The organism is Nocardia sp. NPDC001965, from assembly GCF_053594175.1.
In genome coordinates this window covers 112338-155273 of record NZ_JBSFDZ010000015.1, presented here as the reverse complement: position 1 = coordinate 155273, position 42936 = coordinate 112338, and the positions used below count along the sequence as shown (strand labels likewise).

The 42936-nt window shown below is 67.7% G+C and carries 40 protein-coding genes and 1 pseudogene; 20 read left to right on the top strand and 21 right to left on the bottom strand.

The features are described from left to right. Positions 1-564 precede the first annotated feature (564 nt). The gene (locus ACWCPQ_RS21710; protein WP_449901591.1) at positions 565-2019 is read left to right on the top strand and encodes an NAD-dependent succinate-semialdehyde dehydrogenase; all 1455 of its coding nucleotides are present in this window, start codon (positions 565-567) and stop codon (positions 2017-2019) included. Between the two features lie 89 nt (positions 2020-2108). Here ACWCPQ_RS21710 and ACWCPQ_RS21705 read toward each other — a convergent pair whose 3' ends face one another. Then, positions 2109-2420: a chorismate mutase gene (locus ACWCPQ_RS21705; RefSeq protein WP_449901589.1), complete on the bottom strand. Its 312-nt coding sequence runs from the start codon at positions 2418-2420 to the stop codon at positions 2109-2111. A gap of 339 nt (positions 2421-2759) precedes the next feature. Between ACWCPQ_RS21705 and pcrA the strand changes: the two genes are divergently transcribed. After that, positions 2760-5468 (top strand): DNA helicase PcrA, encoded by a 2709-nt coding sequence (gene pcrA / locus ACWCPQ_RS21700; RefSeq protein WP_449901586.1) that lies wholly within the window; start codon positions 2760-2762, stop codon positions 5466-5468. 63 nt (positions 5469-5531) lie between these two features. Next, positions 5532-5933 carry a hypothetical protein gene (locus ACWCPQ_RS21695; RefSeq protein WP_449901604.1) on the top strand — a complete coding sequence of 134 codons (402 nt, stop codon included), beginning with the start codon at positions 5532-5534 and terminating at the stop codon, positions 5931-5933. Positions 5934-5995: 62 nt separating this feature from the next. Here the strand turns inward: ACWCPQ_RS21695 and ACWCPQ_RS21690 are convergent, their stop codons facing one another. After that, positions 5996-7294 (bottom strand): peptidoglycan DD-metalloendopeptidase family protein, encoded by a 1299-nt coding sequence (locus ACWCPQ_RS21690; protein WP_449901584.1) that lies wholly within the window; start codon positions 7292-7294, stop codon positions 5996-5998. A gap of 607 nt (positions 7295-7901) precedes the next feature. Between ACWCPQ_RS21690 and sucC the strand changes: the two genes are divergently transcribed. The 6 genes from sucC (at position 7902) to purH (ending at position 15181) form a co-directional block, all read left to right on the top strand. Further along, positions 7902-9065 (top strand): ADP-forming succinate--CoA ligase subunit beta, encoded by a 1164-nt coding sequence (gene sucC, locus ACWCPQ_RS21685; RefSeq protein WP_449901583.1) that lies wholly within the window; start codon positions 7902-7904, stop codon positions 9063-9065. 42 nt (positions 9066-9107) lie between these two features. Then, entirely contained in the window at positions 9108-10022 is a 915-nt protein-coding gene (sucD, locus tag ACWCPQ_RS21680) for a succinate--CoA ligase subunit alpha (protein ID WP_449901581.1), read from the top strand. Positions 10023-10276: 254 nt separating this feature from the next. Then, positions 10277-11203 carry a DUF5336 domain-containing protein gene (locus tag ACWCPQ_RS21675; RefSeq protein ID WP_449901578.1) on the top strand — a complete coding sequence of 309 codons (927 nt, stop codon included), beginning with the start codon at positions 10277-10279 and terminating at the stop codon, positions 11201-11203. A gap of 67 nt (positions 11204-11270) precedes the next feature. Then, positions 11271-12842, top strand: a complete 1572-nt coding sequence (locus ACWCPQ_RS21670) for a cell division protein PerM (RefSeq protein ID WP_449901576.1) — start codon at positions 11271-11273, stop codon at positions 12840-12842. Positions 12843-12974: 132 nt separating this feature from the next. Beyond that, complete coding sequence (gene purN / locus ACWCPQ_RS21665; RefSeq protein ID WP_449901602.1) at positions 12975-13622, top strand: phosphoribosylglycinamide formyltransferase; 648 nt, start codon at positions 12975-12977, stop codon at positions 13620-13622. Continuing rightward, positions 13619-15181 carry a bifunctional phosphoribosylaminoimidazolecarboxamide formyltransferase/IMP cyclohydrolase gene (purH, locus tag ACWCPQ_RS21660; RefSeq protein ID WP_449901574.1) on the top strand — a complete coding sequence of 521 codons (1563 nt, stop codon included), beginning with the start codon at positions 13619-13621 and terminating at the stop codon, positions 15179-15181. The genes purN and purH overlap by 4 nt, the downstream gene beginning before the upstream one ends. Positions 15182-15468: 287 nt before the next feature. Here the strand turns inward: purH and ACWCPQ_RS21655 are convergent, their stop codons facing one another. From ACWCPQ_RS21655 to rpmB, 6 genes are all read right to left on the bottom strand, one after another. Continuing rightward, on the bottom strand, positions 15469-15702 hold the full coding sequence (locus tag ACWCPQ_RS21655) for a hypothetical protein (RefSeq protein WP_449901572.1): 234 nt from the start codon (positions 15700-15702) through the stop codon (positions 15469-15471). Positions 15703-16652: 950 nt separating this feature from the next. Then, positions 16653-17120, bottom strand: coding sequence for a hypothetical protein (locus ACWCPQ_RS21650; protein WP_449901569.1), 468 nt, complete (start codon positions 17118-17120; stop codon positions 16653-16655). 117 nt (positions 17121-17237) lie between these two features. Beyond that, a complete protein-coding gene (rpsR, locus tag ACWCPQ_RS21645) occupies positions 17238-17492 on the bottom strand; it encodes a 30S ribosomal protein S18 (protein WP_195056382.1) in 255 nt (84 codons plus the stop codon). A gap of 33 nt (positions 17493-17525) precedes the next feature. Beyond that, on the bottom strand, positions 17526-17831 hold the full coding sequence (gene rpsN / locus ACWCPQ_RS21640) for a 30S ribosomal protein S14 (RefSeq protein ID WP_449901567.1): 306 nt from the start codon (positions 17829-17831) through the stop codon (positions 17526-17528). Next, positions 17831-18001, bottom strand: coding sequence for a 50S ribosomal protein L33 (rpmG, locus tag ACWCPQ_RS21635; protein ID WP_063061806.1), 171 nt, complete (start codon positions 17999-18001; stop codon positions 17831-17833). Before rpmG ends, rpsN begins: the two co-directional genes overlap by 1 nt. Before the next feature lie 8 nt (positions 18002-18009). Further along, positions 18010-18246, bottom strand: coding sequence for a 50S ribosomal protein L28 (rpmB, locus tag ACWCPQ_RS21630; protein ID WP_449901565.1), 237 nt, complete (start codon positions 18244-18246; stop codon positions 18010-18012). A gap of 107 nt (positions 18247-18353) precedes the next feature. On the opposite strand from rpmB, the gene mrf reads away from it, so the two are divergent. The 3 genes from mrf to rpmF are packed head-to-tail and all read left to right on the top strand — an operon-like array spanning position 18354 to position 20150. Then, positions 18354-19706: a ribosome hibernation factor-recruiting GTPase MRF gene (gene mrf / locus ACWCPQ_RS21625; protein WP_449901563.1), complete on the top strand. Its 1353-nt coding sequence runs from the start codon at positions 18354-18356 to the stop codon at positions 19704-19706. Further along, positions 19706-19975, top strand: coding sequence for a type B 50S ribosomal protein L31 (locus ACWCPQ_RS21620; protein WP_449901560.1), 270 nt, complete (start codon positions 19706-19708; stop codon positions 19973-19975). The genes mrf and ACWCPQ_RS21620 overlap by 1 nt, the downstream gene beginning before the upstream one ends. A 1-nt stretch (position 19976) precedes the next feature. Beyond that, the gene (gene rpmF / locus ACWCPQ_RS21615; protein ID WP_449901557.1) at positions 19977-20150 is read left to right on the top strand and encodes a 50S ribosomal protein L32; all 174 of its coding nucleotides are present in this window, start codon (positions 19977-19979) and stop codon (positions 20148-20150) included. Between the two features lie 242 nt (positions 20151-20392). Here rpmF and ACWCPQ_RS21610 read toward each other — a convergent pair whose 3' ends face one another. From ACWCPQ_RS21610 to ACWCPQ_RS21585, 6 genes and pseudogenes are all read right to left on the bottom strand, one after another. Further along, positions 20393-20764, bottom strand: coding sequence for a hypothetical protein (locus ACWCPQ_RS21610; protein ID WP_449901555.1), 372 nt, complete (start codon positions 20762-20764; stop codon positions 20393-20395). 5 nt (positions 20765-20769) lie between these two features. Continuing rightward, positions 20770-21669 (bottom strand): MHYT domain-containing protein, encoded by a 900-nt coding sequence (locus ACWCPQ_RS21605; protein WP_449901552.1) that lies wholly within the window; start codon positions 21667-21669, stop codon positions 20770-20772. Further along, positions 21662-22294 (bottom strand): GTP-binding protein, encoded by a 633-nt coding sequence (locus tag ACWCPQ_RS21600; RefSeq protein WP_449901550.1) that lies wholly within the window; start codon positions 22292-22294, stop codon positions 21662-21664. Before ACWCPQ_RS21600 ends, ACWCPQ_RS21605 begins: the two co-directional genes overlap by 8 nt. Then, a pseudogene (locus ACWCPQ_RS21595) lies at positions 22275-22619 on the bottom strand (DUF742 domain-containing protein); the annotation flags it as partial. The gene ACWCPQ_RS21600 and the pseudogene ACWCPQ_RS21595, both read right to left, overlap by 20 nt. Before the next feature lie 170 nt (positions 22620-22789). Further along, positions 22790-23197 (bottom strand): roadblock/LC7 domain-containing protein, encoded by a 408-nt coding sequence (locus tag ACWCPQ_RS21590; RefSeq protein WP_058854582.1) that lies wholly within the window; start codon positions 23195-23197, stop codon positions 22790-22792. Then, a complete protein-coding gene (locus ACWCPQ_RS21585; protein ID WP_449901546.1) occupies positions 23194-25995 on the bottom strand; it encodes an ATP-binding protein in 2802 nt (933 codons plus the stop codon). Before ACWCPQ_RS21585 ends, ACWCPQ_RS21590 begins: the two co-directional genes overlap by 4 nt. 455 nt (positions 25996-26450) lie before the next feature. On the opposite strand from ACWCPQ_RS21585, the gene ACWCPQ_RS21580 reads away from it, so the two are divergent. From ACWCPQ_RS21580 to ACWCPQ_RS21565, 4 genes are all read left to right on the top strand, one after another. Further along, a complete protein-coding gene (locus tag ACWCPQ_RS21580; RefSeq protein ID WP_449901543.1) occupies positions 26451-27137 on the top strand; it encodes a response regulator transcription factor in 687 nt (228 codons plus the stop codon). A gap of 8 nt (positions 27138-27145) precedes the next feature. Next, on the top strand, positions 27146-28663 hold the full coding sequence (locus ACWCPQ_RS21575) for an ATP-binding protein (RefSeq protein ID WP_449901540.1): 1518 nt from the start codon (positions 27146-27148) through the stop codon (positions 28661-28663). Positions 28664-29513: 850 nt separating this feature from the next. Continuing rightward, positions 29514-30527: an AurF N-oxygenase family protein gene (locus tag ACWCPQ_RS21570; protein ID WP_449901538.1), complete on the top strand. Its 1014-nt coding sequence runs from the start codon at positions 29514-29516 to the stop codon at positions 30525-30527. 17 nt (positions 30528-30544) lie between these two features. Next, on the top strand, positions 30545-32134 hold the full coding sequence (locus tag ACWCPQ_RS21565) for an FAD-dependent oxidoreductase (protein WP_449901535.1): 1590 nt from the start codon (positions 30545-30547) through the stop codon (positions 32132-32134). 85 nt (positions 32135-32219) lie between these two features. Here the strand turns inward: ACWCPQ_RS21565 and ACWCPQ_RS21560 are convergent, their stop codons facing one another. Then, positions 32220-33059, bottom strand: coding sequence for an NAD(P)H-binding protein (locus ACWCPQ_RS21560; protein WP_449901533.1), 840 nt, complete (start codon positions 33057-33059; stop codon positions 32220-32222). Between the two features lie 62 nt (positions 33060-33121). Here ACWCPQ_RS21560 and ACWCPQ_RS21555 point away from each other — a divergent pair, with 62 nt between their 5' ends. Further along, positions 33122-33520, top strand: a complete 399-nt coding sequence (locus ACWCPQ_RS21555; protein ID WP_449901532.1) for a winged helix-turn-helix transcriptional regulator — start codon at positions 33122-33124, stop codon at positions 33518-33520. 26 nt (positions 33521-33546) lie between these two features. On the opposite strand, the gene ACWCPQ_RS21550 is transcribed toward ACWCPQ_RS21555, so the two are convergent. Further along, positions 33547-34500: an Lrp/AsnC family transcriptional regulator gene (locus ACWCPQ_RS21550; RefSeq protein WP_449901530.1), complete on the bottom strand. Its 954-nt coding sequence runs from the start codon at positions 34498-34500 to the stop codon at positions 33547-33549. Between the two features lie 96 nt (positions 34501-34596). On the opposite strand from ACWCPQ_RS21550, the gene ACWCPQ_RS21545 reads away from it, so the two are divergent. Beyond that, on the top strand, positions 34597-35466 hold the full coding sequence (locus ACWCPQ_RS21545) for a VOC family protein (protein WP_449901527.1): 870 nt from the start codon (positions 34597-34599) through the stop codon (positions 35464-35466). A 104-nt stretch (positions 35467-35570) separates the two neighbouring features. On the opposite strand, the gene ACWCPQ_RS21540 is transcribed toward ACWCPQ_RS21545, so the two are convergent. Together ACWCPQ_RS21540 and ACWCPQ_RS21535 are read right to left on the bottom strand one after the other, a co-directional pair. Then, positions 35571-35924, bottom strand: a complete 354-nt coding sequence (locus tag ACWCPQ_RS21540) for a hypothetical protein (protein ID WP_449901524.1) — start codon at positions 35922-35924, stop codon at positions 35571-35573. A 51-nt stretch (positions 35925-35975) separates the two neighbouring features. Beyond that, entirely contained in the window at positions 35976-36275 is a 300-nt protein-coding gene (locus ACWCPQ_RS21535) for a hypothetical protein (RefSeq protein WP_449901523.1), read from the bottom strand. Between the two features lie 588 nt (positions 36276-36863). Here ACWCPQ_RS21535 and ACWCPQ_RS21530 point away from each other — a divergent pair. Next, positions 36864-38960: an Hsp70 family protein gene (locus ACWCPQ_RS21530; RefSeq protein ID WP_449901521.1), complete on the top strand. Its 2097-nt coding sequence runs from the start codon at positions 36864-36866 to the stop codon at positions 38958-38960. Positions 38961-39043: 83 nt separating this feature from the next. Then, positions 39044-39841 (top strand): HAD family hydrolase, encoded by a 798-nt coding sequence (locus ACWCPQ_RS21525; protein ID WP_449901520.1) that lies wholly within the window; start codon positions 39044-39046, stop codon positions 39839-39841. 51 nt (positions 39842-39892) lie between these two features. On the opposite strand, the gene ACWCPQ_RS21520 is transcribed toward ACWCPQ_RS21525, so the two are convergent. The 3 genes from ACWCPQ_RS21520 to cysD are packed head-to-tail and all read right to left on the bottom strand — an operon-like array spanning position 39893 to position 42904. Next, positions 39893-40642, bottom strand: a complete 750-nt coding sequence (locus tag ACWCPQ_RS21520; RefSeq protein ID WP_449901519.1) for a sirohydrochlorin chelatase — start codon at positions 40640-40642, stop codon at positions 39893-39895. After that, on the bottom strand, positions 40642-41970 hold the full coding sequence (locus ACWCPQ_RS21515) for a sulfate adenylyltransferase subunit 1 (RefSeq protein WP_449901517.1): 1329 nt from the start codon (positions 41968-41970) through the stop codon (positions 40642-40644). Before ACWCPQ_RS21515 ends, ACWCPQ_RS21520 begins: the two co-directional genes overlap by 1 nt. 1 nt (position 41971) lies before the next feature. Beyond that, positions 41972-42904 (bottom strand): sulfate adenylyltransferase subunit CysD, encoded by a 933-nt coding sequence (cysD, locus tag ACWCPQ_RS21510; RefSeq protein WP_449901515.1) that lies wholly within the window; start codon positions 42902-42904, stop codon positions 41972-41974. Positions 42905-42936 lie beyond the last annotated feature (32 nt).

The window sequence follows — 42936 nt, the reverse complement described above, 5'->3', positions numbered from 1 at the left end:
GTTCAGGCCTCGAGACTCGCGCCTGCGGCGCATGCGCTTCGAGGCCTGAACGGCGAGACGGGCCTCAACCCTTTCAGGTGTCTCGTAAAACTCGACTCGGGGGGTTACGGGAGCATTCGACATTCGTTTGCATGCGGGCCCGAAATGTGTGCAGGTCGGCATGCGGACCTTCGGTTCTGCTGCCGGGGCCACCCTGGAACGGAAATCAGCCGCTGGTCGGCATGCGGACCCGCGAGTTTCCGCTACTCCGGGAGGGTCGGCATGTGAACCCGTGCCTGTCGCTACACCTGGGGGGTCGGCATGCGAACCCGTGCCTGTCGCTACTCCGGGAGGGTCGGCATGCGAACCCGCGCCGATCGCTACACCGGATCGTCGGCATGCCGACCCACCATTCACCTATTCCCGGACGGTCGACATATAGAGGTGGGGCCCGCCCCGGTTCTGGAGCGACAGAGCGAAGGAGCGCAGCGACTGAGCGCCGGAGTGAAGAACCGGGGTAACGAGGGCCCCACCCGCGGCGCCGCAGGCGCCGCAAATGAACACAGCCCGGCCTAGGCTGACTGGATGGCTTCCGAAACCGAAGTACTTGCCTCTGTCCCGAAGCAACTGTGGATCGGCGGGCCCGTCGACGCCACGGGTGGTGGCACTTTCGCGGTGCACAACCCGGCGAATGGTGAGGTTCTCGTGGAGGTGGCGGACGGGGCGCCGGAGGACGCGGTACGGGCCCTGGATGCCGCGTCGGCGGCGCAGGCGGGCTGGGCGGCGACGCCGGCTCGTGAGCGTGGTGAGATCCTGCGTGCGGTGTTCGAGCGCATCACCGCGCGGGCGGAGGAGTTCGCGCTGCTGATGACGCTGGAGATGGGTAAGGCGCTACCGGAGAGCCGTAACGAGGTGCGGTACGGCGCGGAGTTCTTCCGCTGGTTCAGCGAGGAGGCCGCGCGGATCCACGGCCGCTATCTGCACGCGCCCTCGGGGACCGGGCGGATTCTGGTGCACAAACAGCCGGTCGGTCCATGCTTGGCGATCACCCCGTGGAACTTCCCGCTGGCCATGGGCACCCGCAAGATCGGTCCCGCGCTGGCAGCGGGCTGCACCATGATCGTCAAGCCCGCTTCGGCGACGCCGCTCACCATGCTGCTGCTGGCGAAGTTGTGTTCCGAGGCCGGGCTGCCCGACGGCGTGTTGTCGGTGATCACCTCGCGCCGGTCCGGTGCGGTCACCCAGCCGCTGCTCGACGATCCCCGGCTGCGCAAGCTCACCTTCACCGGATCCACCGAGGTCGGCCGGACCCTGGTGGAGAAATCTGCGTCGGGGCTGCTGCGTACCTCGATGGAACTCGGCGGGAACGCGCCGTTCGTGGTGTTCGACGACGCCGATATCGATGCGGCGGTCGAGGGCGCCATGCTGGCGAAGCTGCGCAATGGGGGCGAGGCGTGCACGGCGGCCAACCGGTTCCATGTACAGCGCGGGGTGGTCGAGGAGTTCACCGAGAAGTTCGTGGCGGCGATCCACGCCCAGGTGAAGCTGGGGCCCGGGACCGACCCGGACACCACGCTCGGACCGCTCGTCGACGAGCAGCAGTTGAACACCGTGTCCGAGCTGGTCGAGGACGCGGTGACAGCGGGTGCGTCGGTCCGGGTCGGCGGGAAGGCTCCGGGTGGCCCGGGCTGGTTCTATCCGGCGACCGTGCTGACCGATATTCCCGCGCAGGCGCGGATTCTGCGCGAGGAGGTCTTCGGGCCGGTGGCGCCGATCGTGGCCTTCGACACCGAGGAAGAGGGCTTGGCCGCCGCCAACGACACCGAGTTCGGTCTGGTGAGCTATATCTACACCCGGGATCTGGACCGCGCCCTGCGGGTGGCCGAGGGGCTGGAGAGCGGGATGGTCGGGGTGAACCGGGGGGTGATCTCGGATCCGGCGGCGCCGTTCGGCGGGGTGAAGGCGTCCGGTTTCGGCCGGGAGGGCGGTACCGAAGGTATCGAGGAGTATCTGTCGACCAAATACATCGCTATGACGTGACCGACAGTACGAACCGCCCTGGGGCGTAGTCACCCGGGGCGGTTCGCGAGGTTGCGACGGTCTGCGGGCCGTCGCGTCGGTTTAGGGGTCTAGCGGCCGAGCCGTCCGCGACCGAGTCGCAGTAACAGCATTGCCAGAGTGTGACCTTCCTGACCCAGTTCGCTGAAACGTTCCAGCACTTTCATTTCCCGGCTGTGTACCAGCCGGGTGCCTCCAGAGGCCATCCGGGTGCGTCCGATCACCCGCGAGATCTCCGTCCGGCGCTTGATCGCCGTGAGGATCTCCGCATCCAGCCGGTCGATCTCCTTGCGGAGTTTCTCGATCTCGGCTTCGGTCCGAGGGAGCTCCGAGTCCGTGTCGGTTGTCGAACCCGACCCGGTCGCCGTAGCGGGGTTGCTCATTTCTCATCTCCTCGTGTCAGAACCTGGATCGGCGCCGAGGCGCGTCGTGTTACCGGTCCAGAGCTCTTCCACCGTGAAAAAGACCCGGCGGGTCCTGGTAGTGCCGTTCCCCCTTACCTGCCCCGATGGGGCCTCAGGTGCCCGGTCTGCGGCCCCGCTGTCCACACAACCGGCGCGGATGTTTCGCTGAAGGGCAAACCATATTGCCAGTTTGCCACGGTAACCGAGGTATGCAAAACGCTCACTGGTGGGGATATCGGTGTTACGCGGCGCACGCGCGAGACCGAATTCGGCCGAGTGTTCGATCGTGTCGGGTCGCGGCGGTAGCGTGAACAGACGATGGACACCACCGGGGCAGCACTTCGTTCGGATTCGCACAATTCGCGGGCCACCACCGGCGCCGGCTCACCGGAGCCCGGCGCTGCCGAGGCCGTGACCCTGCCCGGCCTGGAACTATCCGGTAATCGTGGCGCGGCGGATCCCGGCGGTCGGGAGGCCGGTGGCGCGCCGAGCAGACTGGCCGCGTTGCAGCGGCGGGTACAGGCCGAACAGACACAGCGGCGTACCGATACCGCGCAGCGCCGGGCCGAGGAGGCGGAGCAACTGCTCGAGGGCCTCAATCCACAGCAACGTGCCGCGGTCCTGCACACCGGTCCGCCGCTGCTGATCGTGGCGGGGGCGGGGTCGGGCAAGACCGCGGTACTGACCCGCCGGATCGCGTATCTACTGGCCGCTCGCGGTGCCACGCCCGGGCAGATCCTGGCGATCACCTTCACCAACAAGGCCGCCGCCGAGATGCGGGAGCGGGTCATCGAGCTGGTCGGTCCACGGGCCGCGAGTATGTGGGTGTCGACCTTCCATTCCAGTTGTGTGCGCATCCTGCGTACCCAATCGGCACTGCTGGCCGGCCTGAACTCGAATTTCTCCATCTACGACGCCGACGATTCCCGGCGCCTGCTCACCATGATCGGCCGGGATCTGGAACTGGACACCAAGAAGTACACGCCGCGACTGCTCGCGACCGCCATCTCCAATCTGAAGAACGAACTCGTCGGTCCCGAACAGGCGAGCAGCGACGCCGGTTTCGAGGAAGCCGAACTACCGCGCGTCGTTGCCCGCGTCTACACCGAATACCAGCGGCGGCTGCGCACGGCCAATGCACTGGACTTCGACGATCTGATCGGTGAGACGGTCGCCCTGCTGCAGCGGCATCCCGAGGTCGCCGAGTACTATCGCCGCCGGTTCCGGCATGTCCTGGTCGACGAGTACCAGGACACCAACCACGCGCAGTACGTGCTGGTGCGCGAACTCGTCGGGCACCACACCACGAGCCCGGACTCGACCGGCGAGGCGGCCGAGACCGACGCCGGTGCGGCGGCCGCCGCGGACAACCCGGAACCGGATCCGCACGCTGTGCCGCCCAGCGAGCTCTGTGTGGTCGGTGACGCCGATCAGTCCATCTACGCCTTCCGCGGCGCCACTATTCGCAATATCGAGGAATTCGAGCGAGATTTCCCCGATGCCGAGACGATTCTGCTGGAACAGAACTACCGGTCCACCCAGAACATCCTGTCCGCGGCCAACTCGGTGATCGCGCGCAACAGCAACCGCCGCGACAAGCGGTTGTGGACCGATGCCGGTGAGGGCGAACTCATCACCGGCTATGTCGCCGACAACGAACACGACGAGGCGGCTTTCGTCGCCCGCGAGATCGACCGGCTGGTGGACGAGGAGCAGATCGCCTACTCCGATATCGCGGTGTTCTACCGCACCAACAACAACTCCCGGGCGCTGGAGGAGATCTTCATCCGGATGGGCCTGCCCTACAAGGTGGTCGGCGGAGTCCGGTTCTACGAGCGCAAAGAGGTCCGCGATATCGTCGCCTACCTGCGGGTGCTGGAGAACCCCGACGATGCGGTCTCCCTGCGCCGGATCCTCAACACCCCGCGCCGCGGTATCGGGGACCGCGCCGAGGCCTGTGTGGCCGTACACGCCGAACAGCGCGGGATCGGTTTCGCCGAGGCACTGCGCGATGCCGCCGCCGGTGAAGTCGCCCTGCTGAACACCCGGGCACGTAACGCCATAGCCGGTTTCGTCGCCCTGCTCGAACAGATCCGGGCCGCGGGCGAAATGGACGAGGTCGACTTCCCGGATGTGGGTGCGGTGGTCGAGGCGGTGCTGGACCGCACGGGTTACCGGGCGGAGCTGGAGGCTTCCGACGATCCGCAGGACGGTGCGCGGCTGGACAATCTGAACGAACTGGTGAGCGTCGCCAGGGAATTCAGTTCCGAGGCCCGTAACGCGCTCGAAGCCGCGGCGGCGGAGGGTCTGGTCCCCGAAACCGGTGAGGGCGAACCCGAGCCCGGTTCCCTGGCCGCATTTCTGGAGCGGGTATCGCTGGTGGCCGATGCCGACCAGATACCCGAGGAGGGCTCGGGCATGGTCACCATGATGACCCTGCACACCGCCAAGGGGCTGGAGTTCCCGGTGGTTTTCGTCACCGGTTGGGAAGACGGTCAGTTCCCGCATCTGCGTGCCCTCGGTGATCCCGCCGAACTGGCCGAGGAGCGGCGGCTCGCCTATGTGGGCATCACCCGGGCGCGGCGCCGGCTCTACCTCACCCGGGCGGTGGTCCGCTCCGCGTGGGGGCAACCGGTTTTCAACCCGGAGTCCCGGTTCCTGCAGGAGGTTCCCGATCATCTGATCGATTGGAAACGGCTCGAACCCAAACGTCCCTCGGCTCCTACGCAGTACGGCCGTCGCCGCGGCGCCGAGTCGGCAGGGGAGGACTGGACCGGTGGCTGGCCACCGTCCAGGGAGCCCCGGCCCGGTATCGGGGAGGCACGCCCGGCCCAGCGTCGGGTGTCCCGGAACAATGTCGGTCTGGTGCTGGCGGTGGGCGATCGGGTCAGCGACGACAAGTACGGTCTCGGCCGAGTGGTCGCCGCCGACGGGATCGGCGATATGGCCAGCGTGACGATCGATTTCGGATCCAGCGGCACCATCCGGCTCATCCCGAAGTTCAGTCAGACGCTGACCAAGCTCTAGCGGACCCGCAGGGTCCGGCGGGCGCGGTAGGTTCCGATCGTGCAGTCTGTCGCGCAACATCTGATGTGGTTCCTGCCGGCGCTTTGGCTCGGTATGGTGCTGGCCATCTCGTTCCTGGAAGCGCCGCTGAAATTCCGTGCGCCCGGGGTCACCACCGAACTCGGACTGGGCATCGGGCGGTTGGTGTTCCGGGCGCTCAACACCGTGGAGACGGTATTCGCGGTCGTGCTGTCGGTGGCGGCCGTCGTTCTCGCACCCGCAGGTGCGGTATGGGTGTGGCTGGCCGTGGCGGTGGTGATCCTGGCCGTCCAGCTGGCCGTGGTGCGGCCGCCGCTGTCCCGTCGCTCGGATCGGGTACTCGCGGGTGAGGAACTGCCCCGGTCCCGGGCGCACTACTGGTATATCGGGCTGGAATTCGCCAAGGTGATCGCGCTGGTCGGACTGGCTGTCGCGGCCGCACCGTGAAAACGACCCTCGGCGGATTTCGGCCGAGGGTCGCGTATATCGAACGGGTGGTGGAGAGCCGGTCAGTCGCCGCTGCCGGTGAGGCCGATCCCACGGGTGGCGAGCCACGGCACCGGGTCGATCTTGTCGCTGCCGTTGAGCCAGACCTCGAAGTGGCAGTGCGGGCCGGTGGAGAACCCGCGGTTGCCGACGGTGGCGATCTGATCGCCCGCGAACACGTACTCACCCGTCGAGACGGTGGTGGTGTCGACGTGCCCGTACACGGTGATGGTGCCGTCGGCGTGCTTCAGCCGGACCCACATACCGAAGCCCGAGGCGGGCCCGGCATCGATGACCTCACCATCGGCCACCGCGTAGATCGGAGTTCCGATGGGCGCGGCCACATCGATTCCGAGATGCTGGACGCCCCAGCGGGCGCCGAACCCGGAGGTGTAGGAGCCACTGGCGAATTTCGAGAACAGTGGGCGGAACTTGGCTTCCTCCGCCTGGGCGAGATCTTCGGCGAATTGGGCGCCGTTGGCCAGCATTTCACCGAACCGGCTGGTATCGGCCGGGGCGTCGCCGCCGAGCATCTGGGGTGAGGCGGTGTTGGCTGCCGCGGGGTCCTCGGTTGCCATCGACTGGGCGGCGATCTCGTGTACCGAACCGGCGGCCTCGTAGTCGGCGGCCTGCTGGGCCTGTTTGTGGTCGCCGCCCGGTTCCGCGGTGGCGCATTGCCCGGCCGCGACCACCGCGCCCGCCGCCATCGCGACGACCGCGGCACGGCCCTTGAGCGCGGTCGGCGGGGCGGCTACCCGGTGCGCGCCGCGGGAGCGGGACTGCCGGGGCGCGTCGTCGGTGTCCTCCTCGGCGATCGGCGCGCTCTCCAGCGCCTCGGCGATCGTCGTGGGTCTGTCGTAGCGGGCGGGCTCGTGGAGTACGGGTGCCGCGGGGCCGGCGTCGTGCCAGGACTGTGCCGGGTCCTCGTGCCAGGACTGTGCCTCGGTCCAGCTCTGATGGGTGTTCCAGTTCGGGTCACTGTGCCAGGCGGGCTTCTCGTCCTGCTGCCATCCGCTCTGCTGCCAGTTGTTCTGCTGCCAGTCGGTGTGCGGCTGCGGCTGTGGGTCGGCAGCGGACCAGTTGCCGGCCTGCGAATCGGCCCAGCCCTGATTGGTCGCCCAGAAGTCGTCGGCGGCGGTGCGATGGACATCGGCCGCGGCGGAAGCGGCGGCGGTATTGAGGGGGCGCCTGCGTGACCGGCTGTCACCGGGGGCACCGAACGCGTTGAACGATTGGACCCCGTCGAGCTGCTCCGGGTTCTCGCGCCGGCGCCGACCGGGACGACCGTTGGTCTGCGGGTCGAGGGTGCCGCGGTGGTTCATCGGCCGATCCGCATCCGACTGGCATCGGAGAGCTGCTCCGTGGTGACGGGATGCGGTGCCGGAAAGGCTGCTGCCGAACGGACCTGCGACTGCGGAGCGGGGTGCTGCGTCAAGCTGCCGTCCTCTCTAAACCTGCTCACGGGAGCGATACCACGGAGATCTCTACCCGCGCGACAACCGGGTGCGCAAGCATCCACGCTGTGCAACGTTTGTGATCGGGCTGTGACATCGACCGCTTCGACGGTAACGAAACGATTGCGGTGCGGCAAGCGGTAGGACGTATTCAAACGTTACTGTGACATTGATCACGTTTCCTTGGCCGACAAGGCTCACGGCCGGAGAGTCTGTCCGGTGAACTCGGCGCCCGGACCACGGTCTCTCGTGGGCGAGTCCCGGGTGTTGCCTGCTGCTCCCTCAAAAGCTACTCGCCGGTAGCCTTGGCCTGCGGGTTTTACCTCCCCGCGGGAAGGCTCGTGACCTGCGCCACTTAGGATGAACGTGCCCGATCGGGCGTGCCTGTGAGTGGTTAGAGTCCGAACGACCCGCTACCGACGTCGGGCCGCCAACAAAGACGTTGTCATAGCAACGCAGACGAGACGGTGAGTACATGGATCTCTTCGAATATCAGGCGAAGGAGCTCTTCGTAAAGCACGGGGTGCCTTCGTCGGAAGGCCGCGTGACCGACACTGCCGAGGACGCCCGCGCCATCGCCGCGGAAATCGGCAAACCGGTGATGATCAAGTCCCAGGTGAAAGTCGGCGGTCGTGGCAAGGCCGGTGGCGTGAAGTACGCGGCCACCCCGGAAGACGCGTTCACCCACGGGCAGAACATCCTCGGCCTGGACATCAAGGGCCACATCACCAAGAAGATCCTGGTCGCCGAGGCGAAGGACATCGCCGAGGAGTACTACATCTCCTTCCTGCTCGATCGCACCAACCGCACCTACCTGGCCATGTGCTCGGTCGAGGGCGGGATGGAGATCGAAGAGGTCGCCGCCACCAAGCCCGACCGGCTGGCCAAGGTCGCGGTCGACGCGGTCAAGGGTGTCGATCTCGCGTTCGCCCGCTCGATCGCCGAGCAGGGCCACCTGCCCGCCGATGTGCTGGACGCCGCCGCGGTGACCATCCAGAAGCTGTGGGAGGTCTTCGTCAACGAGGACGCCACCCTGGTCGAGGTCAACCCGCTGGTCCGCACCCCGGACAACGAGATCTTGGCGCTCGACGGCAAGGTCACCCTGGACGAGAACGCCGAGTTCCGCCATCCCGACCACGCGGAGTTCGCCGACAAGGACGCGACCGATCCGCTGGAGCTCAAGGCCAAGGAGAACGACCTCAACTACGTCAAACTCGACGGTCAGGTCGGGATCATCGGCAACGGTGCCGGCCTGGTCATGTCGACCCTGGACGTGGTCGCCTACGCCGGCGAGAACCACAACGGCGTCAAGCCGGCCAACTTCCTCGATATCGGTGGCGGCGCTTCCGCGGAGGTCATGGCCAACGGTCTCGATGTGATCCTGAACGACGCTCAGGTCAAGAGCGTCTTCGTGAACGTGTTCGGCGGTATCACCGCCTGTGACGCGGTCGCCAACGGCATCGTCAAGGCCCTCGAGATCCTGGGCGACGAGGCGAACAAGCCGCTCGTGGTCCGCCTGGACGGCAACCGGGTGGAGGAGGGTCGCAAGATCCTCGCCGAGGCCGCGCACCCGCTGGTGACGCTGGCACAGACCATGGACGAAGGCGCCGACAAGGCCGCCGAACTCGCGGCCCGCTGAGTCGACCTACCAGGGCACGCCCAGTAAAGGACAAACAGAACTATGTCTATCTTCCTCAACAAGGATTCGAAGGTCATCGTCCAGGGCATCACCGGCGGCGAGGGCACCAAGCACACCGCCCTGATGCTCAAGGCGGGCACCCAGGTCGTCGGCGGTGTGAACGCGCGTAAGGCGGGTACCACCGTCTCGCACACCGACAAGGACGGCAACGCGGTCGAGCTCCCCGTGTTCGCCTCCGTGGCCGAGGCCATCGAGAAGACCGGCGCGGACGTCTCCATCGCGTTCGTGCCGCCGAAGTTCTCCAAGGACGCCATCATCGAGGCCATCGACGCGGAGATCCCGCTGCTCGTGGTCATCACCGAGGGCATCCCGGTGCAGGACACCGCCTACGCGTGGGCCTACAACGTGGAGAAGGGCGCCAAGACCCGGATCATCGGCCCGAACTGCCCCGGCATCATCACCCCGGGCGAATCGCTGGTCGGTATCACCCCGGCCAACATCTCCGGCAAGGGCCCGATCGGTCTGGTGTCCAAGTCCGGCACCCTGACCTACCAGATGATGTACGAGCTGCGCGACTTCGGCTTCTCGACCTCCATCGGTATCGGTGGCGACCCGGTCATCGGAACCACCCACATCGACGCCATCGAGGCGTTCGAGAAGGACCCGGAGACCAAGCTGATCGTCATGATCGGTGAGATCGGCGGCGACGCCGAGGAGCGGGCCGCGGCCTATATCCAGGCCAATGTCACCAAGCCGGTCGTCGGCTACGTGGCCGGGTTCACCGCCCCCGAAGGCAAGACCATGGGCCACGCGGGTGCCATCGTCTCCGGTTCCTCGGGTACCGCGCAGGCCAAGAAGGATGCGCTCGAGGCCGCGGGTGTGAAGGTCGGCAAGACGCCTTCCGAAACCGCCGCCCTCGCACGCGAGATCCTGGAGAAGGCGGCCGTCTCCGCCTGATCCTGCTCACACTGTGAGACAACAAGGGCCACCCGCACCGCTCGTGTGCGGGTGGCCCTCGGTTTCGACGCGGTGCCCGGTGGAGCGATATTCGGACCACTCGCATTGCCCACCTGCACGGTTCGAGATCGGAGGGGGCTCCGAACCCCAGCGCCGCCGGAGGCGGCGCCAATGACACAGCGCGCGTGCGTGCAGTAGCGTTCAAAGAGAATTCAGCCGTCAAGTACGTATTACTCGACCTAGGAGATGACGACATGTCATACCCGACCGGGGGCTCCGGGTACAACGCACCCGTTCCGCCCTCCGTTCCACCCACTCCCGGCCAGCAGGCGGCCGGCGGTGCGACCGCTGGGGCCGGCGGGAAAGGACTGCCGTTCTTCCTGACCATCGGCATCGCCGCGGTGGGCGTGATCGCCTTCCTGCTCGGCTTCCTGTCCTATGTGGGCGCCGATACCGATATGGATCTGCCGTCCTCGGCGGATACCAGCCTGAATCTGTTCGAGTATCAGGAAGCCACGATCGGCGGACTGCTGCTGATCGCCGCGATCCTCGCGGGGCTGTCCCTGCTGCCGAAGCAGGACTGGGTCGGGGCTGCGGCGGCGGTGGCGGCCGGAACCTTCGTCACCATCCTGTTCCAGCTGTTCAGCCTGCCCGAGGGCGCCAAGGCCGAGATCGGGCTCTACCTGATCCTGGTTCTCGCGCTGGTGCAGACGGGTCTGGCGGTGGCGGTCGTACTGTTCGACGCCGGAATCCTCACCCCGCCGGCCGCTCGCCCGGCCGCGCAGTCCGGATTCCCCGGCGGCCAGCAGGGTTACGGTCAGCAGCAGCAGTACCAGGGGCAGCAGAGTTACGGCCAGCAGCAGGGCTACGGCCAGCAGTACAGCAGCGGCCAGCAGCAGCAGCCGGGATACGGCCAGCAGCAGGCGTACGGCCAGCAGCCGGGTTACGGCCAGCAACAGCAGCAACAGCAGCAGGCATACGGCCAGCAGCCGCAGCAGTCGCCGTATGCCGGTGGCCAGCAGCAGCCGTCGCCCTACGGCCAGCAGCCGCAGCAGCAGGCCTACGGTCAGCAGCCGCAGCAGCCGGGGCAGCAGGCGGCCCAGCCGTTCGGTGGCGAGCAGCCCTCCGATCCGGCGGCCGACGCCACCCGTGCCTTCCGGCAGTCCGACGACCAGAAGTGATCATCGGCAGCACCCGGCGCGGCGCGCCTGAAGCGTCCGCGCCGGGGCGGCTGCCACTCTGAAATCCATGAATTCCCCGCGTACCTCGTCGAACAGCCGGGGCCGGGGCGCGCGCGGCAGTTCGGCGCGTTCCGGCGATGTGCCGGGCTTTCTCTCGCTCCCGCCCGACCGCGCCCGGGTACTCCTCTTCGTGGCCTTCCGGCCCGCCGCCTTCGCCTTGGCGGCCATCGTCGGCACCATGCTGGCGACCCTTTTCACCGCGGGCAGCGATCTGACCGGTCTCAGCGGTGCGGTCGCCGCGGGCTGGCTCGCCGTCCATCAGGTGCCGCTGCTCATCGGCACCACCACTGTCGGCCTGCTTCCGGTGTTGCCGACCGCGCTGCTGCTGTGGGCCGCGGCCCGGGAAGCGGTCGCCGCCACCGATATCGAACCCACCCGAGCCGAATTGGGCTGGCTCTGCGGTGCGGCCGTGGGCGGCCCACTGCTGATCACAGCGGTGTGCCTGGCCGTCACCGAGGACGCGTCGGGATCCATTGCGCTGCAACGACCCAATCCGCTGACGGCCTTCGGGTGGGTGCTGCTCCTGCACTTGACCGCGGTTCTGTGCGGGGTCGCGTTCCGCTGCCGGGAGCGGATATTCGAAGGCCTGCCCTACGACGTGATCGCCGCCGCGTACGTGGCGGGCCGATCTGTATTGCGGTTGCTCGCGGTCGCGGCTGTGCTGCTGGTCCTGGCACTGGTGGTGCACTGGTCGCGGGTCGGTGAAACCTACGATTCCACCGGCGGGTTCGTGGATGTCCTGGGACTCACTTTGCTTTCGCTGCTGTACCTGCCCAACGCGGTGGTGGCCGGGGTGGGCGTACTCGTGGGGCCGGGAATCCAGTTCGGCGACGCGTCGGCCGGGGTTTTCACGGTGGTCGGCGGACCGATCCCGGCGGTGCCCCTGGTGGCCGCGGTGCCGGTGGGGCCGGCGGTGCTCTGGTGGGCGGTGCTCTTGCTGGTACCGGCTGCGGTGGGTGTGTACGGGGGTGTGGAATCGGCCCGGGTGAGTTACGACCGCGCCGGTGCGCCCTGGGCCCTGCTCGCCTCGTCCGGACTCGGTAGTGCCGGGCTCACCGCGCTGGCCGCGCTGTCCGGGGGAGAGCTGGGCAATTTCGGCCGACTGGGCGTCGACCTGCCGGTTTTCGCGCTCGCGGTGTTCGCCTGGCTGGCGGTCCCCGGCTACGCGGGCCTGCTGTACGCGCGGACCTTCCTGGTCTCGTTCCCCACCCCGCTGATGCGTCACCCGGACGCGCTCTTCGACCCCGACGATGTCGATTACGACGAGGATTTCCACCTGGACGAGTCCGGGACCGAGCATGTACCCGCGGGCCGCGCGCTCCCGTCCGGTCGGCTTCCGGAGCTTCCCGGCGATACCGCGACCGATCCGGCCGGCCGCTATGCCGGCCTGCTCGACCATCCGCCCGGCGAATCGCCCGGGCCGGAGCGACCGCTCGAGGCCGAGGTCGTGGAGGAACAGCCGGATCGGCCGGGCCGTGGCCCGCTCACCGCCGCCGCAGCCGAGGCGGCGCCGGACATCGTGGACGCCGAAGTGATCGAATCGGACGGATCCGACGGCGATGCCGGGGACAGCCGCTAGGGGTACCCGGTGCTTCACTGCCGCCGAAGGGTTGCCGAAGGGCGTCTACTAGGCTCTATCCGTGCCGCGGGTTCGTTCCCGCCGGCGGGTGACACCCCGCCCGCCGTTCCTTCGAACTCCAGGAGTAGAGCCCTGACCGCCCCGGAACCCACCGATTCCACCCCGGCCGGCTTGGTCGTACTCGCCTCGGGGACCGGTTCACTGCTGCGTGCGCTGATCGAGGCCACGGCGGATGCCGCGTATCCGGCCCGGATCCGCGCGGTGGGTGTGGACCGGGAATGTGCCGCCGTCGAGCATGCCGAGGCGGCGGGTATCCCCGTCTTCCGGGCCGTCGTCGGTGATCACCCCGACCGCGCCGCCTGGGATACCGCGCTCACCGGGACAGTGGCCGGATATTCGCCCGACCTGGTGGTGTGCGCCGGATTCATGAAGCTGCTGGGACCGGCGTTCCTGGATCGTTTCGGTGGCCGGATCATCAACACCCATCCCGCCCTGCTACCCGCTTTTCCCGGGGCGCACGGGGTACGGGACGCGCTGGCCTACGGGGTCCGGGTCACCGGTACCACGGTGCATCTGGTCGATTCCGGTGTGGACACCGGCCCGATCCTGGCCCAGGAGGCCGTCCGGGTCGATCCGGCGGACGACGAGGCGGGACTGCACGAGCGCATCAAAGTCGTGGAGCGGCGGTTACTGGTGGACGTTGTCGCCGCCGTCGCGACCCGTGGAATTGTCTCCGATGGACGAAAGGCAGTTATCCCTGATGAGCGAGTACTCCGGTGAGTGAACGTACGCCGATCCGCCGGGCGCTGGTGAGCGTCTACGACAAGACCGGACTCGTGGAGCTGGCGAGCGCGTTGCACGCGGCCGGGGTGGAGCTGGTATCCACCGGGTCCACGGCGGCGCGGATCGCGGACGCCGGTGTGCCGGTGACCGAGGTCGAGCAGCTGACCGGGTTCCCGGAAACCCTGGACGGCCGGGTCAAAACGCTGCATCCGCGCGTGCACGCGGGCATCCTGGCCGATACCCGCAAACCCGAACATCTCGACCAGCTCACCGAACTGGGTATCGAGGCGTTCCAGCTGGTGGTGGTGAACCTCTACCCGTTCAGCGAGACCGTCGCCAGTGGAGCGGGCCCGGACGAATGCGTCGAGCAGATCGATATCGGCGGACCGTCGATGGTGCGCGCGGCGGCAAAGAATCATCCGTCGGTGGCCGTGGTGGTGAACACCGGCGACTACGACCAGGTGCGCAAGGCGGTGGCCGACGGCGGTTTCACGCTGTCGGAGCGTACCGCCCTGGCCGCGAAGGCTTTCCAGCACACCGCGAGCTATGACGTGGCCGTGGCGAACTGGATGGCGTCGGCGCTGGTCGAAAAAACCTCCGGCGATTCGGAATTCCCGTCGTGGATCGGAGCGGTCTGGGATCGTTCGGCAGTTCTGCGCTACGGCGAGAATCCGCATCAGCGGGCCGCCCTCTACACCGACGGGGACGGGGGGCGCGGTCTGGCGCGGGCGCAGCAGTTGCACGGCAAGGAGATGTCGTACAACAACTACACCGACGCCGATGCCGCTCGGCGTGCCGCCTACGACCACACCGCACCCGCGGTGGCGGTCGTCAAGCACGCCAACCCGTGCGGTATCGCGACGGGTGCGGATATCGCGGAGGCGCATCGGAAGGCGCACGCCTGCGATCCGGTGAGCGCGTACGGCGGCGTCATCGCGACCAACCGTGAGGTCTCGGTGGCGATGGCCCAGCAGGTGGCCGAGATCTTCACCGAGGTGATCGTGGCGCCGTCCTACGCCGACGGCGCCGTGGAGGTGCTCCAGCGCAAGAAGAACATCCGGATCCTGGTCGCGGACGCGCCCGAGCCGTCGGGTGCCGAGCACCGGCCGGTGAGCGGCGGGCTGCTGGTGCAGGAGCGTGATGTGATCGACGCCGACGGTGACGATCCGGCGAATTGGACGCTCGCGGTCGGTGAACCCGCCGACGCGGCGACCCTCGCCGATCTCGAATTCGCCTGGCGTGCCTGCCGGGCGGTGAAATCCAACGCGATCCTGCTGGCGCAGGACGGTGCATCGGTGGGCGTCGGTATGGGGCAGGTCAACCGGGTCGATTCGGTGCGGCTCGCCGTACAGCGGGCCGGGGATCGCGCCGCGGGCTCGGTCGCGGCCTCGGATGCGTACTTCCCGTTCCCCGACGGTCCGCAGTTGCTGCTCGAGGCCGGTATCCGGGCCATTGTCCAGCCGGGCGGTTCGGTGCGCGATCAGGACACCATCGACGCCGCCCGCGCGGCGGGGGTGACCATGTACTTCACCGGGTCGCGTCACTTCGCCCACTGAGATCGGCTCGTCGAAAAGGCCCGCGTCCCGCGAGCGTTGTTCGCGTGGGCTCGGGCGTTCCGAGGTGACGGTGTCGATCGAGCGTCGGCGGAATGCACAACGGAATCCGCATGCGGGGGGTGTGCCGGACAGCCCACGATTGCTGTGGCCCCGCGTTCCGGTATCTGTGCGGCCGGCCCCGGCCGCTGCGGACTGTCCGGGATGCGACGAGATAGGTCGGTGCCCGATTCGCGTACCGAATCGGGCACCGGATGCCACGTGCTGTGACCGAACCGGTCAGTGCGTCGTCACATGCATCTCGGGGTGGCCCCGCACGACGAGAAGGTTGCGAGTTCGACGAGAGCCGACCCGCTGAACAACCCGCCGGCGACTGCGCCGTTCGCCGTCTCCGGGGCGGATACCGTAGCGGGGGCGGCCGGTTCGAGTGGCAGTCCCGCTTCGGCCGCCGCGCCACCGGTTCCGGCGAGCGTGCCGATCGCAATCGCCGTGGTGATCACTCCGTAGCTGAGTTTCTTGCGCATTCCGTAGTCCCTTTCGAAGGCTGTGCACGACGCTCTGTTCGCACGGGAAGACGCTATGGCCGGGCGGGCCCGCCGGGCAGCCACGACTTGTGGTGCCGGTATTTCTCGGGTCACGAATATCGTTGTGCCACACGGTGTATTTCCCCGGGATCCGGCACTTCGCCCACTGGCATCGGCAAGCGTGGCAAATGCCGTGTGGCCCCTCGTCCGTTGTGAAACGAGGGGCCACACGGCGCAGATCGACTGTCCGTCGGTCGAGCGTAGGGGAATGAACAGGTGGTCGCCGTGCCGAACAATACGATCAGCGCATAGATCGAGCCGACGCCCGGTGACGGTACCGAGACGGGCGCGGTCCGCGGGTAAGCGGCGCCAGGGGATTCCGGTCTCGTTGCGGCCGCGGCGGGTGGAACTCTCGCACAGCCCCGTCGAAAAAGCGGCAGTACATCGGCGAGCCAGGATTGTCGTGCTCTATCGCCCGGCTCGTGCGGTCGAGCGGAGAGGCTTCAGCAGAAGAGGGGCTCGCACGGATTGGAATTGCCGAAGATGGCTCCGAGGAGAACGAACACGCTTGCGGCCGCCTGGGCCGAACCGCTGGAGATCGGTCCGCTCAGCGAAGATCCGCTTGGCCCGTGGCCGGCACCGGAGCCGGTGGAAGCATCCTGTACCGTGCGCGGTGCGGCGGCGTCGAGCGATAGTCCGGCCGCGGCCGCGGCCGCGGTCCCGGCGCCGGTCACCGAGCCGGCCGCGATGGTCAGCGCGGCGATACCCCGACGAGAACTTTCTGCATCTTCGTGTCCCTTTCCTGCGGTTGTGGGCACAACCGGCGTACATATGAGAAGGACGCTATGCGCGGTTCCGGTCGCCGGTAAGCCGCGAGTTCCACCGCCCGAATTTCTGGGGGCACGGGATATGTCGAGAGCCGTACGCGCTGCGACGGAGCGGTGGCCGGGTCAGGCGGCGCTGAGCACTCGGCGGTCGCCCAGCGGTGCGTCCAACTGGATCTCCAGCGTGCCGAAAACCGCCATCATCACGCACATCTTGTCGGTGGAGTCGGCGCGCGTGCCGCTGCGGAGTTCGACGGTGACCGCGCTGGCGTTCTCGCTGACCTCTGCGTTCACGCCGTAGCATTCCGGCACACCTGATTCGAAGTGGACGGCGATGCGGTCGGCTGCCACGCGGGTCCACGATGTGAACGGTACGGGGTGGGCACCCACGATCGTGGGGTCGGCGGTGAAGATCCTGCCCGGGTCGGCGCCGGGGTCCTCGGTGGGAGTGCCGGGTTCGGCTGGTGCGGGTACCGAAGTCGTAGCAGGCGAAGGGCCCGGTTCCGGGGCGGCCGTTCTGTCGCTACCGCACGCGGTGACCGCGAGGACGGCGCCGAAAGCCAGAATTGCCGTGAATCCCCGCAGTGTGACCATGGGCACCACTGTAGTGGGCCCGGACGGGGCGGACGGGCCGTGCGCGGGGTTCCCGGCGCAGTCGAACGCCCGGACCGCGATACGCGGTGCCGGGCGTTGCGGGAAGGTGGAGCCGGTTCAGCGGCTGGTGAAGGGCAGCAGCGCCATTTCGCGCGCGTTCTTCACCGCGACCGCGACCTGCCGTTGCTGCTGCGGGGTCAGTCCGGTGACCCGGCGGCTGCGGATCTTGCCGCGATCGGAGATGAAAGTACGCAGCAGGTTGACATCCTTGTAGTCGACCGTCTCGATACCCGCGGCGATGAGTGGGTTCTTCTTGGGCCGGCGGGCCTGTTCGGCGCGGGCCTTCTTCGACGGGCCTCGTTTGACTGCCATATGACCGGTTCCTAACTCACGAGATCAGTGGGGTTACCAGCTCGATTTGTGCACACCGGGCAACTCTCCTCGATGTGCCATCTCACGTACACGCACACGTGATAGGCCGAACTTCCGGAGATAACCGCGCGGTCGCCCGTCGGCAGTGTCCCGATTGCGCAATCGTACCGGACTGGCGTCCCGAGGTAGTCGGCGCAGGGCGGCCTGGGCGGCCGTGCGCTCGTCCTCCGGTGTGGTCGGCTTCCGGATCGCCTCTTTCAGTTCGGCTCGTCGCTCCGCGTAGCGGGCGACGACCGCGCGACGCTGCTCGTTCCGGGCGATCTTGGATTTCTTGGCCATCAGCGCTCCTCCCGGAAATCGACGTGACGGCGGACCACGGGGTCGTATTTGCGCAGGACCATGCGGTCGGGGTCGTTACGGCGGTTCTTGCGGGTGACGTAGGTGTATCCGGTGCCCGCCGTGGAGCGGAGTTTTATCACCGGGCGGATCTCGGTCGATTTCGATGCCATCGGTCGGCTCAGATCCGGCTTCCGCGGGCGCGGAGACGGGCCACCACGGCCTCGATCCCGTCCCGGTCGATGGTTTTGATGCCTTTGGCGGATACGTCGAGGGATATCCGACGGCCCTCGCTGGGCAGGTAGTAGGTCTTGCGCTGGATGTTCGGATCCCAGCGCCGACTGGTGCGTTTGTGCGAATGCGAAACGGCCTTGCCGAATCCGGGCTTGCGGCCGGTGACCTGACAGTGCGCCGACATACGGTTCCCTCCGACGGCTGAACGATGATGACAATCGTTTTCGACAACGATCGATCCAGACTGTAGCGTGTGCGCCGTCGTAATTGAAAATCATTACCGAAAGGGTAGTGGTGTCCCATTCCGCGCAACTCCCAGAAAACATCGGTCCCGCAGACCGTCGCACGCCGGTCGTGGTGGTCGCGGGCCTGCACGGTGACCCTGCCGAGTCCGTCGATCTCGTAGCGGGCGCGCTCGGCGCGGCCCCGGGCACGGTGGTCGTGCACCACGACCTCGCCGACCTCGGTGAGGGAATCGTGCGACGCACCGTCCGGCACGGCGGCACGACGACGGTCTCGGTACACGAACTCGCCCACGGCTGCGTCTCGTGCACGCTGAAGGCGGACCTGCTGCCTTTGCTGTGCACCCTCGCGGCCCGCGATTCGGTGCACCGGATCGTGCTCGCACTGGACCCGGCCGTCGAAGCGGAATCTGTCTGCCGCGGCATCGAAGAGGTGGTCGTCGCCGGGGTGGTCGGCCGGGTGGACGGCACCGCCGCCCGGGATGTCCGGGTCGCCGGCGTGGTTACCGGAATCGACGCCCGCACCTGGCTCGCGGCCGCCACCGGGGACGACGCCTTGGACGAACTCGGTTGGGCGTGGGCCGACGACGACCGTACTGTCGCCCAATTGGCGGTCGGCCAGGTCGATTTCGCCGATGCCCTGGTGATCACCGGTGGCGATGCCGTGGACCCGCTCGAACGAGCCCGCCTCGGCGCGGTCCTGTCCCGGTTGCTTCCGCGCGCTCCGGCGCTGTGGGCCGGTGCGGCGGCCGCGGTGACACCGGATGCGGTCGAGGACATGCTCATCCGGATACCCGCCGCGTCCCGCCGGGGGCGGATTTTCGACGCACACGCCCCGCTGCTGCGCGGTGAGCCGCCGCTGGGCCCGGAACACGGTGTGGAGCTGGTCGAATTCGCTTCGCGCCGGCCGTTTCATCCCGAACGTCTGCACGAGGCGCTGGACGTCCTGTTCGAAGGGGTCGTCACGGCGCGCGGGCGGATCTGGCTGGCGACCCAGCCGGACGAGGTCGTCTGGCTGGAATCGGCGGGCGGTGGGCTGCGTATCGGTGGTGCGGGTCACTGGCTCGCGGCGATGACACCGGCCGAACGCGCCGAGGTGGATCCGGAACGTTGCGCCCTGGCCGGATTGCGCTGGGACGACCGTTTCGGCGATCGCGACACCTCGCTGGTCGTTCTGGTCCACGCTGCCGATCCGGACGAGATCCGGGCGGTGCTCGACCGGGCCCTGGTCGACGACGACGAATTGCGGCTGGTGGATCGCGCGCCCCGGCAGGTGGCCGGCTGGCCGGACCCCTTCGGCGAATGGCATACCGATCCCTGTGAACCGGAGGAACCGCATCCGGCCGCCGCCGGTGAGGGCCGGGGCGGCGAGACGGGCGAACGCGCCCGGAAGGAGAAATGATGAAAGCCGAGATCCACCCCGACTACCACCCGGTGGTCTTCGAGGACGCGAGTACCGGGACCCGATTCCTGACGCGCTCCACCGCGACTGCCGAGCGGACCGTCACCTGGACCGACGGCGGAACCTACCCGCTGCTGGTCGTCGACGTCACCGCGGACTCCCACCCGTTCTGGACCGGCGCGCACCGGCTGCTCGATACCCAGGGCCGGGTGGAGAAATTCGAACGGAAGTACGGCAAACGCGCGGTGCGGCCCCGGAAGGAGAGCTGAGATGGCGGTACCGAAGCGGCGGATGTCGCGATCCAATACCCGCAGCCGCCGGTCGAACTGGAAGGCGACACCGGCGGATCTGGTCCCGGTCACGATCGACGGTGTGGTCTATCGGGTGCCGCGACGCCTGGTCGAGGCGGTTCGGCGTGGTCTGGTGGACCTGAAACGCCGGTGAAATGTCAGGCCCCCTAGATGTGAAAAGACCACGCCGACACCCTTATCCGGTTGTGAATCCGGACAAGAAGGACAGCCTCGGCTAATTATTCGCAATCGATATGGTGGCATTGACCTGGGTTTATCGCATGCTGGTCGATTGCGGTCGGATGACAGGCGGGGTAGCGCTGTTCCGGACCGGTAGATGGTGATCTCCGAAAAAACTTGCCGGACTACTGCTTCACCGGTCCATACCGATTATCCTCATGCGTGAGGGCGGGTCTCCCAGAGATGGGAGACCCGCTCATCGCCACTTTCGAGGGCTTTCGCCCCGGTCTCCGCAGGTGATTGCACCCCGTGGCGCGCATCGCATTCGGCCGAGAGCGCCTGCGCCATATCGCCCACCTGTCGCAGCAGCGCCAGCGCGAGTGCGGCCGGAAGCAGGAGCAGCGATACGGGCCACGGCAGTTCCACCCGCTCCGATCCCTCCACCCGGGCCGCGAGATCGGCGACCGTGGCTTCCATTTCGCTGATCTCCACCCGCAGCTCGGCCACCTCGGAGCGCAATCCGCGCATCTGGGACCACAGCTCGCGCAGCAGCTTCTCCTGGTCGGACAGCACGATTTCGGTGTCCACCCGCGTCAGCGCGCCGGTTCGGGCAGGGGCTGGGCTCGCTGGGCAAGCGCGGCAGCCGCATTGGGCCGGGTGGCCGCCGGACCCGGTTCACCCAGGGCCGAGGTGCCGCCGACGGGGTTGTCGTCGGCGTCGACGGCATTCTTCGCCCGGGGTGTCTCGTCGGGGCGCTCCGGGGCCACCAGGACAGCGGTGATCGGAACAGCCAGCGCGAGCAGGCCGATGACGAACATGGGGAAGGCGTAACCGAAGAGCTCCATTCCCTGCGCCGGTTCGGCCTCGGGATCGAACCGGAACTCGAGGGCGGCGATACCGGTGAAATAGAAGACGGCCACCCCGGCACCGAACATCGTGATCGATCCGATCCGGGCCGCCGGGAACCGGAACCGCTGGAACAGGAAGACGCACAGCGACGAAGCGGTCACGGCGACCGCGATCGCTATCACGAAGAGCAGCGGGGTCACCGATACCGAACCCTGGATATCGACCGAGGTGAGCTGTAGCCACAGCATGATCCCGAAACCGACGCCGAGCGCGGCGGCCGCGTTCGCCATCCGTTTCACCTGGAACTCGCGTCCGGCCAGCAGCAGTCCGAGGAAGACGGCGGCGACGGCGAAGACCAGGGACAGTGTGAGATCGGAGACGTCGTAGCGCAGGATGTGGCCGGGAATGGAGATGCCCAGCAGGGAGACCGTACTGGCCAGCCAGACCCCGATCCCACCGATGGATACGGCGGCAGCGGCGATCCACACCGGCCGGAACCGCACCGAACGACGGCCGTTGACCGCGCAGGCCAGGCCCACGAACATGCCGACCGCCGACACCCCGAAGGTGAGCAGGGTCAGCCAGTAGCCCATGGTGAACAGATCGACGGTCTCGACCGTCTCCGCGGCCAGCACCTCAACCATGCCGGGCGACTCCCTCGTATTCCTGGGCCTTCAGGCGGTTGATCGCGTATTCGGTGACGGCGGCCAGCGACTGCCGCACCTCTTTCGCGTCGCGGGCGTCGATATCGACGATCGGAACGCCCTCGCGGACCGACAACGCCTCGCGGAGTTCGGCCATCGCGAAACGCGGTGAGTTCGGGAACCTGTTGACCGCGATCAGGAACGGCAGCTTCCGGGCCTCGAAGAAGTCGACGGCCGCGAAACTGTCCTCCAGCGGGCGGGCGTCGACGAGCACCACCGCGCCGATGGCACCGCGGATGAGGTCGTCCCACATGAACCAGAACCGGCGCTGGCCGGGCGTTCCGAAGAGGTACAGGGTCAGGTTGCCGGGCAGGATGATCCGGCCGAAATCCATTGCGACCGTAGTGGTCTGCTTGTCCGGGGTGTCGTCGAGATTGTCGACGCCGTCGGAGAAGCTGGTGACCATGGCTTCGGTGCGCAGCGGCACGATCTCCGACACGGCTCCCACGAAAGTGGTCTTACCCGCGCCGAATCCACCGGCGACGACGATCTTGGTCGACGCGACGCGGGTATCGGTCTCCGCCGCGCCACCACCCTGGGTGCTGCTAAAGGGCTCGGAGTCCACGCAATGTCCTCTCCATAAGCGACCGGCGTTCGTCGTAACTCGCCTGCTCGGTCAAAGTCGAATGCACTCGCAGGTTGCCGTCCACGACGAGATCACCGATGACGACGCGGACCATACCGAGCGAGCGATCGAGATGTGCGGCGATTTCGGCGACCGACAGCTGATGAGTTCCGAGCCGGAGTATCTCGGCTCGGATGTCACCGGACGGCCAATCGAATTGTGCATGATAGGAGATGGTTTCGATAACCGCCTCCATCGGGAGATCGACTGCCGGCTCGGTCCGGCCGGCGGTGAGGGCATACGGGCGGACGCGTCCGGCCCGGCGTGGGTTGTTCGGCCGGGGCGGCGCCTCGAACCGATACGTACCGGTGTTGTACTGCGACGAACCGGGTCCGAAGTTCTGCGCGCCCGGGCCGTAGTTCTGTGCGCCGGGGCCGAATCCGGACCCACCGGTGTTGTAATCGGGCATACCTTGGCCGAATTGGGACATGGCGTTCAGACGGTGGATCGGGCAGTCGCGCTGACGACGGAACCGACACGATCGACCAGCAGGGCCATCTCGTAGCCGATCCGGCCGATATCGTGCTGCTTGTTGGCCAGAACCGCGATATGAGAGCCGTTGCCGACGCTCATCACGAGTAGGTAGCCGCGCTGCATCTCCACGATCGACTGCATCACCTTGCCACCGTCGAACAATTGGGCCGCACCCGTGGACAGGCTGGCCAGACCGGCGGTCACCGCGGCGAGCTGTTCCGCACGATCGGCGGGCAGATGAGGACTCACAGCTTGCAGCAGACCGTCCGCGGAGACCAGGACGGCATGGGAGACACCCGGAACGTCCCGGGTGAATCTGGCGACCAGCCAGTTGAGGTTCTCGTCCGTGCTGCTCTTCGGGTCGGTCATGCAAGCCCTCCGTCATTGTTCTGCGCGTCGGCCCGCCCACTGCGGACCCCGCTCAGGTGTCTGGTCAGATTGCTCCGGATCTCCACCGGATCCCGCGGGGCCTCGTCTTCGACGGGGGCCAGCCCGCCGGGTACGAGCTGCGCACCCGGCCTGCGGATGGGGAGCCCGTTCGCGGTCCTCGAGTCCGAACTCGGCTTGGCGGCATCCTCCGCTGCCAGCCAGCCGGAATCGGCGGGAGTGGTCCAGTCCTGGCGCGGCTGGTCCTGGGTGGTTGCCGGTTCGACCAGCCATTCCGAAACCATACGCTGGTAGATCGGGGTCGGGATCTCGCCACCGACCGGCTGCAGCCGGGAGGAGGTGGTCGTCGCCACCGGCTCGTCCCGGCGCGGCGCGGGGCGGCCGAACGGATCGTCGTGGTCCAGGTCCGCGCCCGGGCGCCGGATCGGCAACCCGGACCGGGCCGTATGCGACGGCGGTTCCACGTCGGCGAAAGAGCGCTGCTCGGTCGGTGGCGGGAAATCGACCGGCGGCGAGCCGGATCGGGTCTTATGGGTTTCCGACCACAATCCGGTCGGGGAATCCTCGGCCGGAGAGGTCTCCGGGACCGGATCGAATGCCGAGAAGGTATCCCGGTTCCCGTTCGGCGTATCCCCGCCCATACCCTGCGGTGCGTGCGTGGCCGGGCGGCGCTGCGGCAGGCCGGTGGACGTGGTGCCGAAGGTGGAGGCCGACGGGGCGGGGGTGAGCGGGCGCACCGCGGGCAGATCGGTTCGCGAGGTCCACGAATCCGACGGCGGCAGCGAGGGCAGATCGGGTACCGGCGTCAGTTGCCGCGGGGTGGCCGGCGGCTGGAGTTGCGGCAACTGCTCGAGATGCGAGGTCTGCTGCAGTCGCGGGGGTGGTGCCATGGACAGATCGGCGGTGAGGATGTTCGGGTTGTCGGGCCCGGTGTCGGGCGATACCAGCAGACCCGGCAGGTGCAGGCTGGCGGTGATACCGGGCTGCTGTGCCATGGTCGAGGTACGCCGCAGCCCGACGGTGATCTGATGGCGTTTGGCGAGCCGGCCCACCACGAACAGGCCCATCCGGCGGGCGGTTTCGATATTGATCTCACCACCGGAGGCCAGGCGCGCGTTCGCGGCCTGTAGATCCTCGGTGGCCATACCCAGTCCGCGGTCGGTGATCTCGATGAGGTACCCACCGTCGACCGCGCGGGAGACGGTCACCGCCACCGGTGTGTTGGGCGGGGAGTACCGCAGCGCATTGTCGATGACCTCCGCGAGCAGGTGTTCGATATCGACCGCGGGTTCACCGGCGACCACTCCGTCGGGCACATGTCCGATCTCGACCCGCTGATAGTCCTCGACCTGGGAAACCGCACTCCACAGCATATCCGAGAGCGGGACCGCGTCGAGCTGCCCGCGGCGCAGCGGAGTACCGGCGATCACCAGCAGATTGTCACCATTGCGCCGCATGCGGGTGGCGAGATGGTCGAGCCGGAACAGGTTCTGCAATCTTTGCGGGTTGTCCTCGTCGTGCTCGAGCTCCTCGATGATGCCGAGTTGCTGTTCGACGAGCGATTGACTGCGCCGGGACAGCGTTTCGAACATGTTGCCGATCTGCACGCGCAGACGTGCCTGTTCGGCAGCGAGATTCAGGGCCTGCTGGTGCATTTCGTCGACGGCTCGCGCCAGCTGGCCGATCTCCTCGGTGCCCTGGACACCGACCGGTTCGATCTCCGGGGTCTCGGCGCCACCGCGGACCTGTTCGAGTTCCTCGGGAAGGCGCACATGGGCCACTTCGAGTGCGTCCCGGCGCAATCGGCGCACCGGGACCACCAGGGTCCGGGCGACCGCGAGCGCGAGGGTCAGACCGCCCAGCAGCGCGGCGATGAGCAGCGCGGTCTCCCGCAGCGCGCTGTTCTGCGCGGAAACCGTCGCATGGTGCAGCGCACCGCTGATGGTGGCCGTCAGCTGGTCGGTGGTGACCTGGTACGCCTGGGAACTGGTATCCAGGGATTCGCGGGCGGCCGGATCGGTCATCGCGCCCTGGGTGCCCTGGCTGAAGATCGCCAGCCGGGTCTGCACCGCGTCCAGGAGCGGCCGCATATTGCCGGCCACATCCGGCATGATCTGCCCGTACTGGTAGATCATGGTGAGTTCGGCGCCACCGGAGGTGAGTACCCGGGCCCGCATCGCCGGATTGTCCTCGGCGGTGGGTGAACTGATCACCAGGCGCTGCGCGGTCAGCGATCGGCGCGCGTTCTGGATGGCACTCACCTGCAGAAAATAGCGCTGGATCGAGAGGTCCTCGACAGTGGGCGATTGCGCCAGGGCGTTACCGATCCGGACCGCGATCTCGTCGGCCTGATCGCCGACCATGGCCGGAGAACCGTTGCTGAGGCCGCTGCGCATGGTGCTGCCGAGAGTCAGTGCCGAGGAGAGCTCGCGAGATACCTCCGGCCGGATCCGGTTGGAGTCCAGTGCCCTTTCCAGCGCCTCGTGGGCCGTATCGAACCCGGCGAGGGCCGCGGTGGCCTGCGGCGCCCGGTTGTCGGCCCAGCCGGCGGTCGCGGTGACCGCCAAGTGCTCGGTGGCGGCGTTGTAGCCGACGATGGGCCCGATGATGCGGGACTGTTCGGTCGCGGCATCGAGCTGTTCCAGGGTGCGCAGCTCGTTGTTGATCCGTAGCACCGCGAAAAGGGTGGCCAGGACGACCGGCAGGACCAGGACGATGCCGACCTTGCGGGTGACCGACCAGTTGGACAGGCTGAATTGCCACGGTCGCGGTGTTTCCATCCGCCTCTGTCGCCTCCGCATCACGATCGACCTCTTTTTGGTGCGTGGCCGTTTCAGTTATGATTCACTGCACACCGAACCAACCGGAGGTCTAGTTTTTACCGATCGGAACATACCGTGCATGTTAGCGGTGGGCAATCGGGGCGTTCAGACGGTTATACCGCGAATAAAGCGGATGGGGAACAGGTTTCGTGGGATATCACAAGTCGGTAATGGTTCGTCCTCTTATCGGATGAATCCGCTGGTCGGGGTACTTGCCGGAGCGAACGCGCGGATCGCGTCCGTATTCGGTCGACCGTCCGGTTCCTTCCCGGGGTGGGGAAGTTCCGCTCGTAATTCGATGCGTCCACGATCCGGCGCCGGGAAAGTCGACGCGGCGAAACCGGTGGTCAGCGGACTCGCGATGCGGCGGGCCCTCTCAGTAGCCTCTCAGTCGCTGCCGTCAAACTGGTGGTATGCGGATTCTGGTGGTCGACGACGATCGTGCCGTGCGCGAGTCACTGCGCCGGTCGCTGACCTTCAACGGTTACACGGTCGATCTGGCGGTGGACGGTATCGACGCACTGGAAAAGGCCACCGCGGATCGCCCGGATGCGCTGGTACTGGATGTCATGATGCCCAGACTGGACGGGCTGGAGGTGTGCAGGCGACTGCGCAGCACCGGTGACGATCTGCCCATCCTCGTGCTGACCGCACGCGATTCGGTATCCGAACGAGTGGCCGGTCTGGATGCCGGCGCCGACGACTACCTGCCCAAACCGTTCGCGCTGGAAGAACTGCTGGCCCGGTTGCGTGCCCTGCTGCGCCGGCGTGCCCCGGATACCGGCGAGATCTCCGAGGCCATGCTCTTCGGCGATCTCTCGCTGGACCCGGTCACCCGCGAGGTCGCCCGGGGCTCGCGATCCATCTCGCTGACCCGCACCGAGTTCTCCCTGCTCGAAATGCTCATGTCCAATCCGCGCCGAGTGCTCACCCGCGGCCGCATCCTGGAAGAGGTGTGGGGTTACGACTTCCCCACCTCCGGTAACGCATTGGAGGTCTACATCGGCTACCTGCGCCGGAAAACAGAAGCCGACGGCGAACCCCGGCTCATCCATACCGTGCGCGGGGTCGGGTACGTCCTGCGCGAAACGCCTCCGTAAGCCCGGCCATGGCACGTAATTCCCGTTCGGCGGCCGAGAAGCATTCGGTCGCACCGCTCGGCGGGCCCTGGCCGGACGAGCCCGCGCCGATGCGCCCACCGACCCCACTGACCCGCACCGTCTCGCTGCGGTGGCGGGTCACCCTGCTGGCCGCCTCACTGGTGGCGATCTTCGTGGCGATCACCTCGATCGCCGCCTACGCCATGGTGGCCCGAGCCCTCTACGGGCAGGTGGACGCGCAACTACGGGCCCGTGCCGCCACCATGATCAGCGGCGATATCGACAATATGGCCTTCCAGTCGCTGGGTGTGGCGACACTGTTCTCCAACGATATCGGCGTCGCGCTGATCTATCCGCCCGCGGATGCGGAAGCCACCCAGCGGTCGAGTCTGCCCGCCTATATTCCGCCACAGCCGACCACGCCGCCGATCGGGACCGAGGAGATCGCGGTGGCGCAGGGCACGCGCGACTCATCGCTGCGCACCTACAACAATCAGCGGGTACTGGCCGAGCGGATGGACTCCGGCGTCACCCTGATCATCTCGCAGCGGCTGGAGCCGACCCGCGAAGTGCTCGACCGGCTGGCCTGGCTGCTGTTCGCGGTCGGTGCCTGCGGCGTGGTCCTCGCCGCCGGTGCCGGGACAACGGTCGGCCGGACCGGTCTGCGCCCGATCGCCCGGCTCACCGCGGCCACCGAACGGATCGCCCGCACCGACGATCTGACTCCCATTCCGGTGACCGGTGACGACGAACTCGCCCGGCTCACCGAAAGTTTCAATACGATGCTGCGAGCCCTGACCGAATCCCGGGACCGGCAGCGGCGGCTGGTCGCCGACGCCGGGCACGAACTGCGCACCCCGCTCACCTCGTTGCGCACGAATATGGAATTACTCATCGCATCCAGTCGCCCCGAAGCTCCGGCCATCCCCGAAGAGGATATGGCCGAACTGCGATCGGACGTGGTCGCGCAGATCGAGGAACTCTCCAACCTGGTCGGGGACCTGGTGGACCTGGCCCGGGAGGATGCCCCCGAAACGGTGTACGAGCGCGTGGACCTCGGCGAGGTGACCGAACGCGCACTCGAACGGGTACGCCGCCGCGGTGCGGTCGGCTTCGCCGCCGAACTACGGCCGTGGTTCGTCTACGGCCACGAAGCCGCATTGGAACGCGCGATTCTCAATGTCCTCGACAATGCGGCGAAATGGAATCCGCCCGGCGAACAGGTCCGGGTGGTGATGGCCGAAACCGGTCGCGGACTCCTGGAATTATCGGTCGACGACGCCGGGCCGGGTATTCCACCGGGCGAACGCGAGCTGGTATTCGAGCGTTTCTATCGCACCACCGCCTCCCGTTCCATGCCCGGATCCGGACTGGGCCTGGCAATTGTGAAACAGGTCGTGACCAAACACGGCGGCACGATAGCGATCGACACCTCCGAACGCGGCGGAGCTCTCATTCGCATCGTATTGCCGGGCGAAAACCCACCCCCCGACGAATACCGCCCCGAAACTGTGGACGGCGAATAATTTCGCTGGGCCGGATAATTGCCAGAATTTCGCGGTCGTGCCGGAATATAAATCGATACGGCGGGTTGGGGCAGCAACAATCGGGTGTAGGGCGTGGTGGTTCGGGCGGGCGACGACGAGCGCGCGGCGAGCTGTCGGTCATGGGTTCACGCGCGCGCGAGCTGGTATTCGAGCGTTTCCATCGCATGTCAGGCGCGCTCCCGAAGCTGGATGCGCTCTGTCCGTGGGGAGGGGGCTCGTGGAAGACGGACTGTTTGTGGAGGTGGGGCGGTGAGCCTTCTCGTCAGGTGGGAGGTGGGTTGCTGCTTGTGGGGTCGGGGCGGTGAGGTTGCTCATGGTGGAGTGGGGAAGTGAGCTTGTGGGGAAGTGAGCCTTGTGGGGAGGTGAGCCTTGTGGGGAGGTGGGCTTGCCTCGTGGAGGTGAGGTGAGTTCGCGCGTCAGGTGGGAGGTGGGTTCGCGCGTGGAGGTGGGGAGGTGAGTTCGCGCGTGAAGGTGGGGATGTAGACCTGCTTGTGGAGGTGCTGTGTTTTTGGCGCGCTGGCGCGCGCGGGGTTGAGGCCCCCGAAGTCTCGCCGTTCAGGCCTCGAGACTCGCGCCTTCGGCGCATGCGCTTCGAGGCCTGAACGGCGAGACCAAGGGGGCCTCGACCCCGCGCGCGCCAGCGCGCCAAAAACACAGCACCTTCCCAAGCAAGCCCGCAGAGAACGCTCTGCGACCTCGCGAACTGCGGTGATGCTCGCCACGTCCGTGGTGTGACCCGGCCGTGCCGGGTAGTCCTGTTGACGTACCCGCGCGTAGCTGTAACTATGGGAAACAGTTAAGCCCGATTCATCGACGAGAGGCAGTGACGATGACGTCTTCAGCCACCACGGTCTCCGACGACCAACTGGTCGCGCAGGCTCAGGAATACGCGGAGAAGCTGTTGCTGCTGTCGGAGGGCTCCGTCAACCGGAATTTCGATCCGTTCACCGATATCGACTGGGATCATCCCGACTTCGCCGCCGATACCCGGCCGGAGCGGTGGATTCTGCCGAAATCCGGGGATACGGTCGGTCGCCACCCCTGGTACGAGGCGCTGTCGCACGAGCAGAAGATCGCGCTGGGCAAGTACCGCCAGGCCAATGTCGCCAAGGTGGGTCTGCAGTTCGAAGCCATCCTGATCAGCGGCATGATGCAGCACATCTTCGGCCTGCCCAACGGTGACCCGGAGTTCCGCTATTGCTCTCACGAGATGATCGAGGAGCACAACCACACCCTGATGTTCCAGGAGATGGTCAACCGGATCGGCGTCGACGTTCCGGGGATGGGCCCACTGGTACGTCAGATCCGGCATATCGCGGTACCGGTCGCGGTCGCCTTCCCGAACCTGTTCTTCATGGCGGTGCTCGGCGGCGAGGAACCGATCGATCACATCCAGAAGGAAGTGTTGCGGTCCGGTGAGGAAGTGCACCCCATCATGCGCGGCGTGATGGCCATCCACGTGGCCGAGGAAGCTCGCCACATCTCCTTCGCCCACGAATTCCTGAAGAAGCACGTCCCGGAATCCTCGGCTCGTAACAAGTTCGTGCTGTCGCTGGCCATGCCGATCGTCATGTGGATCCTGGGCCGCGCCATCGTGACCCCGCCCAAGGCGTTCTTCGACGAGTTCGATATCCCGGACAGCGTGCGCAAGGAGCTCTTCTTCGGCTCCGACGACGCCAAGCAGACCTTCAGCGACTACTTCGGTGACGTTCGCGCTCTCGCGAAGGAGATCGGCCTCATGAATCCGGTCGCCAGGCGGGTCTGGAAGGCGCTCGGTATCGACGGGCACACCACCCGGTACCGGTCCGAGCCGTTGCGCGCGGTCTCCGGCAAAGCGGCCTGAGCGGCGGTAGTACCTCCATGCCCTACGTCGTCACCCAGTCGTGCTGTAGCGACGCGTCCTGCGTGTACGCCTGCCCGGTCAATTGCATCCACCCCACCCCGGACGAACCGGATTTCCGGACCGCGGACATGCTCTATGTCGATCCGGCCGCGTGCGTGGACTGCGGGGCCTGTGCCTCGGCCTGTCCGGTGGACGCCATCACGTCCTCGAAGAAACTCACTGCGGAGCAGCAGCCGTTCATCGAGATCAACGCCGATTTCTACCGGCAGTCACGGCCGCGTCCGCTGCTGGCGCCGCCGGTTCCGGCACCGGCGATCGACACCACCGAGCGTGGACCGCTGCGGGTCGCGGTGGTCGGTTCCGGGCCGTCCGCGATGTACGCGGCCGACGAACTGCTCACCCGGCCCGATGTGCGGGTCACGGTTTTCGACCGGTTGCCCGCTCCCTACGGCCTGGCCCGCTACGGCGTCGCACCGGACCACACGAAGACCCGGCAGGTCGCGGAGCTGTTCGATGTGATGTCGCGGCAGCCCGGTTTCGGCTCCTACTTCGATGTGGAAGTGGGCAAACATATTTCGCACGAGGAACTGCTCGCCTACCACCACGCCGTGGTCTACGCGGTCGGCGCGTCCACCGACCGCAAACTGGGTATCCCGGGTGAGGGTCTGGCCGGAAATGTGTCGGCGACCGATTTCGTGGCCTGGTACAACGGGCATCCCGATCACCAGCATCACGAATTCGATCTGTCGCAGCACCGGGTCGTGATCGTCGGCAACGGCAATGTCGCGCTCGATGTCGCCCGCATCCTGACGACCGATCCGGAAGAACTGGCGGGTACCGATATCTCACCGGTCGCCCTCGACGCGCTGCGCCGCAGCGCCGTCCGCGAGGTCGTGGTGCTGGGTCGGCGCGGCCCCGCCGAATCGGCGTTCACGGTTCCCGAATTCGTCGGGCTGCTCGGGACCGATGTGGATATCGTCGTCGACGGTGATATCCCGCCGGCCGCCGCGGACCGGCCCTATCAGGTCGAACAGAAACTGAAGCTGCTACGCGGGGTGGCCGAACGGCCGATCGGGCAGCGGCGGCGGATCGTCTTCCGTTACCGGAGCGCTCCCGGCCGGATCCTCGGCCCGGATACCGTCACCGGTATCGAGGTCGACCGCACCGAACCGGTGACCGGGGCCGACGGTCGCGTCGGCGCGGTGGCCACCGGCGATCTCGACCTGCTCGAGACCGGTCTGGTACTCACCTCGGTCGGTTACCGGGGTGTGCCGACGCCCGGCCTGCCCTTCGACGAGCAGCGCGGAGTCATCCCGAACCAGGCCGGCCGGGTTCTCGACGGTACGGACGGCGCGGTGTTCCCGGCCACGTATGTCACGGGCTGGATCAAGCGTGGGCCCACCGGTTTCATCGGCACCAACAAATCCTGCGCTCAGGAGACCGTGCGGCAATTGGCCGACGATTTCAATGCCGGCCGCCTGCCCGCGCCCGCCGGAAGCGCGGACGCTTTCGACCGGCTGTTGCGTACTCGTCGCCCGCAGGCGCGGGCCGCGGGGGCGGTGCTGCGGCCCGCGAAATCCGGGCGAGGTTTCTTCAGCCGGGCCTGATCGCCTTCCGCTGTGACCCGTGCCGGACGGCGGCCCCGGCGGACCCGGTAGACCGGCCGCGCGCCGGGGCTCCGCCGCGACGATGTCAGCGGAAGTCGGCCGCATGGTCCTGCGCCCATTGCGCGAACGCGCGACCCGGCCGGCCGGTGATCTGCTCGACGATCGTCGACACTTCGGGCGGTGCCACGGTTCCCGCCCGCCATCCGGCCAGGACCGCCTCCACTCCGATGGCGGGCATGGTGGTGCCGAGGTCGGCCCGCGCCTGTTCGACGGATATCTCCTCGACAGAGATCTCCCGGCCGGTCGCTGTCGCGATATCGGCGACCTGTTGCCGCAGTGTCGATGCCGCGGGGCCCCACACGGGATAGGCCCGGCCCTGATGCCCCGGCTCGGTCAGGGCGGTGACCGCCAGTGCCGCCAGGTCTTGCTCGTGTACCGGTGCCGTCTGCGCTTCGGGATACGGCATCCGGACGACGCCCTCATTGCGGATGGACTTCTGCCACCACCACAGGGAGTTGGTCGCGAACATGCCGGGGCGGATGAACGTCGAACCGACGCCGGAGTTCTCCAGGGCGGACTCGACGTCGGCGTGCATTCGCGCGATCGGGTTGTCCGCGGCGTTGCTCTGCGTGATCGCGCCGGAGGACAGGAGGACCACCTGCTGCACGCCGGCGTCGCGGGCCGCCGCCACGAAACCGGCGACGCCCGCCGGGACGGCGTAGAGGAATACGCGTTCGGCGCCGTCGAGCGCGGCGGGCAGGGTTTCGGGGCGCTCCAGATCGGCTGTCACGATCTGTGTCCCCGGCGGGAAGCCGCCCGCGCCGGGCTCCCTGCTCGCCGCCCGGACCTGTTCGCCTCTGTCGACGAGTCCCGCCGCGACGTGGCGGCCGACATTACCTCTGGCTCCGAAAACAACTGTGACCATGGCAGCAGCTTAGATCTGGGGCTTACCAAGAGTAAGTACATACCTCGAGGTAAGCTCCGGGTATGGCGGTAGGCAAGCAGTTGGACGGGGTCACCTGGCCACTCACGAGTGACGCATTCAACAGTGACTGCCCCGCCCGTGAAGTACTCGACCACATCACCGGCCGCTGGGGTGTGCTGATCCTGACCGCACTGAGTGCCCGCTCCTTACGGTTCTCCGAGCTGCACGGGGTGATCGGCGGGATCAGCGAGAAGATGTTGTCGCAGACGCTGCGCACACTGGTACGCGACGGTCTGGTCGAGCGCGTGGTGGAGCCCAGCACGCCGCCACGGGTGCGTTACGAGATCACCGCACTCGGCCGGGGGCTCACCGAATCGTTACAGCAGCTCCTGGACTGGATCCGTCGGCACACAGCCGAAGTGGTGGCCGCCCAGCGTCGGTACGACCGGCAGGAACGCTGACCCGATCCGTCCCGGGTGCCCGTGGGTCAGCCCGGCCGATGAGCCGGGGCTGAGGCGAAACGTTTGGCGTACGAAGTGACCTGCGCCGTTTCGACCCGTTCGATACCGGGCAGTGCCGCGATCCGCTCGGTGAGATAGGTGTACAGCGACTCGGCGTCGCGACTTATCGTCACGGCGAACAGGTTGTGGCTACCGGTGGTCGCGCCGAGATAGGCCGTACCGGGATCCGCGGCCAGGTTCGCCGCGACCGACGCCGATCGGGTGGGGTGCACCGAGAGCCACAGCGCGCACTGTACGGAGAAGCCGAATGCCGCGGGCTCCACCTCGATATCGAAACGCAGCGCTCCGGCGGCACGCAGTTCGGTCAGGCGCCGACGTACCGCGGATTCCGACCAGTCCACCTGCCGCGCCAGGTCCGCGCAGGCTGCCCGGCCGTCGGCGGCGAGGGCGTGGAACAGCCGGTGGTCCAGATCGGTGAGCCGGATCGGCACCGGAGTGGCCGGATCGCTCGCCGGGATCCCGGCGAGCTGCTGGTCGGTGAGCGCGGAAGTGCGCCCGCGCCAGCGGTTGGCCATCAGCTGACGTAACAGCCGCGCAGCGGTGACCTCGACGATATCGGGGTGCCGGGAGAGGGCCGCCAGCGGCGGCGTACCGGTACCGGGAACACAGAAGACACAGACGATCTCGGTTCCGGCGGACAGCTCGGTCACCCAGGCGGTGTCCTGCCGCGCGGCCAGGGCCCGGGCGACCCCGGCGGCCCCGGCCGGCCGGACCCGCAGGCGTACGAGCCAGCGCGCTTCCGCGGCGAGATGACGATGTGGCACCGCGCTGACACGGAGCGCTCCGGTGGCCCGGAGGCGCCCGAACCGTCGGGCCACGGTGCGGTCCGAGATATCCAGGACGGCGGCGATCCTGCTGAACGGCGCGCGCGCATCGACCTGGAGAGCGTGCAGGAGACGCTGGTCTACCACGTCGAGCATGACCGGATCCACCACAACAGGATAGATGCGTGCCGGAATCCGGCGTGATGTGCGCAGCCGGGTGACCGGATGCGGACGGCACCGCAGTATCGCTTCATGACCAGTACTGTTCACGGTATCCACCACACCGGGCTCGTCACTCGCGACCTCGACGGCCTGACCCGGCGCTTCGAATCGTTCGGTTTCACCTCGAGTCCGCGATCCAGGCATCTGCTCAGCGAGCGGCCCGGCGAGCCGCCGGTATACGGCTGCACGGCCAACCAGTGCATCTTGTTCGGCGACTCCTATATCGAGCTACTGGGCATCGTGGACGATTCGGCCCCGGACCCCTGGCACACCGCGCGGATGGGGGAGGGCTTCCGGCTGATCAATTTCGAAACCGACGACGCGGCGGCCGCGTACGAGCGCCTGAACGGATCGCTGCCCCTCGGATCCGGGGTACTGGACCTGGAACGGGAGGTGGACACCGAAGACGGTACCCGGACCGTGCGTGCCCGCGCGGTGCATCTCGATCCGCGATCGACACCGGAGGGTTTCGTCGGTATCGCCCAGCATCTCACCCGGCAGTATGTGCACCAGCCCCGCTATCTCGAGCACGCCAACGGTGCCCGGGGACTGGGCTCGGTGCTGATGGTGGCCGCCGACTCCGACTTCGAGGCGATCCTGGACCGTTATGCCCTGCTGCTCGGCGCCGAACCCGGTCGCGAAGGACCCGGGGCCGTGCTGGAATCGGGGGGCGCGCGGCTCGTGATCGTCCGCGCATCCGACGCCGAGCGTGTGCTGCCCGGGGAACCTGTACCCGGGGGCTCGTATCCGGCCGCGATGACGATCGTCGTCGACGATCTCGGGCGGGCCCGCCGAGCGGTCGAGAGCGGGTCTGTCGAGACCCGCTCCACCGGGAACGGGTTCTTCGTCTCCGCGCGCGACGCCTACGGGACAGGGTTGTTCTTCACCACCGCCGGATGACCGCGCCGACATCGTGCTCCGTCGGTGTGGACTGCGATCCGGTGTGCGAGCGGCCGTCTACGGGACACGTCGGTGCGTGCCCGTCGGGGTGCCCGCAGTCGGGATCATTCGCCGGCGAGCCGCTCGTTCACCAGTTCCAGCGCCGCGCGTACGACGACTCGATCCTTTTCCTTCTCCGCTTCGGTGAGGAGGGTATAGGGCAATCGCTGGTCGGCGGGCGCCCGCTCGTGGTTCCGGTCCAGCCAGGCGATATGAACACGTTCGCTCGCGCCTTCGAGGAACTCCGTGGTGCCCGGGTCACGCCCGGCGAGGTATTCGTCGAGCACCAGATCGATCGCCACCTTCGCTGATTCGTAGTTATCCCTGCGGAAGTCGAAAGGCAGGTCACGATAGGCGGTTCGGACGAGGTACACCTGATCGATGTCGTGTTCGCTGATCCATTCGAGGTCGTGGATCACCGTCTTCGGTGGTAGATCGGCTCGACCCTTCTCGCTGAGCCGCTCGGTACGTCACTTCTCGTGTAAGCGCGCAGCCAGTTCATCGAACAACTCGTAGGATCGCGCCTTCAGCTCCTGCGCCGTGGGCCCTCGTCGCGGCTGCCGGGTGATCTGGGCGAGGTCGCGGCGGCCGCCGGGTTCCACGTCCGGAACCGAGACGGCATCGCGGCCCACCCCGGGAAGTCTTCCGCTCGCCGTATGCGCGATCTCGCCGACTGTACGGATCCGGGCCCCGATCGCATGTGCGGCGCTCCGGGTGATGACCTGCAACTTCTGCAGTAATTCTGTGAGCTGGTACGGCTTCCCGACCATGCCGGTCCTCTCGGTGACGCCTCTGTGGGCGGCCGACCACAGCGACCGCCGAGAACCGTAGCGGTACGAACAGCACAGTCCGCCGCCCGGGAACCCACCCTGCGTGCGCCGGAATTCGATGGAGTCGCGGTCGGGATGGCGACCGGCAGCGCCGCGTAGTCGGTGAATCACACGGCTATCGGGCAGTTTTCATCATTCCGGGCCCGATGCGGCAATGACACGCGCTGCGCTGTGTCGTCGAATCCTTCGATAGTAGCTATCGATCCGTTACCGGCAGGCAGTCACGGCCGTTCCCGAGAAAAGATGTCATCCGGCTTTACGTGCGGACAGGGCCGAGGACACGTAGTCGTCCTGTGTGAATGGTTGAATAATCGCTGCTCATGATGCTTTACCTGTGATGAGCAATTATGAACTTCCGGTCTGTTTTCATCGGAGTGAACGGGGAGTTGTTCCGTAACAGCACTTTTCATTGCCGATTGTTCGATCTGTCGACGGCTTTGCAGCTAATCTGTGGACGCTGTTTGGAAACGACCGCGCCCATGGCTCTTTCGGAAGGACGTGGTCTCGGTGCGTTGACGGGATAGCAAATTGACTTCTGGGCTGGGTATCAGTATCGGCACGGTGAACGTGGTCTCCGCACGTGTCGGGACACCCGACACGCGGCCGGTGACCCGGACACGGCGGACAGCCGTCGGATTCGACAGCGGCGGCACCGCGCGACTCGGCGGGATCACCCGCTTCTCCACGGCCGTCAGCGAATTCGCCGATCTTGGGCGGAATCCGGAAGCGGTGTACGTGGACGGACGGATCTGGGCACCGGCCACGATCTTCGCCTCGGTGGTACAGGGCCTGGTCACCGCCGAACCGGCCGCCGCGGTGGTGGTGACCCATCCCGCCGGGTACAGCCGTAAACACCTCGACCTACTCCGGCAGAGCCTGGATCTCGCCGGCGTGGGGCATGTCCAGCTGGTGCCGGAGCCGGTGGCCGCCGCGCACTGGCTCGATACCGAACACGGACCGCTGGACTCGGGTTTCGTCCTGGTCTACGACCTGGGCGGCAACAGTCTCGATGTCGCGGTGGTCCGGACCGGACCGGACTGGCCGCACCATCCGGTGGTCGGGCGTCCGGTCCGCTCCTACGAGTTCGGCGCCCGGCCGCTGGGCGCGATGATCGCTCGCTGCGCCGGCGACCGGGCCATCGGGCCGGCCGAGCCGGCCACCGGCGCCGTATCGCTCATGTCCTTCGTCGACCCGGAGGGGCTGCGCCGCGAGCATGTGCGCGATTCTCTGGAAGTGGTGCGGGCAGCAGTACGTTCGGCCGGAGTGGTGCTCTCCGATATCGATCGGGTGCTGGTGGTAGGTGGTGCCGCACGACCCCCACAGGTGGCCGAGACCCTCGCCGAACTCGGCCTGCCGGTGACCGTGGCCGCAGATTCCGGGCAGTGCATCGCGCTCGGTGCCGCCGCGATGGCCGCGGAGAGCGTGGCGCCGGCCGATCCCGGCCGGGTGAAGCATCCACCGATATTCTCGGGCGCCGCACTCTTCTCGGCGGTCGCCATGTCCGCGGCGACCATCCTGGGCAGCGGGCCGGCCGATACCGAACAGCCGGACCAGGACCGGATTCCGGTGCAGGATCCGGGGCCGGTGCTCTTCGAGATCCACGGCGAGGCGAAGGTGGAGCGGTCGGGTACCGGATGGACGGTGTCCTATGCGCCCCTGGGGCCGACGGCGCAGATCGCCCCCGCCGCGTCCACCCGGCCCTACGGCCCGCCCATGCCCGGTTCCGCGCCCGGGCCGGTCCGAGTGGCGCCGGGCGGGGCGGGTGGCTCCGGCGCCGGAACACACCACGCCCCGCAGGACGACCACCCGGAATCCGCTCCGCATCACGATGATCCCGCCCGATTCGGCGGTTCGCCGTTCGGGAGTCCCGGCGTGCTGCTTCCGCCGCGCACGGTCCCGGACCCGGCGCAGCCCCTGCCCGGAGACGAGGGGGCCGGCCACCCCGGTCCCGGCGATTCACCGGGCGGCACCGGGCCCGGTGGGGGCACCGGCGGTCCGTCCGGCGGCGGCGTGCCGGGCAACGGGTCTCCCGGTGTGCCCGATATCCCGGGTGTGCCCGACGCTCCCGGTGCGCCCGATATCGGGATCCCGGGCTCGACGCCGGACCACGGCGAAGACTCGGCGGGCGGGGGCTGGTCCGGCGGGCTGCCGGGCGGATGGTCGCCGCCGGGCCGGGCCGATTCGGATGACGGTGGCGACCCCGGCGGTCCGTCCGGCGGCGACGGTTCCGGCGCTGCCGGCGGCGGTGGCGAGAGCGGTGGGTCCGCTTCCGGGCCCGCCGCGGGGTCCGGCGGCGCAGATTCCGGAACCGATGACAGCTCGGGCGGTCCCGCATCCGGACATTCCGGAGCCGCCGACTCCACGGGCGGGTCCGACGGCGCCGGTGGTTCGAACGGTTTCGGCGGTTCGAACGGTTTCGGTGGTCGTACGGGGCCCGGCGGGTTCGGTCGCGATTCGGATTCCGGTCCGTCCGGCGGCTCGGTTTCCTCCGGAGATTCACACGACGGTGGCTCGACAGCTGGTGGCTCGAAATCCGGGGGCTCGAAATCCTCCGGTGGTGACGGCGGATCGTCACGCGGCGGGAACTCGCGTGGCGGGGCCGCCCGGGGCGGATCGCACCACTGAGCGGTCGTGCGCAGGCCCGGCCGGGTGGCCGGTTCCGGAAAACCGCGTGCGAGCAGGTGGCCGGGCGCGGCACAATCGATCGGGTGGACACTGACGGGGGCCCACCGCGGCTGATCGCGCTCGATGTGGACGGAACACTGCTGCGAACCGGCGCTCGGGTGAGCGCCCGGGTGACCGCCGCGGTGCGTGCGGCTGTCGGCGCCGGTGTCCATGTCGTGGTGAGCACCGGCCGCACCGTGATCTCCACCCGGCCTGTCCTCGACCAGCTCGGTCTGGTGCAGGGCCATGCCATCTGCTCCAACGGCGCGGTGCACATCGATATCCAGCAGACCGTCCCGGTGGCGGTGCACCATTTCGATCCCGCGCCCGCCGTCACCGCATTGCGACAACTCTTCCCGGACATGATCTTCACAGCCGAACGGGTCGGTCAGGGCTTCTGGGCCACCGGTATGAGTCCGGGGGAGTACTACGCCGGCGGCGAATACGTCGTCGTCGACGATCACACCCTGGGCAGCGAACCCACACCGCGCCTGAACTGCTGGTGGCCCCAGGGCGCCCCGGACGAGATGCACCGGTTGCTGGAGGGCCTGGCATTGCCGGAGATCAGCTGGGTGTACGGCGAATTCGGGCCCTGGCTCACCATTTCCCGGCACGGAGTCTCCAAGGGCTGGGCACTGGAACACCTGCGCGGCCTGCTCGACATTCCGCGGACCGCCACCCTGGCCATCGGCGACGGATTCAACGATCGTGAGATGTTCGCCTGGGCCGGACATTCGGTGGCAATGGCGAACGCACCGGTGGAATTGCACGGTCTGGCCGACGAGGTCACCGATGATGTCGAGGCCGACGGGGTGGCCACCGTGCTGGAACGCTGGTTCTGATCTCCGGACCGCGCATCGGGTGCCCGGGTCTCCGGGCGGGAACAGAAGTTATCAGGCCGACAGCGGCAGGGCGCGGGTGAGCGCGTTGTCGTAGCGGTCCCAGACGATCTCGGCGAGGGCCGGGTCCGGGCCGAGAACTCCGGCATGCGGGAGCAGCGGTTGCTGACCGCGGAGCCGGTCGATGAGCCGGCCGGGGGCGAGGAACCAGGGTGCGAGCAGGAGCCGGTCGGCGCCGCGGGCCCGCAACCGGGCCGATGCCCGCGCGAGAGTGGGTTCCGCGGTGGCGAAGCATATTTCGGTGCGAATACCGGTGCGGGCGGCGAATTCACCGGCCAGCCCGGCCGTCTTGCGGTTCGCGGCGGCCGATGACGATCCGACCGCGGCCAGTGCGATACCGAGCCGTTCGGGCTCGGTATCCCAACCGCGCGCCGCGCATTCCGCGTGGACGCGCGCGTGGAGGAGTCCGAGCAGGCGTGGGTCCGCGCCCAGCACCTGGGCCTGGGTGAGCTCCAGCCGGGGATGACGGGTGGTCGCGCTCGCCAGCAGCGCGGGCAGGTCCACCCGGGCATGGAACGCGCTGCCCAGCAGGAGTGGGACGACCACCGCGTGGGTCTCCCCGGCGGCGGCGATCGAGTCCAGTACCTGTCCGACCGCGGGCGCATTCAGATCCAGGAAGGCCAGGCGCGCCGGTGTCCCGGGACGTGCGGCCCGAACCTGCGCCAGGAGTGCGGCGACGGTGGCGGCGGACCGGGGGTCCCGGCTGCCGTGTGCCACCGCCACCAGCGTGGGACTGTCCGGCATCAGGCCTCGGTTCCGACCTCGACCGCCGTGAGCACATCGCCGACCAGGCCCGCCGCGAGTGTGTTACCACCCGCCGGGTCGATGAGCAGGAAACTGCCGGTGTGCCGGTTGGTCCGGTAATCGTCGGCCGCGATCGGTTCGGCGACCCGCACCGAGATCCGGCCGATATCGTTGAGCGACAGCGTCTCCGGGTCCGGTTCGGCGGCCAGGCGCTGTTCGTCGAAACGCTCGGTGAGCGCGCCGACGATCGCCTGGGTGGTGCGGGTGCCGTGCTTGAGCAGCAGCCGGGCGCCGGGACGCAGCGGTTTGTCGCCGAGCCAGCAGACGGTGGCGTCGAAGGTGTCCACCGGTTCCGGTGCGTCGGCCGGGGAAGCGAGGGTGTCACCACGCGAGATATCGACCTCGTCGGCCAGTATCAGCGTGACACTGCGACCGGCCTGGGCGACGGCCAGTTCACCGTCGGGAGTGTCGATCCGTTCGACGGTGGTGCGGATACCGGAGGGCAGTACCACCACCTCGTCGCCGGGTGCTACCGACCCCGCCGCGATCTGACCCGCGTATCCGCGGTAGTCCGGGTGCTCCGGTGTCCGCGGCCGGATCACGTACTGCACCGGGAAGCGCAGGCCCACCGCATGGTCACCGGAATTGTCCGCATCCACGGGTACCGATTCCAGATGCTCGATCAGGGACGGGCCGCTGTAATACGGGGTCCGGTCGGAGCGGGTGGCGATATTGTCGCCGTTCAGTGCCGAGACCGGAATCTCCAGTACGTCCTCGTCCGACCAGCCGAGGGTCCGGGTGAGATGCGAGAACTCCGCCGAGATCTCGGCGAAGACCTTGGCGGCCGCGGCCTGCTGCGCCTGCTCGCTGGGCTCGTCCCCGCCGATGAGGTCGATCTTGTTGACTGCCAGCACCAGCTTCGGCACGCCCAGCAGTGCCAGCACCGCGGCATGGCGGCGCGTCTGCTCGATAACCCCCTTGCGCGCGTCCACCAGCAGGATCACCAGTTGGGCGGTGGAAGCGCCGGAGACGGTGTTGCGGGTGTACTGCACATGTCCAGGGGTGTCGGCCAGGACGAACGACCGCTGCGGGGTCGCGAAGTAGCGGTAGGCGACATCGATGGTGATGCCCTGCTCCCGTTCGGCTCGCAGACCGTCCACCAGCAGCGACAGGTCGGGGGTGGACAGGCCCTTGTCCACCGACGCCCGGGTCACCGCGTCGATCTGGTCGGCGAGCACGGATTTGGTGTCGTAGAGCAGACGTCCGACCAGGGTGGACTTGCCGTCGTCGACAGAACCGGCGGTGGCCAGCCTCAGTAGGTCGGACATATCAGAAGTAACCCTCTCGTTTGCGGTCTTCCATGGCGGCTTCGGAGACCCGGTCGTCACCACGGGTCGCGCCGCGTTCGGTCAGCCGGGAAGCGGCGACCTCGGCCAGGATGGCCGCGTTGTCGGCGGCGTCGGACAGGATGGCGCCGGTGGTGGAGCCGTCGCCGACGGTGCGGTAGCGCACCGAACGGGTCTCGAGGACCTCACCGTCGTTCGGGCCACCCCAGCTGCCGGGAGTCATCCACATGCCGTCGCGCTGGTACACCGGACGCTGGTGTGCGTAGTAGATGGTGGCCAGTTCCACGTTCTCCCGCGCGATATAGCGCCAGATATCGAGCTCGGTCCAGTTGGACAGCGGGAACACCCGGACGTGCTCGCCCGGAGCGTGCCGGCCGTTGTACAGGTTCCACAGTTCGGGTCGCTGCCGCTTCGGATCCCACTGGCCGAAGGCGTTGCGCAGCGAGAAGATCCGCTCCTTGGCGCGGGAGCGTTCCTCGTCGCGGCGGCCGCCACCGAAGACCGCGTCGAAGCGGTTGTCGGTGATGGCGTCCAGCAGTGGCACGGTCTGCAGCGGATTGCGGATACCGTCCGGGCGTTCGGTGAGGCGGCCGTCGGCGAGGTAGTCCTCGACGCTCGCCACGTGCAGCCGCAGACCGTACTTCTCGACCACGTGATCACGGAACTCGAGCACCTCGGGCAGGTTGTGCCCGGTGTCCACGTGCAGCAGTGCGAACGGCAGCGGTGCCGGCCAGAAGGCCTTGAGTGCCAGGTGCAGCAGGACAGTGGAGTCCTTACCGCCGGAGAACAGGATCACCGGGCGTTCGAATTCGCCCGCGACCTCGCGGAAGATATGGATGGCTTCCGATTCCAGTGCGGCCAGGGTATCGAAATCCGAGAGCCCGATGGAGCGTTCGGTGGTGAATACATCGGTCATGCTGTGTCCTTTTCTGCATGCCCGAGGGGCCC

What these genes read in the sequence shown, in the direction of transcription:
- ACWCPQ_RS21535 (WP_449901523.1), bottom strand. Translation starts at nt 36,275, where the DNA reads ATGGTCGGGAAGCCGTACCAGCTCACAGAATTACTGCAGAAGTTGCAG.
- ACWCPQ_RS21545 (WP_449901527.1), top strand. Translation starts at nt 34,597, where the DNA reads ATGACCAGTACTGTTCACGGTATCCACCACACCGGGCTCGTCACTCGC.
- ACWCPQ_RS21690 (WP_449901584.1), bottom strand. Translation starts at nt 7,294, where the DNA reads ATGAACCACCGCGGCACCCTCGACCCGCAGACCAACGGTCGTCCCGGT.
- ACWCPQ_RS21605 (WP_449901552.1), bottom strand. Translation starts at nt 21,669, where the DNA reads ATGGTTGAGGTGCTGGCCGCGGAGACGGTCGAGACCGTCGATCTGTTC.
- ACWCPQ_RS21515 (WP_449901517.1), bottom strand. Translation starts at nt 41,970, where the DNA reads ATGTCCGACCTACTGAGGCTGGCCACCGCCGGTTCTGTCGACGACGGC.
- ACWCPQ_RS21670 (WP_449901576.1), top strand. Translation starts at nt 11,271, where the DNA reads ATGAATTCCCCGCGTACCTCGTCGAACAGCCGGGGCCGGGGCGCGCGC.
- ACWCPQ_RS21710 (WP_449901591.1), top strand. Translation starts at nt 565, where the DNA reads ATGGCTTCCGAAACCGAAGTACTTGCCTCTGTCCCGAAGCAACTGTGG.
- ACWCPQ_RS21550 (WP_449901530.1), bottom strand. Translation starts at nt 34,500, where the DNA reads ATGCTCGACGTGGTAGACCAGCGTCTCCTGCACGCTCTCCAGGTCGAT.
- cysD (WP_449901515.1), bottom strand. Translation starts at nt 42,904, where the DNA reads ATGACCGATGTATTCACCACCGAACGCTCCATCGGGCTCTCGGATTTC.
- ACWCPQ_RS21570 (WP_449901538.1), top strand. Translation starts at nt 29,514, where the DNA reads ATGACGTCTTCAGCCACCACGGTCTCCGACGACCAACTGGTCGCGCAG.
- sucD (WP_449901581.1), top strand. Translation starts at nt 9,108, where the DNA reads ATGTCTATCTTCCTCAACAAGGATTCGAAGGTCATCGTCCAGGGCATC.
- rpsN (WP_449901567.1), bottom strand. Translation starts at nt 17,831, where the DNA reads ATGGCCAAGAAATCCAAGATCGCCCGGAACGAGCAGCGTCGCGCGGTC.
- ACWCPQ_RS21695 (WP_449901604.1), top strand. Translation starts at nt 5,532, where the DNA reads ATGTGGTTCCTGCCGGCGCTTTGGCTCGGTATGGTGCTGGCCATCTCG.
- ACWCPQ_RS21585 (WP_449901546.1), bottom strand. Translation starts at nt 25,995, where the DNA reads ATGGAAACACCGCGACCGTGGCAATTCAGCCTGTCCAACTGGTCGGTC.
- ACWCPQ_RS21565 (WP_449901535.1), top strand. Translation starts at nt 30,545, where the DNA reads ATGCCCTACGTCGTCACCCAGTCGTGCTGTAGCGACGCGTCCTGCGTG.
- ACWCPQ_RS21650 (WP_449901569.1), bottom strand. Translation starts at nt 17,120, where the DNA reads ATGGTCACACTGCGGGGATTCACGGCAATTCTGGCTTTCGGCGCCGTC.
- rpsR (WP_195056382.1), bottom strand. Translation starts at nt 17,492, where the DNA reads ATGGCAGTCAAACGAGGCCCGTCGAAGAAGGCCCGCGCCGAACAGGCC.
- ACWCPQ_RS21575 (WP_449901540.1), top strand. Translation starts at nt 27,146, where the DNA reads ATGGCACGTAATTCCCGTTCGGCGGCCGAGAAGCATTCGGTCGCACCG.
- ACWCPQ_RS21560 (WP_449901533.1), bottom strand. Translation starts at nt 33,059, where the DNA reads ATGGTCACAGTTGTTTTCGGAGCCAGAGGTAATGTCGGCCGCCACGTC.
- ACWCPQ_RS21590 (WP_058854582.1), bottom strand. Translation starts at nt 23,197, where the DNA reads ATGACCGACCCGAAGAGCAGCACGGACGAGAACCTCAACTGGCTGGTC.
- ACWCPQ_RS21620 (WP_449901560.1), top strand. Translation starts at nt 19,706, where the DNA reads ATGAAAGCCGAGATCCACCCCGACTACCACCCGGTGGTCTTCGAGGAC.
- ACWCPQ_RS21705 (WP_449901589.1), bottom strand. Translation starts at nt 2,420, where the DNA reads ATGAGCAACCCCGCTACGGCGACCGGGTCGGGTTCGACAACCGACACG.
- rpmG (WP_063061806.1), bottom strand. Translation starts at nt 18,001, where the DNA reads ATGGCATCGAAATCGACCGAGATCCGCCCGGTGATAAAACTCCGCTCC.
- rpmB (WP_449901565.1), bottom strand. Translation starts at nt 18,246, where the DNA reads ATGTCGGCGCACTGTCAGGTCACCGGCCGCAAGCCCGGATTCGGCAAG.
- ACWCPQ_RS21520 (WP_449901519.1), bottom strand. Translation starts at nt 40,642, where the DNA reads ATGCCGGACAGTCCCACGCTGGTGGCGGTGGCACACGGCAGCCGGGAC.
- sucC (WP_449901583.1), top strand. Translation starts at nt 7,902, where the DNA reads ATGGATCTCTTCGAATATCAGGCGAAGGAGCTCTTCGTAAAGCACGGG.
- ACWCPQ_RS21555 (WP_449901532.1), top strand. Translation starts at nt 33,122, where the DNA reads ATGGCGGTAGGCAAGCAGTTGGACGGGGTCACCTGGCCACTCACGAGT.
- pcrA (WP_449901586.1), top strand. Translation starts at nt 2,760, where the DNA reads ATGGACACCACCGGGGCAGCACTTCGTTCGGATTCGCACAATTCGCGG.
- ACWCPQ_RS21675 (WP_449901578.1), top strand. Translation starts at nt 10,277, where the DNA reads ATGTCATACCCGACCGGGGGCTCCGGGTACAACGCACCCGTTCCGCCC.
- ACWCPQ_RS21580 (WP_449901543.1), top strand. Translation starts at nt 26,451, where the DNA reads ATGCGGATTCTGGTGGTCGACGACGATCGTGCCGTGCGCGAGTCACTG.
- ACWCPQ_RS21655 (WP_449901572.1), bottom strand. Translation starts at nt 15,702, where the DNA reads ATGCGCAAGAAACTCAGCTACGGAGTGATCACCACGGCGATTGCGATC.
- rpmF (WP_449901557.1), top strand. Translation starts at nt 19,977, where the DNA reads ATGGCGGTACCGAAGCGGCGGATGTCGCGATCCAATACCCGCAGCCGC.